This is a genomic window from Deltaproteobacteria bacterium, from assembly GCA_016208165.1.
In the GTDB taxonomy this organism is placed as follows: domain Bacteria; phylum Desulfobacterota; class Desulfarculia; order JACQYL01; family JACQYL01; genus JACQYL01.
Genome location: JACQYL010000046.1, coordinates 1 through 57312, shown reverse-complemented (window position 1 = coordinate 57312; position 57312 = coordinate 1). Strand labels below are relative to the sequence as shown.

Annotated in this window: 38 protein-coding genes, 1 tRNA gene and 1 pseudogene (1 of these 40 only partly in view); 28 read left to right on the top strand and 12 right to left on the bottom strand. The window is 55.2% G+C overall.

Annotated features, from left to right (window positions below):
- From glgB to HY788_09740, 6 genes and pseudogenes are all read left to right on the top strand, one after another.
- Positions 1-908 (top strand): annotated as a pseudogene (gene glgB / locus HY788_09765) (1,4-alpha-glucan branching protein GlgB); it begins 1070 nt to the left of the window's first position.
- The gene (locus HY788_09760) at positions 905-1294 is read left to right on the top strand and encodes a mechanosensitive ion channel (protein ID MBI4774448.1); all 390 of its coding nucleotides are present in this window, start codon (positions 905-907) and stop codon (positions 1292-1294) included. Before glgB ends, HY788_09760 begins: the two are co-directional and overlap by 4 nt.
- Positions 1295-1562: 268 nt before the next feature.
- Positions 1563-2213, top strand: a complete 651-nt coding sequence (locus tag HY788_09755) for a trehalose-6-phosphate synthase (protein ID MBI4774447.1) — start codon at positions 1563-1565, stop codon at positions 2211-2213.
- A 236-nt stretch (positions 2214-2449) separates the two neighbouring features.
- Complete coding sequence (locus HY788_09750) at positions 2450-3070, top strand: HPF/RaiA family ribosome-associated protein (protein MBI4774446.1); 621 nt, start codon at positions 2450-2452, stop codon at positions 3068-3070.
- Between the two features lie 79 nt (positions 3071-3149).
- Positions 3150-4190, top strand: a complete 1041-nt coding sequence (locus HY788_09745; protein ID MBI4774445.1) for a hypothetical protein — start codon at positions 3150-3152, stop codon at positions 4188-4190.
- A 177-nt stretch (positions 4191-4367) separates the two neighbouring features.
- On the top strand, positions 4368-4709 hold the full coding sequence (locus HY788_09740) for a hypothetical protein (protein MBI4774444.1): 342 nt from the start codon (positions 4368-4370) through the stop codon (positions 4707-4709).
- Between the two features lie 165 nt (positions 4710-4874).
- Here HY788_09740 and HY788_09735 read toward each other — a convergent pair whose 3' ends face one another.
- Positions 4875-5189, bottom strand: coding sequence for a thiamine-binding protein (locus tag HY788_09735; protein ID MBI4774443.1), 315 nt, complete (start codon positions 5187-5189; stop codon positions 4875-4877).
- Positions 5190-5561: 372 nt separating this feature from the next.
- Positions 5562-6383: a TraR/DksA C4-type zinc finger protein gene (locus HY788_09730; protein ID MBI4774442.1), complete on the bottom strand. Its 822-nt coding sequence runs from the start codon at positions 6381-6383 to the stop codon at positions 5562-5564.
- Between the two features lie 785 nt (positions 6384-7168).
- On the opposite strand from HY788_09730, the gene HY788_09725 reads away from it, so the two are divergent.
- From HY788_09725 to HY788_09710, 4 genes are all read left to right on the top strand, one after another.
- Positions 7169-7372, top strand: coding sequence for a hypothetical protein (locus HY788_09725; GenBank protein ID MBI4774441.1), 204 nt, complete (start codon positions 7169-7171; stop codon positions 7370-7372).
- Complete coding sequence (locus tag HY788_09720; protein MBI4774440.1) at positions 7332-7589, top strand: cation transporting ATPase C-terminal domain-containing protein; 258 nt, start codon at positions 7332-7334, stop codon at positions 7587-7589. The genes HY788_09725 and HY788_09720 overlap by 41 nt, the downstream gene beginning before the upstream one ends.
- Before the next feature lie 118 nt (positions 7590-7707).
- Entirely contained in the window at positions 7708-8325 is a 618-nt protein-coding gene (locus HY788_09715) for a DUF72 domain-containing protein (GenBank protein MBI4774439.1), read from the top strand.
- A 290-nt stretch (positions 8326-8615) separates the two neighbouring features.
- The gene (locus HY788_09710; GenBank protein MBI4774438.1) at positions 8616-9668 is read left to right on the top strand and encodes a DUF1207 domain-containing protein; all 1053 of its coding nucleotides are present in this window, start codon (positions 8616-8618) and stop codon (positions 9666-9668) included.
- A gap of 6 nt (positions 9669-9674) precedes the next feature.
- Here HY788_09710 and HY788_09705 read toward each other — a convergent pair whose 3' ends face one another.
- From HY788_09705 to HY788_09685, 5 genes are all read right to left on the bottom strand, one after another.
- Positions 9675-10523 carry a universal stress protein gene (locus HY788_09705; GenBank protein ID MBI4774437.1) on the bottom strand — a complete coding sequence of 283 codons (849 nt, stop codon included), beginning with the start codon at positions 10521-10523 and terminating at the stop codon, positions 9675-9677.
- Complete coding sequence (locus HY788_09700; GenBank protein MBI4774436.1) at positions 10520-12976, bottom strand: AAA family ATPase; 2457 nt, start codon at positions 12974-12976, stop codon at positions 10520-10522. Before HY788_09700 ends, HY788_09705 begins: the two co-directional genes overlap by 4 nt.
- 1106 nt (positions 12977-14082) lie before the next feature.
- Positions 14083-14757 (bottom strand): hypothetical protein, encoded by a 675-nt coding sequence (locus HY788_09695; GenBank protein MBI4774435.1) that lies wholly within the window; start codon positions 14755-14757, stop codon positions 14083-14085.
- A 94-nt stretch (positions 14758-14851) separates the two neighbouring features.
- Positions 14852-16156 (bottom strand): glycosyltransferase, encoded by a 1305-nt coding sequence (locus HY788_09690; protein MBI4774434.1) that lies wholly within the window; start codon positions 16154-16156, stop codon positions 14852-14854.
- On the bottom strand, positions 16153-18414 hold the full coding sequence (locus tag HY788_09685; GenBank protein ID MBI4774433.1) for a hypothetical protein: 2262 nt from the start codon (positions 18412-18414) through the stop codon (positions 16153-16155). Before HY788_09685 ends, HY788_09690 begins: the two co-directional genes overlap by 4 nt.
- 538 nt (positions 18415-18952) lie before the next feature.
- On the opposite strand from HY788_09685, the gene HY788_09680 reads away from it, so the two are divergent.
- The 6 genes from HY788_09680 to glgP all read left to right on the top strand — a co-directional run bounded on the left by HY788_09680 (position 18953) and on the right by glgP (position 30910).
- On the top strand, positions 18953-20164 hold the full coding sequence (locus HY788_09680) for an efflux RND transporter periplasmic adaptor subunit (GenBank protein ID MBI4774432.1): 1212 nt from the start codon (positions 18953-18955) through the stop codon (positions 20162-20164).
- On the top strand, positions 20161-23250 hold the full coding sequence (locus HY788_09675) for an efflux RND transporter permease subunit (protein ID MBI4774431.1): 3090 nt from the start codon (positions 20161-20163) through the stop codon (positions 23248-23250). The genes HY788_09680 and HY788_09675 overlap by 4 nt, the downstream gene beginning before the upstream one ends.
- Before the next feature lie 263 nt (positions 23251-23513).
- Positions 23514-24332, top strand: a complete 819-nt coding sequence (locus tag HY788_09670; GenBank protein ID MBI4774430.1) for a DedA family protein — start codon at positions 23514-23516, stop codon at positions 24330-24332.
- A 51-nt stretch (positions 24333-24383) separates the two neighbouring features.
- A complete protein-coding gene (gene mprF / locus HY788_09665; GenBank protein MBI4774429.1) occupies positions 24384-26939 on the top strand; it encodes a bifunctional lysylphosphatidylglycerol flippase/synthetase MprF in 2556 nt (851 codons plus the stop codon).
- Positions 26936-28360 carry a virulence factor family protein gene (locus HY788_09660; GenBank protein MBI4774428.1) on the top strand — a complete coding sequence of 475 codons (1425 nt, stop codon included), beginning with the start codon at positions 26936-26938 and terminating at the stop codon, positions 28358-28360. Before mprF ends, HY788_09660 begins: the two co-directional genes overlap by 4 nt.
- Positions 28361-28387: 27 nt before the next feature.
- Positions 28388-30910: an alpha-glucan family phosphorylase gene (gene glgP, locus HY788_09655; protein ID MBI4774427.1), complete on the top strand. Its 2523-nt coding sequence runs from the start codon at positions 28388-28390 to the stop codon at positions 30908-30910.
- Positions 30911-31018: 108 nt separating this feature from the next.
- On the opposite strand, the gene HY788_09650 is transcribed toward glgP, so the two are convergent.
- The gene (locus HY788_09650) at positions 31019-33118 is read right to left on the bottom strand and encodes a PocR ligand-binding domain-containing protein (protein ID MBI4774426.1); all 2100 of its coding nucleotides are present in this window, start codon (positions 33116-33118) and stop codon (positions 31019-31021) included.
- Between the two features lie 362 nt (positions 33119-33480).
- Between HY788_09650 and HY788_09645 the strand changes: the two genes are divergently transcribed.
- Positions 33481-36885, top strand: coding sequence for a PAS domain S-box protein (locus HY788_09645; GenBank protein ID MBI4774425.1), 3405 nt, complete (start codon positions 33481-33483; stop codon positions 36883-36885).
- A 275-nt stretch (positions 36886-37160) separates the two neighbouring features.
- On the opposite strand, the gene HY788_09640 is transcribed toward HY788_09645, so the two are convergent.
- Positions 37161-37394, bottom strand: coding sequence for a hypothetical protein (locus HY788_09640; protein ID MBI4774424.1), 234 nt, complete (start codon positions 37392-37394; stop codon positions 37161-37163).
- Between the two features lie 201 nt (positions 37395-37595).
- On the bottom strand, positions 37596-37868 hold the full coding sequence (locus HY788_09635; protein MBI4774423.1) for a hypothetical protein: 273 nt from the start codon (positions 37866-37868) through the stop codon (positions 37596-37598).
- A gap of 236 nt (positions 37869-38104) precedes the next feature.
- On the opposite strand from HY788_09635, the gene HY788_09630 reads away from it, so the two are divergent.
- Both HY788_09630 and HY788_09625 read left to right on the top strand, forming a co-directional pair.
- Positions 38105-40189 carry a molybdopterin-dependent oxidoreductase gene (locus HY788_09630; protein MBI4774422.1) on the top strand — a complete coding sequence of 695 codons (2085 nt, stop codon included), beginning with the start codon at positions 38105-38107 and terminating at the stop codon, positions 40187-40189.
- Between the two features lie 77 nt (positions 40190-40266).
- On the top strand, positions 40267-41346 hold the full coding sequence (locus HY788_09625; GenBank protein ID MBI4774421.1) for a diguanylate cyclase: 1080 nt from the start codon (positions 40267-40269) through the stop codon (positions 41344-41346).
- 35 nt (positions 41347-41381) lie between these two features.
- Here the strand turns inward: HY788_09625 and HY788_09620 are convergent, their stop codons facing one another.
- Together HY788_09620 and HY788_09615 are read right to left on the bottom strand one after the other, a co-directional pair.
- Positions 41382-42926: a long-chain-fatty-acid--CoA ligase gene (locus HY788_09620; GenBank protein MBI4774420.1), complete on the bottom strand. Its 1545-nt coding sequence runs from the start codon at positions 42924-42926 to the stop codon at positions 41382-41384.
- Positions 42927-43131: 205 nt separating this feature from the next.
- Positions 43132-44265: an acyl-CoA dehydrogenase family protein gene (locus tag HY788_09615; GenBank protein ID MBI4774419.1), complete on the bottom strand. Its 1134-nt coding sequence runs from the start codon at positions 44263-44265 to the stop codon at positions 43132-43134.
- Positions 44266-44861: 596 nt separating this feature from the next.
- Between HY788_09615 and HY788_09610 the strand changes: the two genes are divergently transcribed.
- The 9 genes from HY788_09610 to HY788_09570 all read left to right on the top strand — a co-directional run bounded on the left by HY788_09610 (position 44862) and on the right by HY788_09570 (position 57222).
- Complete coding sequence (locus HY788_09610; protein ID MBI4774418.1) at positions 44862-46166, top strand: hypothetical protein; 1305 nt, start codon at positions 44862-44864, stop codon at positions 46164-46166.
- A gap of 277 nt (positions 46167-46443) precedes the next feature.
- Positions 46444-47976 (top strand): hypothetical protein, encoded by a 1533-nt coding sequence (locus HY788_09605; GenBank protein ID MBI4774417.1) that lies wholly within the window; start codon positions 46444-46446, stop codon positions 47974-47976.
- Positions 47977-48151: 175 nt separating this feature from the next.
- A tRNA-Ala gene (locus HY788_09600) sits at positions 48152-48227 on the top strand.
- A gap of 915 nt (positions 48228-49142) precedes the next feature.
- Entirely contained in the window at positions 49143-49592 is a 450-nt protein-coding gene (locus HY788_09595) for a hypothetical protein (protein MBI4774416.1), read from the top strand.
- A 179-nt stretch (positions 49593-49771) separates the two neighbouring features.
- On the top strand, positions 49772-50410 hold the full coding sequence (locus tag HY788_09590) for a hypothetical protein (protein ID MBI4774415.1): 639 nt from the start codon (positions 49772-49774) through the stop codon (positions 50408-50410).
- Positions 50411-50496: 86 nt separating this feature from the next.
- The gene (locus tag HY788_09585) at positions 50497-53598 is read left to right on the top strand and encodes an ATP-binding protein (GenBank protein ID MBI4774414.1); all 3102 of its coding nucleotides are present in this window, start codon (positions 50497-50499) and stop codon (positions 53596-53598) included.
- 594 nt (positions 53599-54192) lie between these two features.
- A complete protein-coding gene (locus HY788_09580) occupies positions 54193-54954 on the top strand; it encodes an MBL fold metallo-hydrolase (protein ID MBI4774413.1) in 762 nt (253 codons plus the stop codon).
- Positions 54955-55064: 110 nt separating this feature from the next.
- Entirely contained in the window at positions 55065-55643 is a 579-nt protein-coding gene (locus HY788_09575) for a putative glycolipid-binding domain-containing protein (protein MBI4774412.1), read from the top strand.
- A 232-nt stretch (positions 55644-55875) separates the two neighbouring features.
- Positions 55876-57222, top strand: a complete 1347-nt coding sequence (locus HY788_09570) for a 2-hydroxyacyl-CoA dehydratase (protein ID MBI4774411.1) — start codon at positions 55876-55878, stop codon at positions 57220-57222.
- Positions 57223-57312 lie beyond the last annotated feature (90 nt).

Here is a 57312-nt window from a genome sequence, read left to right as displayed (position 1 = left end):
TCTTACGGCGCTTTAACGAAGAGGTATACAAGAGCTTTCCGGATGTTCAAACCATGGCAGAGGAGTCCACAGCCTGGCCCATGGTATCGCGGCCCAATTATGTGGGCGGCCTCGGTTTCGGGATGAAGTGGGACATGGGCTGGATGCACGACACGTTGGAATACATGCCAAAGGACCCCATTTACCGAACCTATCACCACAACAAATTGACTTTCCGCATGATTTACGCCTTTCAAGAAAACTTCGTTCTCCCCCTCTCGCATGATGAGGTGGTCTACGGCAAAGGCTCCCTTTTGCGGAAAATGCCCGGAGATGAATGGCGGAAGTTCGCCAATCTGCGGCTGCTGTTCGGATACATGTATGCCCAGCCGGCCAAAAAGCTGCTGTTCATGGGCGGCGAGTTCGGCGTATGGGACGAATGGTATCATGAGACGGGCTTGGACTGGAGCTTGCTCGATCAGCCCTTTCACAGGGGCGTTCAGCGATGGGTCGAGGATCTGAACCGCATCTACACGACCGAACCTGCCCTCCACGAGTTGGATTTCAATCCTTCGGGATTTCAGTGGATCGATTGCAACGACTCGCAGCAGAGCACGCTCAGCATGATGCGTATGGGCCGTTCAGGAGAAGACGTCCTGGTTATTGCCTTCAATTTTACACCCGTTCCCCGCCACAATTACCGCGTAGGCGCTCCCAAAGGCGGATTCTGGGGCGAAGCCCTAAACAGTGACGCCAAGGACTACGGGGGAAGCGGGCAAGGCAATCTGGGAGGCATCGAGGCCTCTCCCATATCCTTTCATGGCCTTCCCTTTTCCCTGAACCTGACGCTTCCTCCGCTCGGAGTGGTTTTCATGAAATGCCAAAATCACGGAGGTGAATCAACGGATTCACCGATCGAGGGTTCATGACGGACGTGATAGAAAGACCGTTCGAGAACTGGACACGGACATCGGCCGACCTGTTGGCTACGGTCTTTATTCATGTTGATTATTCGACGCCTATTCAGGCGGTCAGAGAGGAACTTCAACGCATCGTCCAAAATTCGAAACAATGGGACGGTCGGGTCTGCGCCCTTCAGGTGACTGATGCGACGGAGCGAACCATAGAGTTGCGCGCGCTCACGAGTGCTGCGGATTCATCGAGCGCCTGGGATTTGCGCTGCGAGGTGAGAGAAAAACTCATTCATTTCTTACAGGAAAATATCCCCGAAGCTTTACCCAGAGTGAGGGCGGAAATCAGGGAGCAGGGGAGTCGAGGGAGGGACGGCGAACAAGAAGAAGGGAGTTCTCCCTAAGACCGACACATTCCACCTCCGGGCCGGCGGATCCCGGAAAACACGGTTGGTCATGGATCCGCCTCCCGCTGGTTGCCCTCAAGATTGTTCAAAGATGCTTAAGGATAGGTTCCAATAATATGGGCGATTTTATGAAATTTTCCATCAGGATAGCGTGACCACCGTCGGAGCCTTTCCGATCGGTCTGGACGTGGACAAAATCCTCTCCGAGGTCTCTGAAGGTTAGAGGTTAAGCTTTCGATTCGGGAATAACGATCTTTATGAAAGGATCGACACGGACAGAAAAGCTGGGCGCCGTATTTTTGGAGGCATCGAGCGGCGCGATTATACCAAGGGGCTGGTCGAAAGAATGAACATATTCTTCAATGCGTATAATAGTCTTACTAACTCGCGAATGGATGCGAGGTTTTACCAGGTCACGGCGCCGAGCAGGTCTGACAGTCCGGACTATCAGCATCTCAACACGGTCCTGGAGGAAGCCGTCTCGAAAATGAATGCGAAAATGCCTGGTTCCCCTATTACCCGCATCGACACGGGGATGTTACCTCCCCAGAATTATCGGTTTATGAAGGAGATCGACGTCATGCTCGCCACGCCCCTTGAAGATGGCATGAACCTGGTGGCCTTTGAATATATGCTCTCACAAAAGTACAAACGCCCAAAGGATCGAGGTATCCTGGTCTTGAGCACGAGCGGTGCGTCGAGGGTGCTCAAGCAGAAAGGCTTTGGAGAGGTAGACGGAATTGTTTACATAAACCCTTTGAAGTTGAAAGACGCCGGAGATAAGGCTGTGACGGCCTTACTGGAAGGAAGGCGCATCTCGCACAGGGTCATCAACTACGTTGAGAACGAACGGAGAGTTGATGACTGGGCCCAGAGAAACATCGACGCCATTCTAAACCGCCAAAAAGCGTCATGAGCACCCTTACTGGCCCTCCCATATTTCTGCTGCATACTCCCTTCGCCTGTATTAAATACCGCATCGACCGTATTTCATTCGATTTCAGCGTTGCCTATAGTTAAGGGACGCCCTGATTCAAAAGGCGGTTTGAGAGTGCCGAACCGCCCGCAGAACGGGTCGATTTGCGGACCCAAGAAGTAGCCTAAGAACATTGGGAAACCATTCTAACATCTCGGTTGAAAGGACAATCTCAAATGGAAACACCACCTGAAATCACCTTTCGCGGGTTGGAAAAGAACGACGAGATCGAGGCGCGCATTCTCGAAAAGGTCAACAAACTCGACGAGATCCATCCCGGCATTATCAGCTGCCGGGTTGCCGTGGAAAAGCTCCAGGAGCATCAGCGCTCCGGCGCTCCGTACCGCGTCCGGGTCGTTGTACGGCTTCCCCCGGGAAAAGAGCTTGTCGGGAGGCACGAGCTTGGAGAAGGGGACATTCGTGAACGCCTGCAGACCGCCGTCACCGAGGCTTTCGGAGATGTGCGCCGACAGCTCATCAAGACCAAGGACAAGCAGCAGGGGAAGGTGAAAGCGCCCCCGGACCAGGAGCTGATTGGGTATGTCGTGCGCCTGTTTCGCGACGAAGGATACGGATTTATCCGAACCACCGAGGGCCGGGAGATTTATTTTCATCAACATGCCGTGCTGCATGACGATTTTCAACGTCTCGAGATCGGAACCGGAGTCCGATATTTTCCATCGGAGGGAGACGAGGGGCCTCAGGCCAGCACGGTGCAGGTTGTGGACAAGACCGGCAGCCGGGTTTCGAAAGTCGAGGAGCCGCAGATCGAGCCGCCGGCGGGGGTGAGCCCTTAAGGGCGATCTTAATCGAGAATCATTAGACCGTATGGCGCCCGCCCGTACAGAGGCTGGGCTGCGGTAATGGAGGCGATCGATGAAGAATTTCACTCTGGAAGACCTGAAGCGTCTGGCGGCCATCGAAGCCGACGTGTGTATTTCCATGTACATGCCCACCGACACGGCCTCCGCCACAACGGATGAGGAACGGATTCGTTTCAAGAATCTGCTTCGCCGGGCTGAGAAGACTATCCAGGAGCGGGCGCCAAAAGAAAAAGAACTGCAAAAGATGATCGAAGAAGGACGACGGCTGCTGGAAAATGAGTATTTCTGGCGCCACCAAAGCCACGGGCTGGCGGCCTTCATCGCCCCTGAAGTGTTTTTGTTTTACCGGCTTCCGGTGGCTTTCGACGAAGTGTTTGCGGTTTCAAACCGCTTTGCCCTGAAGCCGCTGATGCCGTTATTCATGGCCGAGGGGAAATTTTATGTCCTGGCTCTGAGCCAGGCGGAAATACGCCTTTTTTCCTGCACGCGCCATAGCGTGATGGAAATCGACCTGGTCGACGTTCCGCAAGGCATCGACAGGAAGGATGAGATCCTCCGTTACTTCCGGGACGTAGACGAGGGGCTTTCGGAAATCCTATCCGACCAGAAAGTACCTCTGGTTCTGGCCGGAGTCGATTATTTGCTTCCGATTTTCCGGGAAGCCACTTCCTACCAGTGGGTCTTGCCGGAAGCCGTTCCAGGTAATCCAGACGAACTTCGAGCCGAAGAACTTCACGAAAAGGCGCTTGACATCGTTCGCCCCGTCATGGAGCGAGCTCAGCATGAAGCTGCGCAACGCTACCACGAACTGGCCGGTAGGGGATTCACTGCCGCGGGTGTTCGCAGTGTGCTGCCTGCAGCCGCTTTCGGACGCGTGGACACGCTCTTTGTCGTCCTGAAAGAGCGGGTATTCGGTACATACGACAGGGACAACAACGAGTTAAAGATAACGAGCGACGAGGAACAGGACGCCGAGGACCTGCTGGACCGAGCCGCGGTGGAAACGATAAAGAATGGCGGCCGGGTCTATGCAGTCAACAGAGAAAAGATGCCGGAAGAGCATGCGCCGATCGCGGCCATCCTGCGATACTGATCAGCGTGTCAGTGCACTTGTCCAAAATACAGGATTACTTCTATTCGAGTTCGAAGAAGGAAAACACTTATAAGAACTCGATTACTCCAACTAAGCTTGATCCATCCGATCGGGCCGGGTTTTCGGGGAACTCCGTTGTGAGGAGTATTTCATCTTGGACAAGAACCGGAGAAGATTGTGATAAAGAGCTACAGCTTCGGTCAAATGAAGATCGACGGTGAGGTGCATCGCCAAGATCTCAAAATCGTCAAAGGCCGTGTGTTGGGAAACTGGTGGCGCAACGAGGATCATCGTCTTGACACGGATGACGTGCGAGACATTCTTTCAGCCGGTCCCGACATCCTGGTGGTAGGAACCGGCTATTCTGGTAACATGCGGGTGGAGGAATCTCTTCGCTCTCTCCTCGAAGAACGTGGGACCGAACTGATTGCGGAGACGACGACCGACGCGGTGCATACATTCAACAAATTGGTATCAGAGGGGAAGGAGGTGGCAGGGGCCTTTCACCTTACGTGCTGACCCGTTTTACCGGCTCTTTTTTGGGGTACGCACGCCGGAGCACGCCCATTGGAGAAAGGGCCGCTTACCTGTCTTGAATGGTTGGATTGCTTTTCGCTCGATTCAACCTGCCGAAATGGGATCCAGACTGGCCCGACATCTTCTCGGAACGGTCCCAAGGCCGGCTCAGAGAACAAGGGGAGCGTACTCCAACTTTCCGTCTGCGGCAACGGACTGTACGTTCAGCGTCAGTCGGTTCCTACCGTCCCTGTCGTTCTCGACCTTGACCTTGGTAATTACATGAGAAGACGGCTCCCTCCTGTGGTCATGGCACTGTGCGATGAGAGTCATGACTTCCTCCCAATCCCCCTCGATGCAAGCGCCGGAAGGCGTCAACAGATAGTGAAACCCCGAACCGTCGAGCATCTTCATGGCTTCGGCAATCTCTCCCTTCTTTTGGCTGGTTTGTCCTGATGAAATGATGTTCAGTTCGAATAGCACGGTGTTCCTCCCCCGGTTGTCTTCTATTATTCTCAGCCCCTTCATCCAAGGGTGGCGTAATCACTGAGCAGTCTGTTATGCACGCTCAGACGGTCGCTTCCTTTTGCGCCGGTAACGCGGCCAGGAAAGCCACATCTGAGTTCCTTCCGTTGGATGCGCCTTGTTCCGATTCGAACGCACAAAATCATGCCCCCCACGTTACGCCTCGCTCACTAAATTATGTTCGAAAAATCCCGGTTGGGGCAATGAGTTCAATTCGGTATTTTTCTTCAAAACACACTGTAGTCGACGGTGGACCTTGGTTCTTGGAAGATCTTATCGTACCTGCCGTAGACGGTATCATACCTGAGAAAGAATCCCTGTGATTGGACCTTACCTTTCTTCCTTTTCCGGGACAAATTCGTCCGGTGGGCTGAGTGGTTTTCCGGACTTAAGCGAATGAACCACGTCTTCTTCAATGTCCTCGCCCTGGAACGCTTCCTCGAGCTTTGTCTTCTTCCGTTCCGGCGTCTCGCGATCGTCTTTTTGCCACGGGAGTTCCTCAATGCGAAGGCGGTCTTCGATCTCCTGAAGGCCCATATTGTCCTGCAGGATTTCAAGAAGGATTTGGTGCGAAGTCCCGCTCGGGAGAGCCCCCCTAAGATGGACGACACCGTCGCACACCTTTATATCAAGATCTTCACGCTCCACGCGGCCGTCGATCTCCAGTTCGTCATAGATGACGGCTGTCAATTCATCGTCGGACATTCCCTCGTATTCCTGAGGAAGATCCGCTCCGGTCTTTTCCAAGGCTACCACCAAGGCGGGCTTCCCTTCCCCTTCGGCTGCGCATCGGGTACAGACAGACGTCCACGGTATGGCCTCCAGACGGCCCGGAGAAATAGACTTACCACAAGACAGGCATATTCCGTAATCGCCCGTCTCGATTCGGCGCAAGGCCAGGTCGATGGCTTCGATTTCCCGGGTTTCACGTTCGTCCAACTGTTCGAGACTCAGAGACATGGCGCTCTTTGACGCGGTTTCCTCGTACTCCACTTCTCCCTCCTGAAGTCCTTTCCACGACTCGTCTATGCTGCCCCGAAGCCCAAAAATCTCGTTGCGTCTCCTTTCAAGCGCTTCTCTTAAGTGCCCAAAATCTCTTTTCTTAACCATCGTTCCTCCTCTCCAACAAGGCTTTCGCATGGATTGACTCATGGCGCCTCGTCGAACCTCCTTTTGATCGAAAGAGATCGTAAGAATCTCGAGCAACAAACGTTCTTCGAATCATTCTTTCATCTCCACCTTATGGTGCCAATACCATGAATCATGTATTTAGAAGGCGGACACAAAAGACATTTTCATACAGCGGCCGGGCGACAAGTTAGGAACGGGATGAAAAGAGGAACGATTAAACGGGATGCTGCGGCCCTTTTCCTCGTCGAATACGAGAAGCAATTAAGGTATCAGCCAAAGAGGCGGATACGCCTTCCCAAATCGCGGTAGATCCAAGCATAGAAGAGCATACGCATGATATCGGCTGAAATATAACCGCACCCGCCCAAAAAGCAATTTGGGGAGATTGAATCACCTTAGCCGGTCTGCTCATGGGTTCGCCGCGGAAACCATGGATCATTCAAAAGGTTGGAACCGCAGCGGTCATCCGCGAAGAAACGCAGATGAGAGGGATCCCGGGAAAATCGTTCTTTCTTTGTCAAAATCCCGCAACTTGTTCACGCAATACTTCAGGGTGACGATTCACTGAAAATACAAGATAGACCCCATATACGCGTCAGCCTATGCACACATAGTATGCAGATAGCAGGGCATTGGAGTTGGGAAATTTAAGACTTAAAAGAACCAGTCCGAACGGTTCCTCACAACAATGTCACAGCCCTGAAATAAGCTGAACGGATGGCCGGGTCTGATACTTGTATTCCCGGGGAAACCCTGTCGCCTCCAGCGGCTTCCTGTGAATACGAAAACGATGGAAGGATCACAATATGGAAAGCATGAACGAATTGATGCGAATGATGGCGATGTGCGAGAACGCGAGAACGGCAAGAAAAGAAGGGATTAAAGACACGTGCAAGGGTGGGCGTGTCGATCCCACGAAGAACAACAAGAAACAGATGGTAGCTTTGCTGCAGGCGGCCGGCCTGAGTAATGCAAGAATCAATGAACACCTGGATCAACTGGAAAAGTAGGAAGAGCAAACGGAACCGGATAAGCCGCCAGAGTCATTGGCTCTCTGTTCCACTGCTTCTCGTAGCGCTCTACCTTCCGGGCGTTTCCACGGCCCTCCATACGGTCTCTATTGGAGCGAATGGATGGGGCCTCCTCTTCGGAATAAGCCTGGTCACCCTGCTGATTGGACAGGGCATAAAGCAATTCATGCCCGGCGCGTCGATCAAGAACCCGTAACAGGAAGTTGTCAGGTTGTTCTTTGGCCCCTTCGCACTATGATTGGTGGTCGCTTTCCTGTACAATCGACCGTAGGTTAAGTTGCGCACGGGAGTCGACGGTGTTGGGTTTGGACACGATGAAAGGTTCCGGAACGATCCATATCGGCACATCGGGATGGCACTACCATCACTGGAAGGGGCCATTCTATCCGGACTACCTTTCCGCTGAAGATATGCTTCCTTACTACTCCGGCCGTTTCCATACCGTGGAAATCAACAACTCTTTCTACCGGCTTCCTAAGAAAACAACCCTTGAACGATGGAAAGAGACCGTACCGCCCGACTTTGTTTTTTCTCTGAAAGCAAGCCGCTACATCACTCACATGAAGAAGCTCAAGGATCCCTCCAAAGGGGTCCCCCCTCTGCTCGAGGCTGCAGGCGTGTTAGGAGAGAAATTGGGCCCCGTCCTGTTTCAATTGCCTCCGCGCTGGCGTATGAATCCTGAAAGACTCGATCCATTTCTGCAATTTCTCTCGAGTGATTTCCGGTACGCCTTTGAATTCCGTGATCCGAGCTGGTTCGCCGATGCCGTTTATGAAACACTGGCGAAACATGGAGCGGCCTTTTGTATCTATCATATGGAAGAGCGCCTCTCTCCCAAAGAGGTGACCGAAGGCCGAGAGGAACGAATCAAGCTCGCGGAAGCGGAGCAGAGAGCCCGATCACTGGTCAAGTATCTCGAGGAGACCAGCTGAAAAGAAGATAAGAACGCTACGTGGCCTGGTCGTCTTCCGCTGCCCCGCCCTGCGCTACCCGGTCCCACTGCTGATCGTGTTTCAAAATCTCCTGACCTATGTCGATCCCGACCACACCATATCCGACTTCCTCTATGCATTCCAGAGGCCCCCCTCCATAGCATGAATATACAGCGTTTACCCCATTTCTTTTCTTGAAGTCTGCTGCAAAGATTCAAGAAATCCGTTCTATTCAAGGGGTCACTATGGATAGGGTCTTAATGTATACGTTAAGGAAGCAGGTCGGGCCGTTGATCCTGCTGTTATGCTGCTGGGCCTCAATTTCGGCGGTTCAGGCGGCTCAACCCAGTGACGAATTTATCCGCGGTTATGCAACCGCAATCATTGCCGAACACTTCCCGTCAGGTGTTAAAACCATTCGGGTGTACGACGGGGTAATTTATATGGAAGGCGGCAGCTTAGGTGAAACGGAGAAATCGGAAATACAGAAGATCCTTCTAAGTGTTGAAGGCGTCACAAGAGTTGAATTTGTCGCTGATAGAACTGAAGCCGTTGTCCGACAATCAGAAGAACAACTGCCGCTGTTCTTACCCAGCCAGCCGCTCTTCCAGGCCCTGCTGGCGGACCCGCGTTGGCCGCATTTTTCGATCTCCTACCAACATTACCTGGGCAATGATCTGCTGAGAAACGTTGCCGCCGCCGGCTTTGGGGAGTCGATCGGCATCTACAGATTTCAAGGTCCCTGGGATTCGACCATGGAGCTTGGGGTCCACGCCGGTGTATTTTCCATTTTTGATATGAGCGCCCAGTCATTCGACCTGATCAATGCCGATTATCTGTTCGGAATTCCAATCACCCTGAAAAAAGGCGACTTCACCAATATGTTCCGAATCTTCCACCAAAGCTCCCACTTGGGGGATGAATTTCTTTTGCGCGGTGAGACGGATGAACGCATTAACTTAAGCTATGAAGGCGTCGACAACCTTCTTTCCTATCACCTGCCCGCCGGTTTTCGCATCTACGCCGGAGGGGGCTATCTCATACGTAAGTCCCCCTCGGATCTGGATCCATGGTCTACGCAAGCCGGACTGGAATTTCGCAGTCCCGCGACATGGCTTGAGGGCGCGTTGCGGCCCGTAGCGAGTGTAGATGTACAAAATCGTCAGGAGACTAACTGGATCACGGACATCTCAGTACGTACTGGAATTCAGCTTGAGAACCCCAATTTTCTGAGTCGAAAGGTTCTTCTGCTGCTCGAGTATTACAACGGTAAATCCCCTAATGGACAATTTTATGAACACAGCATTGAATTTCTCGGCATCGGCGTCCATCTGTTCTTTTAAGATAGCTTAACGTAAGATCAGCACCGGATTGGGGATCTCGTTCACCAGCGAGCACAAAGCCTCGTTTTGCAGCAACCGCGGACCACAGGGAATGACGACGGGACCGGCGCTTTGCATCCGCACCACCTCGGCGAGGCCCTCGAGACTCGGGTTGATGAGTAGTCGAATGTCCGCTATCAGCCCCAGATCCCTCAGCTTCTCCGCCAAGTCGCCTCTGAGCTTCGGGGCGGAGGATTCATCATCGGCCAATGCGATCACCAATAGGCTTGTCTGGTTGGTTTCCACGAGTCCGCCGGCCACAGCCAATGCTTTTTGGGAACCGGGAGAACCGTCGTATATAACCACGACAGGGGTGGCCAACTCTCTACCTTCCTGGAGCACCAGAGTGAGACCGGATCTCTCGAGTATCAGCATTCGCACCGTCGAGCCGATGCGACGCTTTTGCATCAAGGATCTGCCGATCTTGCCCAAAATGAGCAGTTCGGCTTCAGCCCCGGCCGCAAGCAGCTCTCCGGCAACCGAACCCCGGACAACCCTGAATTTCCAGGGGAGATGCTTGCTTTCCGCGGCTCGTTCCAGGGCTTGACGCATCCAGCCGGCCTGGGCGCGAAACTGGCGTTCGAGTTCCGGCCGGTCCAGTGAACGCCGACCGGATGAGAAGGTGCTGACTTCTTGGGTGAACGGCAGGTCGGCTACCCTCAGCAGGTTGATGTCCTCGACAAACAGCCCCATGATCTCCGAACTCAGTCGAGCCGCAAGGCTGGTCGCCGTCTCGATCACCTCCAGACTCCGGGGAGAGGCATCCAAGGCCACCACGATTCGCTGAACGGACAGTTTGCCTTCCATCCCGCTCATGTGGCCCTCCTTTCGCCCTCCGGCGATTGGCTGAATTTCTTTTGCTTTTCGGCGAATTCCTTCAGCCGCGCACAGACCTTTCCATTAATACTGTCCGGAGGGTAGTTTCCTTCCGCGTCCGGCTCTCCGGCCGGCACACCGGTCAGAATTTCAATCCCCTGATCAATGCTTTCAACGGCATAGATATGGAAACGTCCTTCCTTGGCGGCATCGATCACGTCCTGTCTCAACATCAGGTGTCTCACGTTGGAAGCGGGAATGAGCACCCCTTGATCGCCGTTCAGTCCTTTCTGTTTACAGGTGTCAAAGAACCCCTCGATCTTTTCATTGACCCCGCCTATGGGTTGGATCTGACCGTGCTGGTTTACCGAACCCGTTACAGCCAGTGACTGATCGATGGGCGCCTTGGCTATGGCGGAAAGCAGGGAATACAGCTCGGCGGAGGAGGCGCTGTCCCCTTCTACGCCGCTATAAGATTGCTCGAACACCAGGCTGGCGGAAAGGGACAAGGGTTGATCCGTGGCATAGCGTTCTCCCAGAAAGCCGGCCAAAATCAACACGCCCTTCGAGTGGATGGGCCCCCCCATTTCCACCTCCCGTTCGATGTCCACCACTTCACCTTTGCCCATTCTCACGCGCGCCGTAATCCGGCTGGGACGGCCGAAGGCGAACTCTCCAAGCTGGATGACGGAAAGGCCGTTGACCTGTCCCACCTTTCGGCCTTCAGTATCGATCAAGATAATCCCCCGTTGGATCTGTTCCTGCATGCGTTCCCGGATCCGGTCGGAACGATAAATCCAGGCATCGATTGCGCGTTGGACGTCCGAGGCCCCGACGATGCCGTTGCCGTTTTGGCCGGCCCAGTAATTGGACTCCCGCAGCAGATCCGTAATCGCCTGCATGTGGACGGACAACTTCTCTCCATCCCCCGCAATGCGCGCACCGCGCTCCACAATACGCGCCACGGCATCCCGATCGAAGTGGCGCAGGCCTTCCTTTCGAGCCACCGTGCCGATCAACCGGCCGTAGAGGCCAACGTTTTGTTCGGTGCGGTCCACCTCCATATCAAAATCCGCGGCCACCTTAAAGAGTTGACCAAATTCCGGGTCGTGGTAACGGAGCAAGTAGTAAATCATCGGTGAGCCCAGCAAAGTCACCTTTACGTCAAGGGGCACGGGCTCCGGTTCCAATGAAACCGTGCTGATAAACCCATACATTTGGCTCAAAGACTCGATCTTTATTTCCCTGGACTTCAGCAACCGTTTCAAGGCGTCCCAGGCAAAGGGCTGCAGCAAAAGCTTCAACGCATCCATGACCAGATAGCCGCCATTGGCCCGATGGAGCGCTCCTGAACGTATCATGTTGAAATCCGTCAGCAACATCCCCATGCTGGCGAGATGTTCGACCCGTCCCACCAGGTTTTGAAGATTCGGATTGTCCTCATAGACGACCGGCGCCCCTTTGGACTCGCTGTGGTCTACGAGCACGTTTACCCTGTACTGGCGAAGTTGTGGAGATTCCGAGGCCGGTCCTCCTGCGGCCTGAGGGCCGACTCCGGAGGGAAGAAGCCGCTGGCCCGGTTCCTGAGCGCCCTGGGACTGAAGCAGGGCCTGGGCGTTGTCAATGGTGTCTTTTTCCACCACGTTCAGGTAGGTTGCCACATCCGGCGCATCCTCGTATTTTTTGCGCAATTCGTTGATCAACGGGACCACGGTAAAGCTGGTGACTTCACGATTCAGGTCCTTCAACTTTTCCCGCATCTCGCGTTCCCACACGGGAATCTTCTGGAAGATCTTTTGGGATTCTTGCTGAAGCTCCTCAGCATCATGCTTTATACGCTCTTGTTCTTCTTCCGGAAGTTTCTTGAATTCGTCGGGAGGCACGACTTCACCGTCGCGAACCGGAGCAAAGGCAAGGCCGGCCGGGGTCCGGAGGACGCTGAGGCTTTTTTCATCCGCCTTCTTCTGCAGGTCCTCAAAAGCGTGCTGTTGCTGTTCTTGAATCTCCTGAGCGACGGTCCTTTGTCGATTCTGGTATTCTTCGTTCTCAAAAGCAGCCCGAAGGGCGTTACGCAATTCTTCGACCAGTTTTTCCATATCCTGAAAAAGCTCTTTGCCTCCGCCGGCCTTCAATCGCAAGATTTTGGGCCTGTGAGGCTCTTCGAAGTTGTTCACATAGCAAATGTCCGGGGGTACCTGTTCAGTCTCGGCCCGACTCTCAAGAAACTGTCGGACAAAGGTATGTTTTCCTGTTCCCGGATTTCCCAAGGCGAATACATTGAATCCCTCACTTTCGATCCCCACGCCGAAGCGCAAGGCCTCCAAGGCTCGAGGCTGACCGATGAATTCAGTGAGGTCTTCCAGGTCTTTTGTCGTCTCGAAAGGAAACACCTCGGGATTGCATCGACGATAAAGGCTTTCCGGTTTGAGCTCAGCGACGTCCTTGACTTGCATCTATTCTACCTCCTGGTTTGATCATGTCTTACATAGGGGTGGCGGCGGAAGGGACGCCGGATCCATATAAGATCGCCCTTCTCGTCCCCTTAGAATATCGTTTCGCGGTTGCGGTCGATCCGCGGAGAATCGATTTTTTTATGTTTGCGGAAGACAGCCGCGCTCGGTCTCCTGCGAAAAGAGTCTGACTCATTGGCATTACACTAATTTCGTACGAGTCAAAGGAATATGCCTTGAATCATGTATTGTTCTCTGAAATGGATGGTAGATTGTGCAAAAGTGCTGTCGAGACTTCTTTTGCCCTCCATGGCGCAAGCAAGGAAAGGCAGGATTCGTGAAGCGCCGGAGGAAGAGAAATAAAGCCATTTACTTTATAGTCCTTTTGCGCCCGAAATACGGGAAGATCGACGACTTCCATTTCTCCGACGAGTTCTACGGACGCCGATAAGCTGACGTGGATTTTGTAGTCCATGTCATTATAGAATAATTGTTTCGACAAGTAACCGTAATAACCAATGGGGAGGCGCCCAAGACGAAGATTCAGCCGGGTAGATCAATGGCGCTGTAAGGGTTACGAGAAAAGCGCCTTAGTTCCCATATAGGGGGTTAATGACAGGATCATTGAAGAGAACGCTGCCACAGGAATCGGCCGGGCGGACCCGGCGGAGGTCGGAGCGGTGCGGCGGTCTCGATCGTCGATGCCCTGCTCCAGACCTCCGGCTTGGAACCGGGTCGTGGAATCGCCGGTCGAAACGCCCGCGCCGGGGCTGTGACCAATTATCCCCGGATCGCGCCACAGCCAAAAATACAGTCCTTTGGATCGATCAATACAGAACTTGACCTATGTGTGGTTCAATAGGATCGATTTCTTTCCGATGCGGAACTGCGTAAGCCCCCGGCCCCGGGTTGTTTGAAATCGCCGGAGCGGAGGGAGCGGGCAGGCCCGTCCCATTGCAGTAAACCTCTTCAGATTCGCAGGATTGATCTCAAACCTCGTCCCGATCACGGCAAGTCCGTTCAAAAGTTAGAACAGACCCACAAACGAAAGTGGAAGAGTCATCAACAAAACGTGGATAGCATCTGAGTACGACCGCCCGGCCGCGGGCTTACCTCGTTTTTGCCTCTGTCTTTCTCACTTCCGAGTCTTCTTCCGCCGAGAAGGCATATCTTCTTCTTAACCATACGGCAATAACGTAGGCCCCTGTCAGCAGGACCACGGCCGCTAAAGCTACGCGAAAATCGAGGCTGACGGCGGACTGGCCCAAAAAGATGAAAGGCAGTCCCAGGGCGGTGTGTATGGGCCAGCAAATGAGAACATAGGGTTTGAAAGGCAAACCGGCCAGGGCCAGCAGGTAATTTTTTGGGGTGTAGGGAATCACGGGAATCGCCGCAAAGATGCTTCCGTATAGAATGAGCTGTTGGCCGGGGATTCGAGGCGTGTCATAACCCCATCGGGCAAGCATTTTACTCAGGCGTTGACGGACAACCGAATTGGCCAGGTAGTAGGACAGGACCAAGTGAAGCGGGTAAAAAAGCGTTGAGACCAATATCCCTCCCAAAAGACCGAATTTAATCCCTGAAACCACCAGGAAAACGCTGATGGGAAACCCTAGAATCGGCAAGACGGCCATCAGGATGAGAAACGGCGCCAGGGGCGTGTTATCGTTGATCAGGCGGCCTGCAGCGGCGGCCCAATCGTATTGGTCCGCAAGGTAAACGAGAAGCAGGACAGCGGCGGCCAAAGCGAGGCCGGCAGCCAAAAAACAAAAAGCTCTAAGCACTTGGGACCTCTTGATCTTCCTTTGGTGCGAGACCCTTGTCATATGTTCGGCGCTGAAATAGTTGCTTCGTCGGTCTCACGGGCTTCTCCGGGATCTATTCCACGCCGATATCCTCATCGTCGGAAGCAAAAGCCTCCACCACGGCGGAGGTCATGCCTACGGCCAGCTCCCATTCGACTTTGAGCCTTTCCACGATGGAGGTTAAAGCCTGATGGTCCGTAGCCTCACGCCGCCTGCTTCGGGCGTGTTCCGCTTCAAGCGACTGATACAGATCCTCGAGTTTCTTTGAGCACACCTCTCTGGAAAACTCATTCGCGGTCTTGCGAGCAGCCAGGCCGTACCGCTTCATCAGGTCTTTGTCTCTTATCGTTTCGGCTATGGCCGCTGAAAAATCGTCGACCGGAGCTTCGGCGTCCAGTAACCGTCCGTTGTACCGATCCCGGACTACTTCCCTCACCCCGGAGGCGTCTAGGGCGATAACCGGCTTTCCCGAGGCCATGGCCTCGGTCAGAACCATGCCTTGAGTTTCAGTGCGTGAAGCGAAAAGGAAGAGATCCATGGCCGCGTATAGGTCGGCCAGTTCGGACCCGGCTTTTTGACCGGCCATGATCAGCCTTTTCCGAATGCTTCGCCTGGCGAAAGCTCTCTTGATTTCATCTTCGCTGGGACCTGAGCCCACTGCGAGAAACCAAGCGTGTTCATCCTTTTTCACATAGTCGGCCGCGGCCGCGGCCAAATACTCGAGGTTCTTTTCCGGAGCCAGGCGGCCCAAGTGCCCCAATACAATATTTCCTTCCGACAGGCCCAGTTTGCGGCGGGCCCGCTCTCTCTGTCCGGCTGAGAAGAAGTTCGTATCCACGCCGGTCGGAATCTCCACTATGGGACGGGTCACTCCTCTTTTGACCAGAAGATCGAGAATACTTTTGCTGGGGGCAATGACCCTGGTGCACAAGTTGGCGTATTCCGTGGAGAGACGAACGACAAAACGACGCATGCCTTTGGACTCCAAGGGCACATAGTGGGTGTAATTTTCGTACAAGGTGTGATGCGTGAAGACCAGAGGAAGCCTTCTCCGCCGAGCCGTGCGCAGGGCGGTATCGCCCAACAGATAGGGGTGATGGCTGTGGATGATTTGCGGCCGGAATTTGTCGAGCTTACCTTCTATAACAAAAGGTACGGGCAACCGAAGGGAAAAATCACTCCCGTTAAAATTCTGAATAGCCGGCAGGCGCAGCACGTCGGTTTCGCCATCCGGTTTTTCTCCTTCCCTTTCGTACACGGGCGCCACGATCAAAACGCCGTGGCCGTGGTAACGTAAATCCTCGGCAAAGGCGGCCACGGAATTGGCGACCCCCCCTACGTGAGGAAGGTACGTGTTGGTGAACATGCAGATTCTCATTGGGCAATCCTCCGCAGGGTTATCCTGTCGCCATGCTCCGGCAGGAGCCTATGTTCATAACCCCGTACCAAGGCTTCCATTGTGGGAGGTCTTTCTCGCCACTTTGCTTCGATGCGCACTTCCAGTTCTTGCCCTTCAGGTGTCAGGAAAACGGCAATCGGCCCGTATGGAGTGGGTGTCGGCCCGAAAGAGAGCGGTACGCCCGGTTCGATCCACTGGGGGAATATACCCGAGCCGATGATCAAAAGGCCGCCTTCCTCCCGAACAAACATATTCCGGATCATCCATACCCATTCGGCGGCTGCCCAGCCATGCTGTCCGTCTCCCATGCAGCCTCCGCCGGAAAAGGGGTGGATCGCTTCGGGCCATTGGCCGGTCGGCGAAGCCAAGCCGGCCGAGGCCTCTATCAGGGTCCGGTAGCGATCATCGCCGAAACGGAGCAGAGTCTGGGCCAGGCCCAACGTGAGATAGATATTGATCCCCGAGTGAATCATGTCCTGGAAGAAGCCGCGTCGATGAAAACAGTGTTCCATGAGAAAGGCGAGCGTCCGGGCTACCCTTTGGTCATTGGGCGCAGTCAGTTTCAACGGCCAGTCCGCCACCATCGAACCTACGGCTCCCGAATCCATCCGACGGTAAGGCGCCGCCGGGATTGCACCTTTGGATTTATTCTCGGGAATGGCTTCAATGCTGCTGAAAATGGCCTTTAGAAAATCGTCTGCTTCAGTCGTGAACCTGTGGCGCTCTTTTTCGAGACCCGCCAGTCCGGCCAAACGACCGGCCGCGCGTAAACCGGCCGTTCCCCAAAAATCGTCCCAATAATAATAATCGTTGGGTCCCAGGTGTTCTGCGCTGAATCCGGCCGGAAGTAACCCTCCGAGGCGTTCCCGACCCGGGCGCCTCATCCGCTTACCGATAATCCAGTTTGCTCCCTTTATGACCGATTTTAACCATTCTTCCGGAAGATCCTGTCCCGTCAAGCTCTGAAAGCGGTCCATGATCCAGAGAACCTGCCCATTGGAATCCCATTCGCCCTCCTGGGAGAGAAAAAAGCCGTTTCTCTTTTGGCGGCCCGGGAACTTGTCCAAAATGTGTTTCGATCTTTCCAAAAGGCCCAAGGTCATCAGGGCGCTTAGCATCAGGCATGCGTCGCGGAACCAGAAACGCCGGTATCCGAAAGGGCCGGGAAAGATGTCGTGTGGAGAGAGCAGTACCAACGTTCGGACCGCGCAATCGAACAGGTATTGTATCCTTTTGTCCGGAATGTCCAGCCTGGCCGAGTCTCTCAAAGCCATCGGCCAAGAGACGGCCTCCGAATCGAAGTGGGGGAATGCCCGTTTCAATTCCTTGGCCAGGGGAATCCGTATTTCCGCCCGGCTCTCCCGCCCGGGCTCCAGAGCGAAAAGGGCCGCACTGGTGGCCAGCCCCACATGACAAGTAATTTTGTTCTCGTGATCAGTTTCTTCCAGTCTGTTAAATACGTCGCCTTCTTCATAGTTGGAAAAAGCCAGGCGGTCGGGGGGCCGGTCGAAGTAAACCGGTGTGCGGGCATCGACCCAGAAACAGGGCCCGGCGGGATCGTACGCTATCTTCTCTATAAACTGGATTCCTTCCGGGTTGTACGGTCTCAACGATACGCAGAGCCAGCCCTTTCGATCCGCCAGGCCTTTAATATGCACGCAGGCTTCGGGCCCTCCATTTTCCACGCTGAGGTACGCCGAGGTTTCCAAATTAAGGCCTGGCCGTTCCGATCTGGTTAACACGGAAAGGTTGTTTTCGAATTCATATCTTTGCAGAACCGTTTTCTCTTTAGAGGGTAATAGGACATCTTCCCCGCAGGAGGGTATGATCCAAAAATCGATGGACCAGCCGTTGTAAAGCGGCGTAAAGAGCCCGCGTGGGTCGACCAGCGGGTAAAGCGGCAAATTGGGCTGCCCCACCGCGCTCCAGTTGCGTTGGGTCAGGTTTACATGCGTAGCCGAAAACGCTCGAGGAATGAACGAAAGATCGGACGGATTGAACTGCCGCTCGACCCAATTCGGCCAAACCCAGTCCAGATTATACTGGATGGCCCGCGTGTTGATCAGCCCTCGGGCCTGAAAGACGATTCCGGCCCGCAGCAATTCTATGGGCTCCTGAACCTCGGACGGCTGAGAAAACCGGCGAACCCGCGCCAAAACGGTCGCCGGGTCAATGACCCCATAGGCGCGGGCGGCACGCTTGATCAAAAACCTCCACGGTAAGAATCGCAAAAGCATAACTCATTCTCCAGACTCGACGTGTGCTTCAAGAACCGTTCGGCGGGGGTTCTTTAGGATGACCGGCGATATCTTCAGAACCGGTGGGCCCGAAACCGAATCCGCTCAAAGCCGATCAAGCCTAATACCCGGTTGTACGCCCGACAATCCGGCGGGAGTCAGGACGACGGTGGGAGGCGATACGCGTTCTTAGTATCGACAAGATCAGTAGTATTACTAAAGGGGCAGTTAAGAACATTCCACCGGCATCGTTCCGAGCGGAGGGTAGCTCTTATGCCCTGAAGATGAGGATTGGTACCGCACCCGGTTCTTTGGACACCAGTTTGCCATCGGGCGGCCTTGTTGGTCAAGCATCCGCTTCCGTCACGCACAGGCGTAGGCGGCATGCTCGACCGGCCCTTCAGTAAGGCACAACTATGGCGCTGCGAACTGTTTGTCCTTAAGTTCCCTCGGTGCTATGCTATTTTTGATTCTGTGGTGCTTGTTCAATCGAAATGAAGACATCGGTATTGAATACGGGTGTGAGGATGGTTCACGGATGAAACGGGTTGGTCGGAAGTTGGTCGTTTCGGCGGTCCTTCTATTGGGAACTGCAGGATTAATTTGGGCGATCCTGGGTCAAACACGGGACGGGGCAGTCCCGAGCCAAGAGAACAAGGCTTCTCGACCGGCGCCGGTCGAGGTGGCTGAGATTCGGCAAGGACCCATTGTGTTGCGGCGCACGTTCAGTGGCGCTCTCGAAGCGTTGGCCGAGTTCGTGGCCGCTCCCAAAGTCAGCGGGCGGGTCAAGCGAATGGTCGTGAACATCGCCGACAGGGTGGCGCGGGGCCAGGTAGTTGCGGAGTTGGACAACGCCGAATACGTGCAGGCCGTGGCCCAGGCCCAGGCCGATCTGGTGGTGGCCAGGGCCAATCTGGCCAAGGCAAAGAGCGCCTTGGACACCTCAGTCCGGGAATTCAAGCGCACCAAATCCCTTCGCGAACGCGGAATCGCCTCGGATTCCGAGTTCGACGCGGTCGAGGCGGAACATCTGGCCAAGCAGGTACAACTCGAAGTCGCCGAGGCCGAGGTGACCAAAGCCGAATCATCGTTGGAAACAGCCAACATCCGGCTCGGGTACACCAAAGTCACCGCCGACTGGTCCGGTGGGGACGAGCATCGTGTCGTAGCCGAGCGCTATCTCGACGAAGGCCAGACCATTGCGGCCAACGAACCGCTGCTATTGATCGTGGATCTAAGTCCGATCATCGGCGTATTTTTTGTCGCCGAAAGAGATTACGCTCATCTGAAGCCCGGACAGATCGTTTCATTGACGACGGATGCTTATCCCTCTGAATTGTTTCAAGGCCGGATCGAACGAATCGCCCCTGTTTTCCGCGAGTCTACACGGCAGGCGCGGGTGGAGATGATCATCGAGAACCCGCAACATCGGCTTAAACCCGGCATGTTCATCAGAGCTACAGTGGAAATGGACAAGGTTTCCGAAACCACCATCGTCCCCGAAGGGGCACTGACCGCCCGCAATAATCAGAGCGGAGTTTTTGTTGTCAGCAAGGATGGGAACTCGGTTACCTGGCGTGCGGTACAAGTGGGCATCCGGGAAGGCGAGTGGGTACAGGTGGAAGGCGATGGGCTGCAAGGGCGGGTTGTAACCCTGGGGCAACAGCTCATCGACGACGGGTCGAAGATTACGATTCCCGCCGCGCGCGGGGGAGCCGTTTCCGAGGGAACAAAGGCGGACACCAGATGAATCTACCGGGTTTCAGTGTTCGTCGTCCTATCTTTACCACCATGGTGACCCTGATTGTGGTGATCCTTGGGGCCGTGTCTTTGAGCCGACTGCAGATCGATATGCTGCCCAATATCGAGCTGCCGACGCTGACGATCCGCACAGAGTACGAAGGCGCCAGTCCCGAGGTGATGGAGCGGCTGGTAACGCAGATCATTGAAGAGATCGTTGCCACGGCGCCCGGCGTCGAGGAAATTTCATCCACCTCTTCCGAGGGCAACAGCAGTGTTCGGGTGAGCTTCGCCTGGGGCACCGAAATCGACACCGCTGCCATCGACGTACAAGGCAAGCTCGAGGACGAAATCAACGAGTTGCCCGAAGATATCGTCAGACCCCGCGTACGGAAATTTGATATCGCCAGTTTTCCAGTGGTTATTCTCGGGATTTCCAGCAGCCTTGATCCTGTGGAACTCACCGAATTGATCGAAGTTCAGATCCGCTACCGGTTCGCCCGTATTCCGGGCGTAGCTCAGGTCGACGTTTGGGGGGGCTTTAATCGCGAAGTCCGCATTGAACTGGACCCCGACCGGGTCAAGGCGTTGGGTTTGCCCATGGACCGGGTGATCAAAGCGGTCAGCGACGCCAACCTCGACCTGCCGGCGGGCAAGATCGAGCAGGGACGTCACGAGGTCACTCTGCGTGCGCCGGCGGAATTCACCAATCTCGATCAGATTCGTAACACGGTCATTGTCGGACGCGAGGGCGCTGCGGTAACGCTCGGTCAAATCGCCGAGGTCAATGACACTTATGAAAAATTAACCCGTATCGTGCGAGTCAATGATGAACGCGGACTACGGGTGGGCATTCGCAAACAGGCCGATGCCAATACCGTTGACGTATCCAAACGCATCCTCGATGAAATCGCCGAGGTCAATAAAGACTTCCCCCAGATCAAGGTCGTACCGGTCATCAACCAGGGAAACTTCATCGAGCGGTCCATCACCAATGTCGCCCGATCGGTGCTTTACGGCGGCGGGCTCGCCATCCTGGTTCTGTTGTTTTTCCTCCGCAACATCCGAAGCACGTTGGTGATTTCTCTCTCGATCCCCATCTCGATCGTGGCAACGTTTGCGATGATGTACTTCGGCGGATTCACGCTCAACCTGATGACGTTGGGCGGACTGGCGTTGGGTGTGGGCATGATGGTCGACAGTTCCATTGTGGTGCTCGAAAACATCTTCCGCCGTCAGAACGAGAATAACGAGCCGTCAGCGGTCGCATCCGTGGAAGGTGCGCGGGAGGTGGGACCGGCCATTGTGGCCAGCACCATTACCACCTTGGTGATTTTCGTACCGCAGGTTTTCGTACGCGGCGTCTCGGGCCTTCTCTTTCAGGAGCTGGCCTATGTCATCATTTTTTCGCTGATTTGCTCCCTGGCGGTGGCCATGAGTCTGGTGCCCATGTTGGCATCCAAGCTCGTCAGGTCGTCTCCGCAGGACCACAAGGAACGAAAATTATGGATCGTCCGATTAGACGATATCGCGGTCCGTTTCTTTAAAGGTCTCGACAATGCCTACCTCAATTTGATTCGTCGGGTGCTGGTTCATCGCCTGATCACCATTCTCGCGGCGGCTTCCCTTCTCGGCGGAAGTCTGCTTCTTTTGCCCTTCATCGGCACGGAATTTATTCCGCCCAGCGATGAGGGAGAGGTCCATGTCACCGGTAAGATGGAAATCGGAACCCGACTGGACCTGGTCGACGCGCAGACGCGGAAAATGGAGCAGATCGTCTACCCCGCCGTGCCCGAGGCCGTGGCATCGGTGGCCAGCGTGGGGGCAGTCGGCTGGCGGGCGGACGCGGGCGCAGAGGGTGAAATCCGCCTGTCGTTGCTGTCGGCCGCGCAACGCAAACGCTCCAACGTGGAGATCGCCGAGGATCTTCGTCGCAAATTGAGAGACAACATTGCCGGTATGGAAATCCGTACACGCGCGCCCCAAGGCCAGTTCCTGCTGGAACGGATCCTGGGCGGTGACGAAGGACTGACGGTCGAGATCCGCGGGTTCGAACTCGCCATTCTCGACGCCCTGGCCCAACGCGTTGACGAGTCGATTGCCGAGGTACCGGGCATTACAGATGTCCAGACCAGTCTCGAGGCCGGAGTACCCCAGGAGGAAATCCGCGTGGACCGAGACAAGGTGGCGGATCTCGACCTGAGCGTTCGCGACGTGACGCAGCTTCTGGAAACAGCGGTGGCCGGCTCCAAAGCCGGCGAGTATCGAACCGGAGGAAACTCGTATCGCATTCTCGTGCGGCTCAAGGATGCGGAGAAACGGTCCCTGGATGAGATTCTCGACCTCACTCTGACCACGGCATCCGGCGAGCAGGTAACGCTGCGCAACGTGGTCACCAACGAAGCGAGTCGCGGCCCGGTCCTCATTGACCGAAAAGACCAGCAGAGAACCGTCTCGGTCCAGGCCAACGTGTCGGGAAGGGACTTGGGCTCCGTGGCCCGGGACGTTAATGTCTTGCTGGATCGCATTCCACGTCCCGTCGGTTATGACCTGACGGTCGCCGGGACGTTCGAGGAGCAGCAAAAGGCGTTCGGCGAGCTGGTGATCTCCCTCATACTGGCTCTCCTGCTCGTATACATGGTGCTGGCTTGCCAGTACGAGTCGTTACGGGATCCCTTGGTGGTCATGTTTTCAGTACCGCTCGCTGCAGTGGGGGTATTGGTTACGCTTTTCGTCACCAGGACTACCCTTAACGTTCAGTCCTACATCGGCTGTATCATGCTGGGGGGGATCGTGGTCAACAATGCGATTCTTCTGGTGGACCAGGCCGGTAGATTAGCCGGTAGCGGTATGTCCACGTACGATGCTTTGGCCGAGGCGGGCCGGCGCCGATTGCGGCCGATTCTGATGACTAGCCTGACGACGATCCTGGGCCTCATGCCTCTGGCTCTGGGCATCGGAGAGGGCGCCGACGCCCAGGCGCCTCTGGCGCGCGCGGTTGTCGGGGGACTCACCGGATCCACGCTGATCACGTTGGTGTTGATTCCGGTGGTCTATTCCTTGTTTCATCCCGAAAAGAAAGCAAGTCCGGATTGAAAACCGGCCCTGTCGCCCTCGTCATCCCAATATTCATCCGGATGGCCGGATTCGAGGTACTCGACACACAATTCGAGTGGAAGGGCGGTCTCGCTGCACCCTGTTTCTTCATGAATGAAACCTGAATAGGAGCATCTCGATGTTATGAACGACTCGTATCGCGGGAAGTAAGAACCCGGATTCGATGATGTCCTCATCGATGGCTCGGCCGGGTCGGACTTGACCTGATCAGCGTCGCATTCAGCACGGACCGCGCAAGCGATGTGTTTCATGTGTTCAATATCTTTGGAACAAACAGCTTGATTGTGTGGACGATCAGACTGCTCTTGTTAATCCTGGATTTCTTCTTTTTGTTTTTCAATTTCACCTTATCTATTCGCCATTACAATCATGTCGGCTTTGCGATTAAGGAACGGGTTGGAATGATCTTGGAATCACTGATAGACACCTATGGTTACCTGGCCATCCTGGTGGGAACCTTTCTCGAGGGTGAGACCATTCTCGTGATCGGCGGATTTGCCGCACACCGGGGATATCTGCACCTTCCCCTCGTCGTCTTGGCCGCCTTTACCGGAACCCTTATGGGGGACCAGTTCTTCTTTTTTCTGGGACGTTGGCGCAGCAAGAAGATACTGGCAAAATGGCCTTCCTTGAAGTGTCGCGTGGAAAAAGCCGAGAAACTTGTCAGCCGATATAGGTACCCCTTCATTCTTGTGTTCCGCTTTCTGTACGGAGTTCGCACTGCCGCCCCTTTTGTAATGGGCATGAGCAATGTTCCTGCTCCTCTCTTTGTCTTGTTAAACGCCATCGGAGCGTCCATGTGGGCCATCGCCGTGGGCGTCGCCGGTTACCTGTTTGGAGATGCACTGGAGTTGTTGCTCGGAGATGTGAGACACTATGAGGTAAGAGTTTTTGGAGCTATTGCCGCTCTGGGAGCCGTGATCTGGGCAGTGCATTTCATTTCGGGCCGAAGAAAACGCCGTAGGGTTGAAATAAGGACCGGCCGGAAGCAAGGGGCGCTTGATGACACTCCGTTGGAAGAGCCTTGCCTCCGCGGTAATGGGCAAGGTCAAAGGGAATGAACAAAACGGCGGAATCTAAGATAGGTTCGCGCTGAAAGGACCTACCTTCCGATGAATAGAAAGGTTCTTCGTATAGTGGGACCGATGTTCGGCCTTCTGCTCTTCACGTCGGCTCTAGTGGTCCTCTATCATCAGCTCAGAACATACCACCTTCACGATATTCTGAGCCATTTGTACGGCCTGCCCGTTCGAGGCGTTCTTTTTTCATTTTTGCTGACGGCTCTCAGCTACTTTATTATGACAGGGTATGACACCCTGGCGTTGCGCTATATCCGCCACCCGCTCTCGTACCGAAAAACAGCTCTGGCCTCCTTCATCGGATACGCTTTCAGCAACAACATCGGGTTCTCAATGATTGCCGGGGCCTCGGTGCGTTACCGTTTATACTCCACATGGGGTCTGACGGCTTTCGAAATTACTCAGGTTGTCGGCTTTTGCACCTTGACGTTGTGGCTCGGGTTCCTGGCTGTTGAAGGTTTGGCCTTTCTGTTCGAGCCTCTGGCGCTTCCCACGGCTCTTCATTTCCCATTTAAGTCCGTTCATATTCTCGGGATGCTGTTTCTTGTTATCGTGGTTTCGGTCTTATTGTGGAGCCTCTTGGTGAAGAGGCCTTTCAAGGTGAAAGGTTGGCAATTCTCTTTACCTTCTCCCGGTCTTCTACTATCCCAGATCATGGTGGCTTCCTTGGACTGGCTTCTGGCGGGCGCTGTACTCTACACCCTCCTTCCGTCGGTTCCGGGGCTTTCCTACAAGGAGTTTATCGGGCTCTATCTATTGGCTCAATTGATTGGACTCATAAGCCAGGTCCCCGGAGGCATCGGCGTCTTCGAGACGGCTCTCGTCATGCTCATCTCGTCGCATCTTCCCGCATCCCAGTCCGTCGGATCCCTTCTGGCGTACAGGGGCATTTACTATGTCCTCCCATTCCTATCGGCGATTGTATTATTGGGAGTTCAAGAAGCGTTTCGGGAAAAAGACTCCCTGCAAAGGGTCGCCCATCTTTTTAGTCGATGGGGATCCGTCATCGTGCCCCAGGGTCTGGCTCTCAGCACCTTTGTGGGGGGGGCGATTTTGCTTTTCTCCGGAGCGACGCCAGCCGTTGGCAGTCGGCTTGCGTGGCTCAAGCACGTCATCCCCTTGCCGGTGCTGGAGATTAGCCACTTCCTGGGAAGCCTTGTCGGCGGCGGGCTGCTTCTTCTGGCCAGGGGCCTTCAGCGCCGGATCGATGCCGCCTATGTGCTGACGGTCTTCCTTCTGGCCGGAGGAATCACATTCTCCTTGCTCAAAGGATGGGATTATGAGGAAGCGATCATTCTGACCGTTATGATGGGCGCTCTTCTTCCCTGTCGCCGGCATTTCTATCGGTCCGCGTCGCTTTTCAGAGTGAGCTTCAGCCCGGGGTGGATCGCCGGTATCGCAGCCGTACTCTTGTGTTCCTTGTGGTTGGGTCTTTTCTCATACAAGCATGTCGAGTTCAGAAGCGATCTCTGGTGGTATTTTGCCTTTGCCGGAAATGCGTCACGGTTTGCCCGAGCCGGCGTAGGGGTCGTAGCGCTCCTATCCTTCTATATTGCGGCCAAGATGCTCAGCCCGGCCCCCCCAAGATTTTCCGGTACAAGGAAAGAGGAATTGGCAAGGGCGAGCGTCATCGTTCAACGTTCTACCAGGACGTATGCCAATCTCGCTCTTCTCGGGGACAAGTCGTTCCTCTTCAGCCAGAGCGGCGATGCCTTTATCATGTATGGTGTCGAAGCACGGAGTTGGGTCAGTATGGGAGATCCTGTGGGTCGGGATGAAGAGGGAGCGGAACTGGCTTGGCAGTTCTGCAAAATGGCGGATCGCTTCGCCGGATGGCCCATTTTTTACGAAGTCAGCGCAGAAAAGCTCTATGTGTATCTGGATCTTGGACTCACCCTCCTCAAACTGGGAGAAGAGGCTCGAGTTTCATTGGAGAAGTTCGCTTTGGAAGGCAGGGACCGCAAGGATCTGCGATATACCACTCACAAGTTGGAAAAAGAAGGCTGCGTTTTTCAGGTTGTCTCCAAAGACGAAGTGTCCGCTCTGTTGCCGGATTTGGGGCGCGTTTCCGAAGCCTGGTTGGGAGAGAAAAAAACCGGAGAGAAGGGATTTTCGCTCGGTTTTTTCAACGAAGAGTACCTGAAACAACTCCCCGCCGCCATCATTCGCAAGGACGGGAAGGTCCTGGCTTTCGCTAACATATGGCCCGGGGCGGAGAAACACGAGTTATCCATCGATCTTATGCGGTACATGCCGGATGCCCCCCACGGGGTGATGGAGTATCTCTTTATTCAACTCATGCTGTGGGGTAAGATCGAGGGATATCAATGGTTCAATCTAGGCATGGCGCCCTTGTCGGGTCTGGGAGAACACGCGCTGGCGCCCCTCTGGAACCGTGTGGGTGCATACATCTTCCGACACGGGGAACACTTCTATAATTTTCAGGGACTCAGGCAGTACAAGGAGAAGTTCGATCCTGTTTGGACGCCTAAATACCTGGCCTGTCCGGGAGGAATTGTGGTTCCTAGATTACTGGTCAACATTGCGACCCTCGTTTCGGGGGGCTTAAAAGGAGTAATCGCAAGATGAAGATCGTTCCGCTTTTTCTCTTATCTTTTATAGTTCTTGCGGGCAGCGCGGCGGCCGTAGGGGAAGAGTCACTTAATTTCGGGCCGTTCGGGAGAGTCAGTGTTGTTCGACAATCCCCTCATCCATCCCAGGTGGTCCTTTTTGTGTCCGGCGATGGGGGGTGGAATCTCGGAGTCGTTGATATGGCCCGCGAGCTTTCCCGTTTGGGCGCATTGGTGGCGGGGATCGATATTGTCCACTACCTGAATGAAATGGAAAAGGAGCACGGAACCTGTGCGTACCCTGCCGCCGACTTCGAGGCCTTGAGTCAGTTCGTCCAAAAAACCCTCGATTTCCCGCACTACACGCCCCCGATACTGGTAGGCTACTCCTCCGGCGCCACTTTGGTTTATGCTGTTCTGCTCCAGGCTCCTCCCAACACGTTTCAGGGAGCGATCAGCATGGGCTTCTGCCCGGACCTTCCAATTCAGAGACCGCTTTGCAGGGGCGCCGGCCTGGAATGGATCCGTTTGCCCAAAGGCAAAGGGTATAGCTTTCTTCCAGCGAAGAACCTTAACGCTCCATGGGTGGCGTTTCAAGGAACCATCGACCAGGTTTGCGAAGCTGAAAAGACCTCAGCCTATATCAACAAAGTGAGAGGAGGAGAAATCGTTCTGTTGCCGAAGGTCGGTCACGGTTTCTCAGTGCCTAAGAATTGGATGCCACAGTTCAAAGAGACCTTTGTACGCATGACCAAAAACTCGAGGCCCGCTGAAGCCGGCGTGTCCGATAGTCTGAAGGATCTCCCACTAGTGGAAGTCGCAGCCCGGCCGGAAGGATCTCAGACTTTCGGCGTCATGATTTCAGGCGACGGGGGGTGGGCCGGTATCGACCGGGATGTTGCCAATGATCTCTCATCTCGCGGGGTTCCAGTGGTAGGCCTGAACGCTCTTCAGTATTTCTGGAAACGCAAAACGCCGGAGGAAGCTGCAAAGGACCTGGAACGGACGATCAGACATTATTTGGCACAGTGGAACAAGAAAGAGGTCATCCTATTGGGCTATTCCTTGGGAGCGAACGTCCTGCCTTTCATGACGAATAGACTTCCAGAGGATATTCTGAAGAAGGTGCGTCTAATCGGTCTTCTAGGACCGAGCGAACGAGTGGCGTTTGAATTCCACATCCTGGAGTGGATCCGTTCGCGAGCCGATGCGAACGAAAGTCCGGTGCTTCCGGAGTTGGAGAAGTTGCGCGGCATGAAGATTTTGTGCTTTTACGGGAAGGGTGAAAGCGATTCTCTTTGCAGCAAAGCGGATGAGGACCTCGTAAAACGTGTGGTTTTGCCGGGAGGCCATCATTTTGGAGGGCGATACGACGCCATCGCCAAAACCATCATCCAAGAAGTACGGGATTCATCACCCGGATTTTCCCAAAATGAATGAGCATGCTCTTTACCACGGGAGACAAAAATGACCATTTCCCATTACTATCTCTTACCTCCCCTGCCTGAAGGGCTGGAAGGATTGGCCGAGGTTGCACTGGACCTTCGTTGGTCCTGGAGCCATTCGACGGACCCGCTATGGGAACGCATCGACCCCGAGCTTTGGGATCTTACCCGGAACCCTTGGCTTATTCTTCAATCGGTTTCTTCCGCTCGACTCCACGCCCTGGCGCAGGATCCGGATTTCCGCCTGGAGCTGGAGAAACACATCGAGAAACACCGAGCGGGGTTGGGGCAGCAGAGCTGGTATGCCAGGACCCACGAGGCTTCAAGATTGACCGTGGCATACTTCAGCATGGAGTTTGGCTTGAGCGAAGCCCTGCCCATTTATTCCGGAGGGCTCGGGATTCTGGCGGGCGACCACCTGAAAGCGTCAAGCGATCTCGGAGTGCCTGTTGTGGCAGTAGGACTCCTTTATCAGCAGGGCTACTTTCGACAGGTCATAACTTCCGATGGAGCCCAGACCGAGTTCAATCCCTACAATGACCCGGGTATGCTTCCGATTCTGCCCGCGCGCGATTCGAAAGGAGAATGGCTGCGAATGGCGTTGCGCTTTCCTGGCCGGCAGGTGCGATTTCGAGTGTGGCAAGCCAAAGTGGGACGTACGATCCTCTATCTTCTCGACAGCAATGACCCGGCCAACAGTCCGGCGGACCAGTGCATAACGTCCGAATTATATGGCGGCGGGCCGGAAGTGCGGCTCCAGCAGGAGATGGTCCTCGGTATAGGCGGGTGGCGGCTTCTGCGAAGTTTGGGCATCGAAGCGGAAGTATGCCATCTCAATGAGGGTCATGCTGCGCTCACCGTGTTGGAAAGAGCCCGCTCGTTCATGGAGGACTCGAATCAACCCTTCGATGTGGCGCTGGCAGCCACGAGGGTCGGCAATATATTCACTTCCCATACCCCGGTGGATGCCGGCTTTGATCGCTTTTCTCCGAGCATGATGGGCAATTACCTGGGAGTCTATGCGGACCAACTCGGCATCGACCTGGACCGCCTCCTCGCCCTCGGTCGGATGGACCCGAAAAATGGAGAGGAACCGTTCAACATGGCGTATCTGGCCATTCGGGGATCGGGTAGGGTGAACGGAGTAAGTCGACTGCACGGAAAAGTAAGCCGCCGTATTTTTCAGACGCTCTTTCCTAGTTGGCCGCGACCGGAAGTCCCGGTGACCCACATAACAAACGGTGTGCACACGCCTTCATGGGATTCGGCGGCAGCGGATGACTTGTGGGAGCAGGCTTGCGGCAAAGGGCGCTGGATGGGAACCATGGCCGGCCTTGAAGCCGACCTGAAGGCGGTGCCGGATGAAACCCTCTGGTCCTTCCGCAGTGAAGGATGCCGGCGCCTCATTCAGTATGTGCGCAAACGACTGGCCCGCCAGCTCGAGGCGATGGGCGCTTCCGGAAAAGAGAAGGATGAGGCCATGGAACGTCTCGATCCCAACGCGTTCACCATGGGCTTTGCCCGGCGTTTCGCACCTTACAAGAGACCGAATCTGCTGCTGCGCGACCCGAATCGTCTGGCGCGCATGCTTCAAAACACCGAGCAACCCGTGCAACTCATCGTTGCCGGTAAGGCGCATCCGAGAGACGCGATGGGTAAGGCCTTGATCAAGGAGTGGTCCTTCTTCATCCGTCGGCCGGACGTGGTTTCGCGCGTCGTCTTTCTTGCGGATTACGACATGTCTCTCGCGGAGCGTCTTGTGCAGGGTGTCGATCTCTGGATCAATACGCCGCGTCGACCTTGGGAGGCCTGCGGCACAAGCGGCATGAAGGTTCTGGTCAACGGCGGCCTCAACCTCTCGGAACTGGATGGCTGGTGGGCGGAGGCCTACGCGCCGGAAACGGGCTGGGCCATTGGAGACGGCCGGGAACATGACGATGATTCTTCATGGGACGCCCGGGAGGCGGATCAACTCTACCGACTCTTGGAGGAGGAAGTGATCCCCGCCTTTTATAAGCGGGGCTCCGACGGTATACCGAAAGAGTGGGTGGCGCGGATGCGAGTGAGCATGGCCGAGCTCACGCCTCGTTTCAGCGCCAACCGGATGGTGCGCGAATACGTGGAAAGATTGTATCTGCCGGCGGCTTCGGCCTACCGTGACCGCGTCGCCGACGGCGCCCGCAAGGCGGTGCTGCTCGGAAATTGGCGCGATTCGCTGGAAACCCACTGGCAACAGCTTCGCTTTGGTAATCTCGAGGTTCACGAACAAGAGGGGCAATACACCTTCAAGGTGCCGGTCTACCTTGGAGAGCTGGATCCCGGAGCTGTTCAAGTTCAGATCTACGCGGATTCCCATGACGAAGAGGAACCCATGGTCCACACCATGAAACCCGGAGAAGAGATTACCGGTTCTGCAGGAGGGTACATGTACACCGGCGAGATTCCGTCACGCCGGCCGGCCGGCGACTATACGCCACGAATCATCCCGGCTTTTGAAGGTGCTCTTGTTCCGATTGAAACAAATCGGATTTGTTGGTACCGATGAATGGTTCGATCTTCCCCATTCGATGTTTCGTAAATATAAGTTCGCGTCGCCGGTTTGAATCATCATTTTGAGTTCGCTGCCTGCCTCTTGATTGTCTAAGGAGTTCTTTCAGTCGGAGCTTCGTTTGGATGTATCCAGGATGTTCCGGACAATTCGTGAAAGCGTAGTAAAATCGATGGGTTTTAAGATGAACGCGTCCACCCCCAGTGATTTCGCGCCCTTTTCGTCTATTACGTCGCTGTAGCCGGTGCACAAGGCGAAAGGTATGTCTTTTCTGATCCTGCGAGTTTCTACGGCCAATTTTGCCCCTGTCATGCCCGGCATGGTCTGATCTGAAATGATCAGATCAAAACGTTGCGGGCTGCCCCGAAACAGGTTCAGGGCCTCCAGGCTGCTGGTGGTTGCCTGGACCTCGTAGCCGACCTCTTCCAGATAAAGCTTCATAAGATGCGCCAACGAAGGCTCATCGTCGACGACCAACAGGCGTCCGGCGCCATGGACGATCTCGTCGCTATCGCAATCCTGCTCGACGGCCTTTTCTTCGAATCGAGGAAAATAGACGCTGAAGCAGGAGCCCATTCCGACTCTGCTTTCCACTTTCAGGGCCCCTCCGTGGTTGGCCACGATTCCTTTTACGACCGACAGCCCAAGCCCGGTACCTTCGCCCAGTCCTTTCGTGGAATAGTAAGGTTCGAAAATACGGTCGAGGGTTTCCGGGTCCATCCCGCACCCGGTGTCCTTAATGGACAGTTTGAGAAAGGGACCCGGGCGCAGTCCTTTGACTTCATCCGCTTCCTTCGGGTCGATTTGTTCGGATCTGACCGATACCGATATCATGCCTCCACGCTCCCGCATGGCATGGTAAGCGTTGGTGCAGATGTTCATCACCACCTGGTGGATCTGAACGGGATCGCCCAATATGGAGCCCGTCTGCTCTTCAATATCCTCTTCTATCCTAATAGTGCTGGGAAGCGCGGATCTCAGTAGTTTAAGCACCTCGCTTACAACCTCGGCAAGCACCATGGGCCTGCGCTCTTCATGGGCGGCCCGGCTGAACAGCAGAATCCGCTTAACCAGCTCCTTGGCGCGGTTGGCGGCCTTGATGACTTCCTCCAAATTCTCCCGGGCCTCGCCGTGACCGGGTGTCTGGTCCAGGGTCAGCTCGGCATAGCCCAATATCGCGCCCAGGATGTTGTTGAAGTCGTGAGCGATGCCTCCGGCCAGGGTGCCGATCGCTTCCATCTTTTCCGATTGGCGAAGTCGCGATTCCAACCGCCCTCGTTCTTCTTCCGCCCTTTTCTGACCCGTGATATCGTGCATGAAGCCGACCAACTTCTCGGGCCCCTCCGGTCCGGACACCACCGAGACCACATTCCGTATCCATAGCTGACGGGCATCCTTGGACATCATGCGATATTCAACGGTGTGATCCCTCCCCGACCTGGTCTCCGCCAGGCAGAAGTTTACGGCTCGGCGGCGGTCGTCCTCGTGAAGGGTTCGGATCCAATCATCCAATCCCTTCCAGTACTCCGGAGGATAACCAAAGAGAGTCTCCGCTTGGGGGCCCATGTAGCTGAATCTTTTCGTAGCCAGATCCAGTTCCCAAGGCGCCGTATTAGTCGACTCAAGCAAACGACGATATTTTCGTTCGTTGTCGCGTACTTCCTCCATCGCGTTCAACTCCCTGATCCTGCCCATTCCGATGCCGGCGAGCAGCTCGGCGAGTTTGGCCAGAAAGGAAAGCGCGTGTCGGAATTTCTCTTCCGAAAGTACCGGAATTTCTCTGTAGGCGTCGAGGTACTGCTCTACATCGAAGCCATATTTTCCGGCCTGCTCTTTGAAGAATCGCTCCTTGTCTTCGTCCGGCGGTTTCATGAACAGCTGACCGGCAAACACGTTGGCTACATGTTGCCCCTCGATGATTACCGGCGAGGAAGCATCGACGAGACCGCGGGGACACTCGTAAATGACGAAGGGTTCCCCGTCGGCGATACCTTTCCTTATCCTGATGTCGCTTTCAATGCACTCTCGTTCGATTTCCGGATGTTGGCGATGAAATTCGGTGCAGATTCTCTGCCAGCCCGAACCGGTGAGAACCTCGCCTTCTATAGTGATGATGGAAGAAGGGATCGCAGTGGCGCGATAGAGCTCATCGGTCAACTCCTGGAGTTTTGGCACGTCCACCAGATCTCTGAATCTATATTTCATGCTGCGGATTTCGAAAAATGAGTTAACGAGACATGCTTCCCAACCGATACGTATAGCGTGAGGCGTTTGAGCCGCTTCGACCAGCCCATCAGGGTCATCCTTCTGAGTCCGCTATAGAGGTGGCGCGTGGCGTCGAGTGGATCGGCCATTCCGGAGAGGCGTTCCGAAGCCGGCCGGCGATAGGCGCAGTTGAAGACCCTTTGTCCGGTTGATTGGTCGAGTACAGGGAACATACTATGCCTCATTTAAGGCTACAAGCCCTTTTCAAATTGATTTTGTCGGAAACCGTCTCTTTGCAGGGTATCGGCGCCTTTTCCGTTGCTTCTTGCGAGATTCGCTTTTGATGGACACATGTGAAGGTTATGCAAAATTGGTTTAAAGGTTTATTTCAAACGACTTGGGAAAAGACGAGCGGCCTCGCAGAGGGACGCGAGCAGATACTCAATGCTGTGTACCTGACGGGGGCTATCCTGGGTCCGGTCGCGCTCCTGGTATCGTTAACTTTTGTCTATCAGGAGGATCGGTGGCGGCTGGGCGTGGTGGATTCCCTGGCCGTACTCTGGTTCATCGTGGGTGTGGCGTGCCGGCGCAGACTCGCCTTCCGCCTTCGGGCCCAGATTGCCGTCGGACTGCTGTATCTGGTCGGCGCAATCGTTCTATGGACCGTGGGGCCGGCCTCGGGTTGGCTGGTGTGGTTCTTCACATTTGCCGTCCTGACGGGGGTGTTTTTCGGGCTTAGGGCCGGGACTCTCGCCCTGGTTCTCAATGTCGTCACCTTGTTGGGAGCTTGGTGGTTGTTCAGCCAGGGCCAATTCTCCTGGATCGCCCGCTACGCCGTCACCGACCAGCAATGGCTGGTGCTGTCGATCAGTTTCCTGATGCTCAACTTCCTGACGGCTACTTCACTCGCGGTGGTCTTCCGTAACCTGGCTGGAGCCCTCGAAAAGGAATCCGTGGCCCTGCGCGGGCTGGAGGAGGCCAATCGCCGGCTGCTCGAGGAGAGGCAGGAACGTCTGGCGGCCGAGAATGCGTTGCGCCGCAGCGAAGAACGGTATCGCCTGATATCGGAAAATACGGCTGACGTCATATGGCTTTATGATCTTACCTTGGAGAAGTTCAGTTATATAAGTCCATCCATTCAGCGGCTGCGAGGCTACTCTCCTGAAGAAGTCATGAACAAACCCGTGAAACATGTGTTAACGAAAGAGTCTTTTCGTCTGCTGTCCAAAAACCTGATGCCAAGAATAGCCACGCTCTCGGAGGGCGACGGGTCGGCCCGCATATATACGATCCAGGTCGATCAGCCCCGTAAAGACGGATCTATCGTGCCGACGGAGATCGTAACGACTCTGCTCACCGACCCCCATGGAAAAGCAACTCAGGTTTTGGGGGTAACCCGGGACATCACTGAGCGTAAGCGTGCGGAAGAAGAGATCAAACGCCGCGAGGAGGAACTGCGCCTTATAACGGACAACCTGCCGGCATACATCGCTTATGTGGGAATGGACGATCTCCGCTACCACTTTGTCAACAGACAGTTCGAGGAGGGGTTCAAGGTTCCGCGTGAGCGGATTGTCGGAATGCACATCAAGGACCTGATCGGGGAGACCAACTATCAGTTTGCTCTGCCCCACATCGAGAAAGTGAGGGCGGGCGAACCCGCCTCGTACGAAAACGCGTTTCGTCTCGCGGAAGGAAGGCGATGGGCCAAGGTCAATTACGTTCCCGACTTCGGCGAGGGAGGCAAGGTCCGGGGAATCGTGGTGCTCACCTTCGACATTACGGAACGCAAGCTGGCTGCGGAAGCACTCGAGACGAGCGAGGCGCGGCTCAAGAGGGCTCAGAGCGTAGCCCATGTGGGCAACTTTGAGGTGGACCTTTCCAACAACGTCGTCTGGGGATCCGAGGAGGCTTTCAGGGTTTATGGCCTCGAACCCACGTCTTCGTTGGAACTTCCCTTGGCAGAGGCGCAGAAGGCCGTTACGGCTGAAGACCGACCCCGTCTGGACCGAGCCCTGAAAGAATTCAAAGACGGGGGAAAAACCTATGACCAGGAATTCAGGATCCGGCGCTTATCCGACGGAGAAATCCGTTTCATACACTCCAAAGCCGAACTGATTTCCGACGATGCCGGGAACCCTGTGAGGATCGAGGGGACCGTTCAGGATATTACCGAACTCAGGCGGGCGGACGAAGAATTGAGGAATAGGGAGGCCACCCTTCGCACCATCTACCAGGCTTCTCCCATTGGAATCGGAATGGTGAGCGTTCCCGACCGGGTCCTGGGATGGACCAACGAGAAAATGAGCGAGATGACGGGTTATTCGGCAGAGGAGTTAATGGGTATGCCGTCCAGGCGCCTCTATACCGGCCGGGAGGAGTATGACCGGGTGGGGTGCATAATGCAAACCTCAGTACGCGCCACAGGTCTTGGCTCCGTGGAATCGCAGTTTCTGCGCAAGGATGGGACGGTGTTGGACGTCCTGCTGAGTTCCGCCCCTCTGGACCCCTCGGACTTGTCGGCCGGTATGGTCTTTACCGCCCTGGATATCACTCAAAGCAAGAAGGTCGCCGAGGAAAGATCCAACCTGGAAACCCAACTTCGCCAGGCGCAAAAGATGGAAGCCATCGGCACCCTCGCCGGGGGCATTGCCCATGACTTCAACAACATCCTGGCCGCCGTTATGGGGTATGGAGAGCTGGCCCTGGAATTGGCCGGTCAGGCGAAAAGCAACAGCGAAGAAATCAAGCAGATCATCAAGGCCTCGGAACGGGCGAAAAATTTGGTGCGCCAGATACTCACGTTCAGCCGGAAAGGCGAAGCCCAGTTCAAACCATTGAGTCTCAACGAGAAGGTGGTCGAGACGGTCAGGATGCTCGATCGGACCATTCCAAAGAACATCGGTATTGAGACGTCCTTGACGGAGAACCTGAAAAAGGTCAATGCGGACGCCGGCCAGATAGAACAGGTGCTGGTCAACCTGGCGAGCAACGCAAGGGACGCCATGCCCGATGGGGGCAGGCTGGTCATAAGAACCGGCAACGCCGACCTGGACCGGGATTATTGCCGACAGCATGTGGAAGTGCGTTCCGGGTCCTACGTGCTCCTGCAGGTTCAGGACACCGGAATAGGAATGGACTCAAAAACGCTCGATCAGATCTTCAATCCGTTTTTCACCACCAAGGAGGTGGGCAAGGGTACCGGGCTGGGGCTGGCTACGGTTCACGGAATAGTGAAGACCCACGGCGGTCACATTTCCTGTTACAGCGAACCATCGAGGGGGACGCTGTTCAGAATATACCTGCCGGCTTACGAAACAGAAGTTCCTGCGGATACGCCGGCGGATGAGACGGCCGCGGAGCCGGCCGGAGGCAGCGAGCGGATTCTGATCGTGGATGATGAGCCGGCGTTGAGAGACCTGGGCGTCGAGATGCTGCAGAGGATGGGCTATGACGTCATCACTGCCCGGAACGGCGAGGAAGCGCTGGATATTTTTAGCAGAAAGAAGGGTACGCTGGACCTGGTGATATTGGATTTGGGCATGCCGGGCATGGGAGGCTTCAAATGCCTGAAGAAGATCCGGGCCATCGACCCCAAGGCCCGGGTGATCGTTGCCAGCGGTTACTCGGCCGACCGTCAGATTAAAGATGTGCTTGCGGCCGGTGCGGCGGGCTTCATATCCAAACCTTTTCTTAATAAGGATCTTCTGGGGAAGGTTAGAGAGGTCCTGGAAAAGAAGCAATACCCATCCGACATGGCTACATAGAATAGTGGTCCCAGCCGGATCTTCCCTCAATATCTCTAATCTTATGTAGTCCTCTGATGAACTTGTTGGAACGAAAGCCCACGAGGCCGTTCATACCGACGTGTCGATCGTCGATTGAGGCGGTTGCGCCGTCCACCACCGCTTCGTCTCGAGACTCCCCGTTGGTTCACGCCATCCCGCGGGGGTAACTGTTTTCAGGAAATGGTTGGGAAGGCTTTGGGAAATCTCCTTTGCAGAAGAATTCCCAAGCGCATTCCGCGGACCCACACGTGTGCCTACGGTTTGGGCCGCTTCCAGAACGGACCGGTTTTTCCGATCTCGATCATGGTCCCGATCATGTCCCGGGCATACTCGGACATGTGAGACACGTAATCCGGATCCAGACGCCGTCTGAAATACGGCCCGGAGAACAATTTGACCATGTCCGGCAAGGGAGTGACGCCTTCCTCGGTGTTGGGGGCAAAAGAAGCCCAGTTCCGGATATGCTCTTCCGACCGGAAGAGATTCATGGTGCTTCAGGAGTGTGCGATGTCTTCCACCCATTTCCAGAAAGGCACGGATACGTAGGCCATGTATGTTAGGGCCTCGGCGTTGAGTACCTTCCCATCCTTCATTTCCACCCGGAGCGGCCCACCGCAATCCAGGCAGGGAAAATCGATCCGGACTGTTTTGCCGGGGAAGAGCCGGCTGACCGCCAGCGACTCGAACCCTCACTGCCCGAACCAGTTTTGTCGGCCGTCGACACTGATGCGATACTGGGTGGGGAGGTTGTTGAAGGGGGCGAACGAAACGATAAGATCTGTTCCCGGATGCAGCCAGCCGGCGATGCGGGAGGAAAACAGCTCGTGGAGTCGTTTCCTCCCTTCTTCCACCGACAATCCGAGTTCGTGCGCCAGCTCCGTATAGAACGGGGCTTGGCCGGTTTCCACCATACGTTTCATGACGACATGGAAGGTCTTGTCCAACATGCTCGGATCACTCATATCGCGCTTCTCCTTTCTGATTGGCGTTGAGTATTCAGTATGGTAGCTTTCCCCTTCTCAGGCAACTAGATAAATGTACCGGCTCCTCAATCCGGTTATAAAAAAGAAATCCGGGGGGCTCGGATGGCCGGTTCAACCCGATTCAACTTGAATGTCAGGCAATTGCTTGATATGAAAAGGAAAAACAAAACTGCTGGATCGAAGCAAAAGGGAATGCAACGGATGAGGAGTCTGTTATGGCCGGACGAATCGTAAAAAGCGCCTGCAGGGGCTGCCACGGCGGATGCGGAGTTCTGGTGACCGTCGAAGACAACACGGTACGATCTATTAATGGGGATCCCGATAGTCCCGTAAATCGGGGGTGGCTGTGCATCAAGGGAAAGCGGTACCATACCATCACCCATCACCCCCAGAGGCTCACCCACCCGTTACGGAAAAAAAATGGATCGTGGGAACGGATATCCTGGGACGACGCCTATGACGAAATCACCGAGCGTTTCCTTGGGATCAGGGATCGGTTTGGAGCCGAATCACTGGTTGTGGGTTACGGCACGGGCCGTGACAACGAAGCCTTCATCTACCGTTTCGCCAACACCTTCGGAACCCCCAACGTGCTCACCGCCGGCCACATGTGCTACGGACCCCGTATCGCCGTTGGCATCGCCCGTTGCGGCAATCTGCCCGTGGTGGACTACGAGGGCGGACCGGCCTGCGTCATCGTCTGGGGGGCCAATCCGCTGGTCTCCAACCCGGACGAGTATAAAGGCCTGTACCTGGCTCAGGCCATGAAGCAGGGGGCCAAAATCATTTGCGTGGATCCCCGTCGATCCATGGTTGCGGGCCAGGCCGACATCTGGCTTCGTTTGCGGCCCGGCACGGACGGAGCACTGGCCTGGGGCATGATCGACGTGATCATCGGGAAAAAGCTCTACGACGAGGAGTTCGTGGATGCCTATACCCACGGTTGGGACGCCTTTTGCCGACGGGCTGAAGAGTACCCGCTGTCCTGGGCTTCCGAAAAGACGGGTCTGGCCCCGTCGGAAATCGAGGCGGCCGCCGAGCTCTTCGCCAATACCAAACCTGCGGGCATCCACTGGGGAGTGGCTCTCGAGCAATCCAAAAACTGCGTGAACACGATCAGCCTGCTTACGTGTCTCATGGCCATGACGGGCAACTTGGACCGGCCGGGAGGCAACGTCTTTTACCCCAATCCTCCGGTGTTCAACGCTTCAAGGCTGGGTTTGCATCGTAGACTGAGTGAAGAAGCCCGCGCAAAAAGACTGGGCGGAGACCGATTCAGGCTGGCGGACTTCATCGCGGTTCTCAATCCCAAAGCCGTGTGGGACGCGATCCTCGAGGAGAAACCCTACCCGGTCAAAGGGCTGTTTCTCATCAGCACCAATCCGGTTGTTTCCCGGGCCAACGCTCGCGAAGTCAAAGCCGCGCTCGTTAAGTCGGATTTCACCGTAGTCGCGGACTTCTTCATGACCCCTACGGCGCGGGAAGCCGACATCGTGCTCCCCTCGTCCACGTGGCTCGAACATGACTATGTAGGAGATTTGTGGAAACGCCACGGCTGGGTGGTGGCTAGGCAAAAAGCGGTCCAGGTGGGCGAAGCCCGCTCCGATTACGAGATCCTGAACGACCTGGGCAAACGATGCACCGATCCGGCTCTCTGGTGGCCTACGGTAAAAGACGCCCTCAACGAGATCCTGTCCCCCTCGGGTCACACCTGGGAAGAGTTCTGCGCACGGGGGTATTTGCAGGGTGAACGACGGTTCCGCAAATACCGCGAAGGCGGTTTTCGCACCCCGTCCCGCAAATTTGAATTCTCCTCCGGCATTCTCGAAAGGCTGGGTTACGATCCCCTGCCCGGTTACTTCGATCCTTCGGAATCTCCCTGGAGCAGCCCGGAATTGGCGAAACGCTACCCCTACCAGCTGATCACCGGAGCGCGCATCCCATTCTTCTTTCACACCGAGAACCGCGTTCCCGGGCCCCTCAGGTCCAAACGGCCCGATCCCCTCGTCGAGATCCATCCGGATACAGCGGCCGACAAAGGCATCGGTGAGGGAGATTGGGTGAGCATCGAGTCTCCCCGGGGAAAGGTCATCCAAAAAGCGGTGCTCACGGATCGGGTGCCCAGGGAAGTCATTGCCGCGGATCACGGCTGGTGGTTTCCGGAGGCCGAAGATGACCTGGGATGGGACCGTTCCAATATCGATATCCTGACGGAAAACGCATTTGAAAGTTGCGATCCCGCCATGGGTTCGACGAGTCTTCGAGTCTTGCTGTGCGACATCCGCAAAGCAGGACTATAAAGGGTAAGAGGTATGATCCTATCACGCAGTTGTCACAAAAAGCGGACCAAAGGCGCTCCGCACTGCCGGCCATGCCTATGAAGCGGAACAGACTTCGAGGGACCAGGTTTGCCAGACGAATCTACACTCCGCGTATCGTGGGGCTGGGATTAGGCTTCCTCTGCGTGGCGACGGTTTTCTATCAAAAGGCCATGCCCGTTCCGTTCTGGGCGGGACTCGTCGCGAACGGCTTTTTGTGGCCGCACATAGCGTACATATGGGCGAAACACAGCCGCAATCCGTACAAAGCCGAAATACGAAATCTGATGATCGATTCGTTTCTGGGGGGACTATGGGTCCCGTTGATGTCGTTCAATGTATTGCCCAGCGTCCTCATTCTGATCATGATGAGCATGGACAACATCAGTGTGGGTGGGATCCGCCTGTTTATCAAAGGGATGTTCGCTCACATAACAGCGGGGGTGTTGGCCGTTCTGATTTTTGGATTCGATCTGAAGCCCGAGTCGACCATGTTGAATGTACTGAGCTGCCTGCCCATGTTGACGGTTTTCCCCCTGCACATCGGCATGATCAGCCATCGGCTTTCACTCGAGCTGAGCCGGCAAAAAAGACAGCTCGAGTCATTGAGCCAGACGGACGGCATGTCGGATCTGTACAACCGCAGGTATTGGGAAGAACTTGTCGGTATCGAATTTCACCGATGCAAACGTAGCAAAGGCTCGAGTTCTCTGATCCTGATCGATATCGATCACTTCAAGGATATCAATGATCGATACGGGCACGCGACGGGAGATGAAGTCATTCGAGACATAGCTAAGCTGTTACGAGCAGGTCTGCGCCAAACGGATATTGTGGGTCGTTTTGGGGGGGACGAGTTCGGCATCGTCCTACCGGACACGGATGCCGGGGGAGCTTGCACTGTGGCGGAAAAGCTTAGAAAGAAAATCCAGGCATCCATTCTGCAGAACAAACGTGATGGCCAGTGTACGGCCAGTTTCGGGATCGCTGAAGTGGAAGGCAATATAAAGAAACACGGCGATTGGATCGAGCGTGCGGATCGGGCCCTGTACCGGGCGAAGCAGGAAGGTCGAAATCGCTCGATCCTGTTTGGCGACAAAGGAGGAAGCCGCCTGCCGTCGGACATCGTGGACGAATAGGATCGGCTTCCCCGGGCCGATGCGGACCCCATCTTTCAAATTTGGACGTCCCGCCCTTCCCAGTAGATTTTCCGGATTTCCCGTTTCAGGATTTTGCCCGTGGGGCTGGTGGGAAGGGAATCCCGGAAGTCCACTGACTTGGGGCACTTGTATCCGGCCAGATGCGCTTTGGCATAGGCTATGACCTCCGCCTCCGTAACGTCCGCCCCCGGTTTGGGAACCACCACCGCTTTGACGGCCTCCCCCCACTTCTCGTCCGGAACTCCGATAACAGCCGCCTGAAGGATCTTCGGATGTTTCGACAGGACGTCGTCGATCTCCGTGGGATAGATGTTCTCACCACCGGAAATGATCATGTCGTGCTTCCGATCCACAATGTAGTAATATCCCTCCTCGTCCACTGTGGCCATGTCCCCGACCGAAAGATATTCGCCTCGAAACGCCGCGGCGTCGGCTTCGGGCTGTTTGTAATAACCCTCGAACATGCCGGGACTTACGGCGAACAGTTCCCCCACTTCGCCCACAGCGCATTCATTACCCGCCGCATCGAGGATCTTGATCCGGGTGAACGGACGGGCCGCGCCGCAGCTACGGACCTTCCGGTACTGGTCCCTGGGACCCAGAAGGGTCACCGCTCCCGACTCGGTGGCCCCGTACCCCTCATAGAGTTGCGCGTGTGCGAAGAACTCGAGGATCTGCTCCTTGGTCGTGGTCATGAGCGGGGCGGACGAACAAAGCAGGGTCTTGAGGGAACGGGTATCGAAGTTTTCCTTGTCCGGCGCCTGCAGAATCAAGCTGTACATGGTGGGCACCATCGAACTGAACGTGACCTTTTCCCGCTGCACGGTGTCGAGGATCTCGCGGGGATTGAACCCACCCGAAGGATAGATCACCGTGGTGGCTCCCCAATACACGCTGATGGTTCCGAACCAGATCGAGTTCGAGTGAAAGATGGGCATGATCAGGAGTATGATGTCATCTTCGCCCAGATAGAACGTATTGGCCGCCAGGAGGATGTTCGACCGGTGAGAGCGCATGGCGCCCTTGGGGCGCCCCGTGGTTCCGGACGTATAACCGATGTACCAGGTCGTGGTTTCGTCCACCGGGATCTCGGGATCCGACGGACTCGAGGTCGCGAGCAGGGCTTCGTAATCCACATCGCCCGGGTCCCCGGCGCCGCCGAAAACCACCACGTCCCCCTGCCATATCCTCTCGAACCCGGCCCGCCTGTTCCGGATCTTGTCCCGAAACGCCGCTTCGTAGATCAGGGCCCTCGAGTCGGATTGGTCGATCACATACCCGATCTCCGATTCCGACAGACGGAAGTTCACGGGTACGGCCGTCATCCCGGCCTTGGCCAAGGCAAAGAGGATTTCGAAATACTCGATGCAGTTGTACGCCAGCACGGCGATATGGTCCCCGGGGCTGTAGCCTTTCCCCAGAAGCCCGTTGGCCAGACGGTTCACGCGCTCTTCAAAGGCCGCGTACGTGATGCGCCGATCCCTGAAGATAAAGGCCGTCTTACCAGGAAGCCTCCGGGCCGTGGCCCTCAACGCATCGCCCGCAACGAGTCTCGGCATGGTGATGTTCTCCTCTTGGCATTTATCCACGGGGGGAAAACTTTTGAAAAAGTTTTCCCCCCGTCTCCCCCCTTTCAAAACCGTTCATCAAGGCGCCACCCTTCGACCGGTTCGACAGGCTCACGGCTTTCAGCAAGCTCAGGGCAGGCTCCCGCGGGAGGCGCACCAAGTCGATTGCAGCTCGTGGGAGAGCCCTAACCCACCCCTATTTGAGCAGCTCCCTGGCGATCAGGAGGCGTCGGATTTCCGAGGTGCCGGCTCCGATTTCGGCCAGCTTGGCGTCCCTTAAATAACGGTTGACCGGGAATTCGAGCATGTAACCGTAACCGCCGTGGATCTGAACGGCTTCGTTACAGATCTTGGTGGTGGTTTCCGCCGCGAACAAAATGGCCGCGGCGGATTCCTTGCGAAGCCTTTGGCCCGAAGCACTGCGCTCGGCCGTGTCGTACACCAGCAAGCGGGCTGCTTCCAGATTGGTGTACATATCCGCTAGTTTCGCTTGTATCAACTGGAAGTGCGAGATGGGACTTCCGAATTGCTCGCGCTCCTTCGAATATTTCAAAGACGCCCGGAAAGCGGAATCGGATACGCCGAGGCACATGCCCGCCATGACCACCCGCTCGATGTCCAGTCCGGACATCATCACCTCGACGCCGCGATTCAATTCACCGAGCAAGTTCGACGCCGGGACCCGGCAGTTATCGAAAACCACCTCCCCGGTGGGAGATCCCTTGCAGCCCATCTTTTCCAGATTGCGGGATATGGAAAATCCTTCGAAGCCGCGCTCCACGACAAAAGCGGTGATGCCATGAGCCCCTTTGGCTTTGTCGGTCTTGGCGTAAACGATCATAGTGTCCGCAATGGGGGCGTTGGTGATGAACATCTTGGTGCCGTTGAGCCGGTAGGCGTCTCCGTCTCTTACGGCGGATAATTGGATACTTACAGCGTCCGATCCCGCCTGCGGTTCCGTGATGGCCAAAGCTCCGACGTGCCGGCCGGAACAGAGGGAGGGGAGGTAGTTCATCCTCTGGGTTTCGTTGCCGTGAGTAAAGAGATTATGAACGCACAGGTTGGAATGGGCCCCATAACTCAGCGACACGGCCGCGCTGCCCTTGGCCAGTTCCTCGGTCACCAGCACGTGAGTTAGGGGAGTGCCGTCAATGCCCCCGTATTTTTCAGAAACGGTGATTCCCAGGACTCCCAGGTCCCCCAATTTCGGGAACATGTCTTCAGGCCAATAGTCGTCCCGGTCCATCTTCTCGGCGATGGGAAACACTTCATTCCGGGTGAATCTCGCAACCGTATCCCGAATCAAGATCTGATCTTCTGATAGGCGCATGAACTCCTCCTAACAGGCCGTCGAAAAACGCGATCTGCGGCGTTGCGCTTCATCCCTCGTCACTGCGACGTACTCTATGTACGCCTCATTCCTCGGGATTTGCGTGCCTTGCATCTCATCGTTTTTCAACGGCCTGTAACAACCCGGCTTTTTCAACGGGCTGCTAAGGGTAAAAGTAACCGAACCTGCAGGATGGAACCGGACTGCTCGATAGCGGTCTTCCCTCGCTCGATGCCGAGCGGGTACCGCAATCGAGCCGCCGATCGTCGAAGCACCGCCGGTGTTGCGCGTGTCGAATTCCAACGCATTCATGAAACGTCCGTTAAAGGCGAAGTGTAACCTTTAAGGGGTTGGGTGTGCAAGAGACTAAAGCGAAAATCGTTCCTGTTCGCCTCCGGATCTTCGGCCTTTGACCTGGGTTCCTGCACGATTCCGGGAAACCGGACTTTGGAGATCCGAAGGCGATATTTATATCGAGCATGACATATATCTATCTTGACATAAGAAACCGTCTTGGTCTATTTTTCACATGGTTCTGTAACATGTCGACATCGAATGACCTTTTCTTTTCGTTCCGATCCCGAGGACTTGGCCCCATGAGATGGAAAGCGATCTGTATCCTGCTCGCCGTGGCAACGGCCTACTTTTTCTGCATGGCTTCACCACTCCGGGCCCAAGACCGGGCGTTGCAGCAGTTGGTGGAACTGCTCGAGCAAAAAGGCGCCCTCACGCCGGCGGAAGCCGAGACCATGCGTCGGATCATCGCGAGGGATCAACGGCTCCTCCTGGAAAAAGAGCAGGCTCTGGAACAGCGTGAACAGGAGCTGTTACGCAGAGAACAGGCGCTCGCGGAGAAAGAACCGGAACAAGCGAAGCCGCTCCCGTCCGAGGAATCCAAGCCCTCGCCGGGCGAAAAAGAGGAGACGGGGCTCGCACTTGAAGCCGTGTACGAGGAGGGTTTTTGGCTGAGGACAACCGAGCCGGACGTGTTCTCGCTGCGGGTCGGAGGGTTGCTGCAGACGGACTATCGTTACTATGACTACGACAGTGAAGATCCGGACCAGAACAAATTCGATATCCGGCGCGCGCGCCTGCTTCTTGAAGGCTGGTTGACCAGTCACTTTGATTACAAATTCGAGTATGAATTCCAGGGTGCGGGCAGTCGTCGTCTGCTGGACGCCTACGGGGACGTTCACCTGCTCCCCTACCTTTCCGTTCGCCTGGGCCAGTTCAAGGAACCGTTCAGCCTCGAGCAGGTCACCAAGGACAAGAACATTGTCTTTGCCGAGCGGTCCATGGGGTATTACCTCACTCCGGGTAGGGACCTGGGTGTCATGGTTCACGCTTCCGTGTGGGACGACCGGGTCAACTACGGCCTGGGTCTGTTCAATGGCGACGGTGAGGACGACGCTACCGGGGGAGACGTGGACGAGCCCGAATTCACCGGGCGGCTGGTGTTCGCCCCCTTCAGAGAGTGGGGCCTCCCCTGGCTGGAGGACTTTCAAATCGGCGGATCTCTGGGATACGCCCGCATCGATCGGAACAATGTGAATATTAACGTCAAAACAACGGGTCTCACCACCTTTTTTGACGTTGCCACCTCAGCCAAGTTCAACGTCATCCGCGAAGCGGACAAACGGTACCGGTACGGGGCGGAATTGGGTTGGGCCTATGGTCCGTTTGCCCTGGCGAGCGAGTATATCAAGGTCCAATACCGGGACATCACCACCAGTGCGGACCAGTTCGACGTGGACCTCGAGGATACCTACGTATCGCTCCTGTGGATGGTCACAGGAGAACGTCCGACCTACAAAAACGGAATATTTAAGGCGATTCGGTCCGAAAAGCGGAAGCGTACACTCTGGCGGTCAACTGGTACCTCGATCCCAACCTACGGCTGATTCTGGACGCCACGCGAACCGAATTCGATCGACCCCTGAAAATAGACCGGGATTCCCTCACCGGCGAGTCCATATACAGCGATCGGTAGGATGTGCTCACGGCCCGTTTCCAATTCGAGTTCTGACACATCTCGGAAGCATGAAGCATTTCACACGGCGGTTCCGGCCGTCGAGGCAAGGCCCTCGGGGTTCATGGAGGGATCGAGACGCGGCTTTTCGGCATCCGCCTTTCGGGGCGTGATGCATGGTTTGAGTGCTAGGTATTTGGAGGGGACCCATGAACCGTTTTTCCATTACACGGATGGCGAAAAAGGAGAAAGAAATGAGGAAGGGAATGGTAGGCTTCGTCCTACTGGTCATGGTCGTTTTTGCGGCCTCGCCGGCAATGGCTGCGTACGACCACCAAGGTGAGATGGATTCCGATAACTTCACGGCGCTGTATCCGGACAAGGTGGCCACCAAGTTGGATCACTGCGCGCTGTGTCACACGGGGGGAGAATACATTGACGACAGAGACCGAACCGTGACCGCCGGCAGCTGCCAGTATTGCCACGCCACCTACGGGTACGACGGCAGCGGCGACATCTTCGGAACACTGAACAGTTACGGAAAAGATTATCTGGCGAACGGACGGAACCAGGCTGCCGTGCAGGCCATCGAGGGGACGGATTCGGATGGAGACACGTACTCGAACAAGGCCGAGATCGACGCCGTTCGTTATCCGGGAGACGCAAGCGACGATCCGAGCAAAATCCCGGCGCCCTTTCGGGTGTATACCAAAGCTCAGCTGGAGGCCATGCCTCAGCACACTCAGTTCCTGTTGCTGAACACTTCCCGGTCGGGGGACTTTTACGCCGAGTACTCCGGGGTGGTGATGGAGCAGCTTTTAAATGACGCGAGCGCCCTGAACTCAGCCACGGGAATCCGGGTGTATGCACCCGACGGTTTCTCGAACGACCACCCCATTAACCCGGTGGACAGCCCCTCATTGTACCACGTCAATGGAGTGTATCCCGAGGCCGTATATCACTACCAAGCTCAGGCGGACCAGGCGCTGAACCCCGAGATCGGCTGGTGCGATTACAGCGCGCCTTCGTGCCAGGGACGAAATGACCAGGATCTCATAGTGAATCCCGATGGACTCAAACTGATCCTGGCGGTCAAGCGGGACGGGGCTTACATGGATCCGGGCGTGCTGAACGAGGATAACAGTCTGGATGGAGAAGGCCCTTTCCGGGTGGCGCCTCCCCAGAAAGTCACCAGTCCACCGGACCAGTCTTCGAGAGCGGAAGACCAGAACGTGATCTGGCCCTATACGGAGGATTGGGATCACAACGCCGGTTTCTCATCGCGATCCGCAACCATCATCCGGGTGGAACCGTTGCCCGAGGGCACGACGGACGTCAACATACTCGAGGCGGGATGGCAGTACGTGGATGAAGGCAAAATCCTGGTCTATGGGGCCCTCGCCGGAGGAGACGCTTGTCCCGTGGCCACCGCGGACTCCACCACCGCCGGTATCGTCGCCCCGAGCGTGGAATACATGGGAGCGCGCTATCAGGCCACGTTTACGTTCTATCCCAACCCGGAAGATCCGGCCGGTTTGTACTGGACCTTGGGGTCGGTCACCCCGGCGGCGGCCGGCGCGCGGAACACGACTTTCGTAGCCGTGGACGAAAACGCGAACATCGACATTCCCTGTATCCTCTACAACGGCGCCGTATACCACCTGACCCTCGCACCGTACGCGAATCCTTCGGATCCCAACGGAGTGTACTGGGTCCTGAATTCGGTGTCCGTGACTCAGTAGCACCCTCCCGCTGAACTTTCGAATCCCCTCCGCCCGGCCCGAATTCCCCGGCGGAGGGGCTCCTTATTGAGTAACGCACCATTCCCGACGTTTCCGCGAAGAACCGGTCCGAAAAGAAACACTCCAAAAAATGTTGAATTCGAAATCGGTTCGGTGTATATATCAAAGATTGCTTGGGGATGTAGCTCAGCTGGGAGAGCGGTACGTTCGCAACGTACAGGTCGTGGGTTCGAATCCCATCATCTCCACCACGTAGTGAATAGAGGCGTAATCTTAACGGGTTACGCCTTTTGTGCTTTTGGAGAACGGCGATAGAGCGCCGCTGGGCGCCATCTTGTCGGGCTGATTGACGGCGTCCCTTTCGCTGCCTGGAATCAGCTGACCGTAAATATCCACAGTCGCCTGGATGCTGGAGTGGCCTACCGTTTTTCTAGCCTACCATACAAATACTAGCATCAACTTTTTGTGGTGTGTCTGAAATCTTGCCCTCAGATGGCTTTTCTCGATTTCCCCTTGTCCTACCCCTCGGAATGCCGGGATCTCCTGCGCCTGTTCCGAATTCGCTGACTCAGGGGTGGATTCGCCGAACAAGCCGGGCAGCCTCTCTCTTGCCCTTCTCAGTCGTGACCTTTGGGATGGTAAACCGATGCTGATTTGTACCATGAGCACAATCCTCGACGATCGTCTTGTCGCGCGGTAAGGTAGGCTGGCTGCCTTGTCGCACTTGAGGATCTCCGCACTTACCTCCTCCGCTTAGGGTGCCTTGGCCGTCGCTCACAGGTGCGTGCTCTGCCCTTGAAGCAAGGGTGAATCTTCTTTGGGTGGAGCAATGCGCCTTCAAGTTGGGCGGCATGACTGATTGTCGTCATTGATATAACTGATTCTCACTATTGCAGTTTTCCTCATTTCCGTGTATTTATTGAGTAGTATTTTCCCCGCACTCCCATCACCCACAGTCGCCAGCTCAGTGGTCAACTTCATGGCAAGAAAAATGGCGAGTGTTTAAATGAATAACCCTTCCACCGGAGCAAATCTTGGTTTCAACCAGAAACTGGGGGGGAAGCACACAACTGCGGAAGCCGGTCGAAATTGGACGGGGGAACGTGACTACAGATTGGCTTTTCACAGAAGATTTTTGAGAAAGCCGAGAATAGAGGAGGACCACTGTGAAAAAACGAAGACACCCGCAATGTCTGAAGTCTCATTGCCTGAAATTAGCCCACCGTGAAGGGCTATGTGAGGAGCACTACGAAGAGCACTTGCGTCAAAAGATTCGTCACCAAGAGGCCTTGGATGCATTACATTTCTCGGTAGTTGAAGGGGATCCACTTAACGATCCTGAACTTAGTAAGAAATTGCGGACCCTCCAAAAATGGTGGCAGTGGGCTTGCTCGATTCTGAACCCCGGTTTAGAGGATGCAGGCATGGAAGACAAAGCGCAATATGCAACACGTTGGTGTATCGCGTTGGCGCAGGAAATCGTTGATGCGGAAATAGCAATCCGAAAAGGCGTGAGTCCGCCTGATTCTTTGGAAACGACACGGGAATGGGTTTGGAGCCGGTTTCGCGGCCTTGAAGCAGAACTGATGAGCAATGGCCTGAATCGCCCCGAATAACGCATAATTGAGAGTGACGACGGAGTGTGAGACGCTGCCTCGAATCCAACTTGGAATGCGCTACTTATTTTGGCCGTAATTCCCCTTCACCGGAGTAACGGTCAACTCCAATAAGGGCGGAGGCGGACGTCTTAAGCTCGTAGTGTTGGCTCTGGATGGAGTGGCAGCCATAAAGGAAAATGATGGAATCCAAGATTATTAAAGCGTTGGTCGTCTTAGGGGTACCCGGTGTAGCCTTGGGGGTCTTTTATCTGGTCCTCCGGCAATTCAATTTTCAGTTTGAGACAATTGCCCCCACAGAGACGGCGGTAATTGCAGTCATTTTTCTTCTCATGGTTGGGGGCATCACCTTTTATGCAATTCATCGGTGGGCTCCAGAGCGCAGAATACAAGAATCTGAGGGTGGGGCGCAGTCAACCGCCCACGATCGTCCGGATGTGCGTGTGAAGGCAACTTGGGGAATTCCCACAGGGATGGGGCGAAACGTCAATAGCGTGCTCTTTATCGATATACAGAATCACTCGGACCAGATTTTCTTCTTTAATTCGTTATACCTTGAACTGAGCAAGGGGAAAACAATGGTTCCTCGGGTAGATGCGTTCGATAGACCGGTTCCGGGTCCCACGAAGATTGATCCCGGCTCCAGCCTCAATGTTGCGTTGGATTTCCTCGAGATCACCGGAGCGGCGCTTGAAGCTGGAGACCTAACAATTCAAAGAGTTGTCATTCGTGACCAAATAGATAGAGTCTTTTACTCCTCGACCGAGGATATGCAGATTGCCATCCATAATATGAAAATGTGGCAGAAAAAAGCCTGACCAGATCAATTTTATCCCGATTAAGGCTCGACTTGACAATGACCGTTATGTCAATCGAGCGAGAGGCTACTTCGAAAGGACGAAGAATGACACGCGTTATTCAGGTGACAAAGGTTCAAGAAACAGCCCTGTGGAAAAACTTGCCTGAGAGAGAGGGAGAAGTCGCGAGCAGCCTGTCCACCAATGTGAAATGCCTCTGTGAGGAAGCCGCCGATCGCATGAAGGCTGTGCCTGCTTATGCACCCGAATTCACTTTGCATGACGATCGTCACTTACTCCGGACCACTGAACTGATGGGGCTTATATTGGGCGACGAAATGGCAAAGCTCAACGAGATAGAGTTGGCTCTCCTTATCCTCTCTGCATTCTTTCACGACCAGGGCATGGTATTGTCTGAGGACGAACTGAAGGCCTTGGAGGAAGATGAAGATTTTCGGCTTTTTAGGGACAATTGGCGCGTGGAACATCCGAACTATGACGAGACGGCCAGGCAAATGAACGCCCCTCACATATCAGAAGAACGCAAAGAACAGCTTGCCAAGAAAATTGCCGAATTGGAGTCGGCCTTGCTGGTTGATCATATCCGAGAGACGCACGGGCATAGATCTGCCGAATTCATTCGCTCAAAATATGGACACGACAAGCGCATGGAGGTGCAACACGTTAATCTCTCCCCATTTTTGGCGAATCTATGTGAGTCGCACACACTTTCCGCTGCGGCACTTGTGCATGAAAGGGGCTTTCGTTACGACGAGCAGATTGGAACATTCACTCTGAACATGCCCTTTCTCGCTGTGATACTTCGGCTTGCAGATATTCTTGATTTTGACCGAGATCGGACGCCAGAGGTGCTGCTCAGAAGTATTCATTTCACGTCTCCTGTGAGCATACTTGAATGGGAGAAGCATCGCTCAGTGAGAGGTTGGAGAATATCGCCCGATCTCATACAGTTTGCTATCAAATGCGAACATCCTGTTTATGAAGCCACAGCGCGGAGGTATATGGATTGGGTCGACAGAGAACTCTCAGATGCTAGAGAAGTCTGTCGCATGCAGCCGCAGAACGTTAGTGCCTGCCAATTAAATCTTCCTGCGGTTGTGGACCGTTCCAGAATCGAGCCCCTTGATGATGCTTATCGCTTTCATGATCTCCAGTTCAGCCTTTCGAGGGACGAAGTCGTACGCCTTCTCATGACTGACAAACTCTACGGAGGGGAACATCTGTGCATTCGTGAGTTGCTTCAGAATTCGCTTGATGCATTGCGTTACCGCAGCGCATTGTTTTTCGAAGCAAAAGTGGGATGGGACGAGGCAACGGTAAAGCTTCGACACTACGTCGACGGAGACGGATATGAAATTGTGGAGTGCACCGACAACGGTTGCGGCATGGATGAGGAGATCATCCAGAACCATTTCGTCAGAATAGGAAGGAGTTTTTATCGCTCGCCGGTTTTCGAGCGAGAGAGAAATCGATTAAGGAGATCCGGAAATGATTTTGATCCTTGCTCACAATTTGGAATAGGCTTCATGTCTTGTTTCATGCTGGGAGATAGGATCACCATCACAACCCGTCGCGATTGCGGACAAGGGCGGGGCTGGGGGCCTCCGCTCATCATTCAGATCAACGGATTGAGTGGGCTCCTTGTCGTTCGTGATGGCCCCCCCCATCAACCTGTCGGAACTACGGTTTCGATAGTGTCGCGTCAAAAACCATCATTCATTGACACTTGGACTGATAAGGTTCAACTCTGCCGGGTTCTCAAAGGTTACGCCTTGGCCACTGAGTTCCCTGTTGTTGGGCGATGTGAGGTTCCAGAAATCGAGGAGTCAGTAACCATTCCCCCAAGTTATGAGAAAGATGCAACGCTTATAGAACAAGCAGAGGTGAGGAATCGCATATGTATTGAGCAGGACCTTTCAGAGGTTTCACCCTCGCTGAGAGGGTTCGTCCGGGAGTGCTTCTTAGCAGACGACGATGGCCTGCCTTGTCTTGCCAACTCTGAAGCGGAGTGGCGCGGTGAAATGGTTTCGACAAGGAAGGAGTGGGGGTTGTATCTTCTTCCAGCTAAAACTGAGTGCTCCAAGGACGATGACTACGGGATGGGATTCGTGCCTGTGTGCACAGATGGAATACTGATCGCTGGCGCGCCGGGCCGCGCTTCATTTCGCAAGGATACTAGGCTGAGGCTGGGCGAGTCAACATCCCGTATTTCCTCTTTCTCGCCTGCGTTGATAGACGCCCGTGGAGAGCTCAAACCTGAAATCACTCCAGGGAGAACGCCTATAAGACCTTCTTTCATAGAATCAGCCCCGGGATGGGACCGTCTACGTGTGGCCTTCAAAAAGGGACAGGGATTACTTTGGGAGCAACTTTCAAAGTACCTCCTCAAAGGACTCTCCCCTGAAACCTTTTGGAAGCTCTCTGCTGTGCACGAGCTCTCAGTCATATGGATTCCTACACAAACGCTGTGGCAAACCCTCTCTGTCTCTCTTGCAAAGGACAGTGAGTCGGGCCACTGGCAACTGGTTCGGGAACTTGGAGACATGTCGATGCACCATGACAGTGAATGGACTTTCGTGCTTAGAGATCAAAATGGGTACAATGTCGGACCTGATGCAAGTCTGAGTGCTTGGGAGAACGAGGGGGAAGAGCGCCCAAGCCTTGGATGGAACATGAATTGGATCGTTCTTCTGATGAGCAGCCTTGATGTTTTGGGCGACAAGGCGACTCTATCTCCTAAGCCCCCTTCATCTGGAAGAATCCCTCTCGCACCGTATGCAAAATCCAACGGGATTGGCGTCAGCATGTTTCTTCTTGACTATGTTGGCAATGCGAGTGATGCCTTGGCTGTTCAGACACCATACCCAACTGCGAACCGAAATCACGTCCTCTCAAAACTTTATCACGATTCCTTCCCGACAAGCACCCCTACACTCATAGCGAGTTTCGCTGAATCCTTCGTGCACTGCATCTCAGAATCAGTCAGCACGAAGGATCGGACCCCCTCGCTGGATGAACCAGGCTACTGGCAGAAACGTGTGGGCCACCTCTTTTTCTCCGTGCCATGGGATCAGTATGACAAATCTCTACGGCCGCCGTACAGACTATGGACGGCGGACAGGGGATGGTTCTGTTTTGAGGAAGAGGACTTTGCAAGGTGGCGAGACTCACCGGCGCGCATCGGGTGACCGGAAGGAGTATACCCCGAACATGACTTTCCATGGGAATGAACACTCGCCGCAGAGGAATTCACTGCCAGGAAAGTGTCTAATCGAACTCTGAAAAATCGGATTGGTACGCTCCCCTTCTGAGTACACCTCATTGCTCACAGGAGGGATCTGCATAACAAGTCGGGATACCACGTAGGTTTGTGGTGTGAGCAGTGTCTGAGAAGCTGAAGATGGTTAGTTACCACCAGTCTTTTATTTTGTTTAAAGAATAGATGATTTACCCGATATGATTTGTGTGCCGACAGGACCATTATTTGATGCAATTATCGTGCTGCAAATCCTACCTCCGACCGATTGGATCTTGACCGCCGATGGCAGCTGCAAGATATACACCAGCATGTGCCCTTTACCTACGACCTCGAGCCGAGCTAGGCGAGATCCCACCTCCAAGTGTGAGTGTAAGGAGATTCCAACGGGGATTGAAATCTCACAGTGTTGACTCCGCACGAGGTCTGTTAGCTCACAACAAATGCTACTTCAGGCGTTGTAAAAAACCAAAAAGTAGACTTATGTTGCCAAACCGGAGAACTAGTCAAAGAGAGGTAATAAAGCATGGAATCCAATCCAGCCGTCAATAAGTATAACCAAGGAGGCAACACCAAACACGGGCAGTACGTCTGCTTGGTCTGCGGCTTTAATATGATCGGCTTTCATCCCGAGCGTTGCCCATTTTGTGGTGCGGCAAGGAAGAATTTCATCACCTCTGAGGAATGCTCGGCCCGCTACCAGGTGGTGCAAACTCCGGTGGGCGAGAAGGTGACGAGGCTGAATTCCACTCCACCGCTCGGCCTTGAACATGCCGCATACCATATCGAAACCAGCGGCGGCACCTGTTGGATTGACTGTCCTTCATCTTTTGATTCCTCTCTGAAACAGGCGGACAAGATTTTTTTCACGCACCACCATTTCCTCGGCGCGTCCAATCAATACAGGGAACGCTTCACCGCCGAGATACACATCCATCGCAACGACTCGGTTCACGAGATCTGCCGCCCCTTCACTTTCGATATCACCTTTGAAGGGAACTTTCGCCATGAGGGCATCGAAGCTTTCCATATTGATGGCCACACCCCTGGCTTTACGTTCTATATTTTCGAAGATCTGCTTTTCATTTGTGACTACGTCTTTCTTCAAGATGAGAGCATGAAGTACAATCCTTTTGGCCCCGTAGGCCAAACCGTCGAAGGAGGTAGGCGAATCCACGAAATTCTCGAAGGACGGCCCCTCAGTACTGTCTGCGGTTACAATTACGTCTGCGCATACGATGATTGGAAACGACGGTTCGCCGCCGGGCCGCTGTTTAGCGGATTCTGAGAAAGTATAGCCCTCGATAGGGATAGGTCCGATCCGCAAAGTACGTCTTGTTTTGATGTCATTTACCCCGTGTTCCAGCAGAGCACTTTCTTCTATAGGAGGATACGACAATGGAGATAGACGCGATTCTCTGGCGTCGCTTGGACACCGCCGGTCACGACGCCTGCCGCCTGGTGACAGACGACGGCGCCCGGCGACTCGAGGGCGCAGCGGTGTTTGAGTACGAAGGTGTTCCGGCATATTTTGCCTATGACGTGGACTGTGACGAAGAGTGGCGGACGCGGGAGGGTTTCATCCGCGGCTGGCTGGGAGCGCGCCGCTTCGATTTCCGGATTGCGCGAACGCAAGATGCCGTTTGGACGCTCAACGGCCGGGTCGTTCCCGGCTTGGACGGGTGCGTCGATCTGGACCTCGAGTTCACCCCGGCCACGAATTTGTTCCAGTTGCGGCGCATAGCACTCGAGGTCGGACAGGCCGCTGATCTTGCGGTGGCATGGCTGGATGTGCATGTTGGAGCCTTCGACGTACTTCAACAGCGCTATGAGCGGCGTGGCGCAGAGGTATACTGGTACGAGGCTCCACGATTCGGCTACTTCGCTCTCCTTCAGGTTAGCGCGGTGGGTTTCGTGGAGAGGTATCCAAACCTATGGGAAGCAGAGGCCCGATCAAAAGGACGAGCTGTCGTCTGACGACCGCGTGCACGGGACGAAGAAGACCATTAACCCAAAATCGGGCGTTTGAGTTATCCGCTTGTTAAGGCTATACTGTCCAAGATTTTTCTCGAAGCTGCGAACAGGAGGAAATGAAGCGTCTTATTAGGTATCCCTGCTGAAAAAGAAATCGTGGAAATCGGTCCGGAGTGGGACAACCGCCCCGGAAATCATCCTTGCTCGAATAAGCACTTCCTCAGAGGAGACCGTGATGAGTGAACCGAACGAAGCGAAAACCTCCAGGTCCACCAAAGCCCTCGACGCGTCCAACCAGGTTTTTCCCCGTCTTATCGAGTATTACAAGCGTGCGTACAAAGCCAAGTCAACGGGTTCGAGCCAAATCGTGTATCACACGGGCAATGATCCCATCGAGATCGACTATGCCATGGGTCTTATCCCCATGTTTCCTGAAAACTTTTCCGCGGCCTGCGGAGCCGTTCAACTGGCCCGTGTCCTGATCGACGTGTCCGAAAACATGGGCGCTCCGGAAGATCTCTGCTCCTATTTTAAAACGCATTACGGTTTCATGAAGGGAACGTTCCCCGACGGCGTAAACCAAGCATTGAAGCGGATCCGTCTGCCGGACCCCGATCTGGTGGTGTCCAACAAGAACCTCTGCCGGCTGCATCCCCTGTGGATGAAGATTGCGGCGGAACATTACGGGGTCCCTTATTTTTCCATGGACGCGCCCGTTATGCCGCCCCGATACCAGAACAATGAAACGGCGTTTGAAGGCTTGTGGGGCGCGCACTACCGATACAAGGTAGGACCCGAGGCTCTGGACTATTGCGTGGCCCAGCTCGAGGAATACATTGCGTTTCTGGAAGCGCACACGGGCCGACGAATGGATTGGGATCGATTGCGCGAAGTGGTGGCATGCGCGGCTGAGCTGAACGAGTTGTTTCAACGCATTCTCGAACTCCGTCAGACCGTCCCGTGTCCGGTGGGCGGCGAGGACCTCAATACGCTGGTGTTTTTCCCCGTGTGCCTGGCGGGAACCCAGGAGGCGGTGGATGTGATCCGAGCCGCATTGACGGAGATCGAACAGCGGGTGGACGCAGGCCGAGGAGTGCTTCCGGAGGAACGTTTCCGGCTCATTTTCGACGGCATACCTCCCTGGTTCAACATGGGACTGTTTAACTACTTCCACAAATTCGGAGCCGTCAGCGTCGAGGAGGCGTATCCCAGGGCCTGGGTGGGCCGACTGGACCCCGAAAAACCCCTCGAGTCGCTGGCCGTCAAATACATGTTGTCCATGAACGCCACGGCCACCTACAGCGCGGTCAGCGAGCGCATCCAGGATCGTGTGCGGTCGTACCATGTGGACGGCGCCATCCTGTGGAACCTGCACACGTGCCGCCTGGTGAGCTGCATCGGGTTTCCCCGGGTCCAGACTAGTTTCGAACGGGACTGCGGCATTCCCGCCCTGTTGTTGGATTCGGATCAGGTGGACCCCCGGCGGTACAACGAAGCCCTGGTTCTCGGCAGGATCGACGCGTTCATGGAGATGCTCGAGCAGCGGAAATACGGGGGTCAAGTCGGGCGCATATCGGAGTGACAGTCGGCCGGGGGAATAAGATTCCCCCGGACCCCCTGTGCGGACTCCGTTCCGCCGAGGCGGAACGGAGTCGTCATGCCGAGTTGGCTT

What these genes read in the sequence shown, in the direction of transcription:
- HY788_09650 (MBI4774426.1), bottom strand. Translation starts at nt 33,118, where the DNA reads ATGAAATATAGATTCAGAGATCTGGTGGACGTGCCAAAACTCCAGGAG.
- HY788_09615 (MBI4774419.1), bottom strand. Translation starts at nt 44,265, where the DNA reads ATGCGCCTATCAGAAGATCAGATCTTGATTCGGGATACGGTTGCGAGA.
- HY788_09725 (MBI4774441.1), top strand. Translation starts at nt 7,169, where the DNA reads ATGGAAAGCATGAACGAATTGATGCGAATGATGGCGATGTGCGAGAAC.
- HY788_09690 (MBI4774434.1), bottom strand. Translation starts at nt 16,156, where the DNA reads ATGAGAATCTGCATGTTCACCAACACGTACCTTCCTCACGTAGGGGGG.
- HY788_09575 (MBI4774412.1), top strand. Translation starts at nt 55,065, where the DNA reads ATGGAGATAGACGCGATTCTCTGGCGTCGCTTGGACACCGCCGGTCAC.
- HY788_09580 (MBI4774413.1), top strand. Translation starts at nt 54,193, where the DNA reads ATGGAATCCAATCCAGCCGTCAATAAGTATAACCAAGGAGGCAACACC.
- HY788_09570 (MBI4774411.1), top strand. Translation starts at nt 55,876, where the DNA reads ATGAGTGAACCGAACGAAGCGAAAACCTCCAGGTCCACCAAAGCCCTC.
- HY788_09750 (MBI4774446.1), top strand. Translation starts at nt 2,450, where the DNA reads ATGGAAACACCACCTGAAATCACCTTTCGCGGGTTGGAAAAGAACGAC.
- HY788_09685 (MBI4774433.1), bottom strand. Translation starts at nt 18,414, where the DNA reads ATGCTTTTGCGATTCTTACCGTGGAGGTTTTTGATCAAGCGTGCCGCC.
- HY788_09625 (MBI4774421.1), top strand. Translation starts at nt 40,267, where the DNA reads ATGAAGCGGAACAGACTTCGAGGGACCAGGTTTGCCAGACGAATCTAC.
- HY788_09660 (MBI4774428.1), top strand. Translation starts at nt 26,936, where the DNA reads ATGAAGATCGTTCCGCTTTTTCTCTTATCTTTTATAGTTCTTGCGGGC.
- HY788_09640 (MBI4774424.1), bottom strand. Translation starts at nt 37,394, where the DNA reads ATGAATCTCTTCCGGTCGGAAGAGCATATCCGGAACTGGGCTTCTTTT.
- HY788_09630 (MBI4774422.1), top strand. Translation starts at nt 38,105, where the DNA reads ATGGCCGGACGAATCGTAAAAAGCGCCTGCAGGGGCTGCCACGGCGGA.
- HY788_09590 (MBI4774415.1), top strand. Translation starts at nt 49,772, where the DNA reads ATGATGGAATCCAAGATTATTAAAGCGTTGGTCGTCTTAGGGGTACCC.
- HY788_09700 (MBI4774436.1), bottom strand. Translation starts at nt 12,976, where the DNA reads ATGCAAGTCAAGGACGTCGCTGAGCTCAAACCGGAAAGCCTTTATCGT.
- HY788_09745 (MBI4774445.1), top strand. Translation starts at nt 3,150, where the DNA reads ATGAAGAATTTCACTCTGGAAGACCTGAAGCGTCTGGCGGCCATCGAA.
- HY788_09605 (MBI4774417.1), top strand. Translation starts at nt 46,444, where the DNA reads ATGAACCGTTTTTCCATTACACGGATGGCGAAAAAGGAGAAAGAAATG.
- HY788_09620 (MBI4774420.1), bottom strand. Translation starts at nt 42,926, where the DNA reads ATGCCGAGACTCGTTGCGGGCGATGCGTTGAGGGCCACGGCCCGGAGG.
- HY788_09720 (MBI4774440.1), top strand. Translation starts at nt 7,332, where the DNA reads ATGCAAGAATCAATGAACACCTGGATCAACTGGAAAAGTAGGAAGAGC.
- glgP (MBI4774427.1), top strand. Translation starts at nt 28,388, where the DNA reads ATGACCATTTCCCATTACTATCTCTTACCTCCCCTGCCTGAAGGGCTG.
- HY788_09730 (MBI4774442.1), bottom strand. Translation starts at nt 6,383, where the DNA reads ATGAGTCAATCCATGCGAAAGCCTTGTTGGAGAGGAGGAACGATGGTT.
- HY788_09585 (MBI4774414.1), top strand. Translation starts at nt 50,497, where the DNA reads ATGACACGCGTTATTCAGGTGACAAAGGTTCAAGAAACAGCCCTGTGG.
- HY788_09760 (MBI4774448.1), top strand. Translation starts at nt 905, where the DNA reads ATGACGGACGTGATAGAAAGACCGTTCGAGAACTGGACACGGACATCG.
- HY788_09610 (MBI4774418.1), top strand. Translation starts at nt 44,862, where the DNA reads ATGAGATGGAAAGCGATCTGTATCCTGCTCGCCGTGGCAACGGCCTAC.
- HY788_09680 (MBI4774432.1), top strand. Translation starts at nt 18,953, where the DNA reads ATGAAACGGGTTGGTCGGAAGTTGGTCGTTTCGGCGGTCCTTCTATTG.
- HY788_09635 (MBI4774423.1), bottom strand. Translation starts at nt 37,868, where the DNA reads ATGAGTGATCCGAGCATGTTGGACAAGACCTTCCATGTCGTCATGAAA.
- HY788_09715 (MBI4774439.1), top strand. Translation starts at nt 7,708, where the DNA reads ATGAAAGGTTCCGGAACGATCCATATCGGCACATCGGGATGGCACTAC.
- mprF (MBI4774429.1), top strand. Translation starts at nt 24,384, where the DNA reads ATGAATAGAAAGGTTCTTCGTATAGTGGGACCGATGTTCGGCCTTCTG.
- HY788_09705 (MBI4774437.1), bottom strand. Translation starts at nt 10,523, where the DNA reads ATGAGCGGGATGGAAGGCAAACTGTCCGTTCAGCGAATCGTGGTGGCC.
- HY788_09645 (MBI4774425.1), top strand. Translation starts at nt 33,481, where the DNA reads ATGCAAAATTGGTTTAAAGGTTTATTTCAAACGACTTGGGAAAAGACG.
- HY788_09675 (MBI4774431.1), top strand. Translation starts at nt 20,161, where the DNA reads ATGAATCTACCGGGTTTCAGTGTTCGTCGTCCTATCTTTACCACCATG.